Source organism: Pseudocitrobacter sp. RIT415 (assembly GCF_003057695.2).
Classification (GTDB): Bacteria; Pseudomonadota; Gammaproteobacteria; order Enterobacterales; family Enterobacteriaceae; genus Pseudocitrobacter; species Pseudocitrobacter faecalis.
In genome coordinates, this window is the sequence record NZ_QBJC02000002.1 from 112,197 (window position 1) to 169,867 (window position 57,671).

The 57,671-nt window shown below is 52.7% G+C and carries 44 protein-coding genes and 2 pseudogenes (2 of these 46 cut by a window edge); 22 read left to right on the forward strand and 24 right to left on the reverse strand.

Annotated features, from left to right (window positions below; all coding sequences use genetic code 11):
• The 4 genes from narH to DBY68_RS03040 all read right to left on the reverse strand — a co-directional run.
• Window positions 1-741, reverse strand: the beginning of a protein-coding gene (gene narH, locus DBY68_RS03025; protein ID WP_108474299.1) for a nitrate reductase subunit beta. It extends 804 nt beyond the left edge of the window; only the first 741 of its 1,545 coding nucleotides appear in the window; it begins with the start codon at window positions 739-741; its stop codon lies beyond the left edge, outside the window.
• Window positions 738-4,478, reverse strand: a complete 3,741-nt coding sequence (locus tag DBY68_RS03030) for a nitrate reductase subunit alpha (RefSeq protein WP_108474298.1) — start codon at window positions 4,476-4,478, stop codon at window positions 738-740. Before DBY68_RS03030 ends, narH begins: the two co-directional genes overlap by 4 nt.
• A 63-nt stretch (window positions 4,479-4,541) precedes the next feature.
• Entirely contained in the window at window positions 4,542-5,927 is a 1,386-nt protein-coding gene (locus tag DBY68_RS03035; protein ID WP_108474409.1) for a NarK family nitrate/nitrite MFS transporter, read from the reverse strand.
• A 379-nt stretch (window positions 5,928-6,306) separates the two neighbouring features.
• Complete coding sequence (locus DBY68_RS03040) at window positions 6,307-7,104, reverse strand: IclR family transcriptional regulator C-terminal domain-containing protein (protein WP_108474297.1); 798 nt, start codon at window positions 7,102-7,104, stop codon at window positions 6,307-6,309.
• Window positions 7,105-7,359: 255 nt separating this feature from the next.
• On the opposite strand from DBY68_RS03040, the gene DBY68_RS03045 reads away from it, so the two are divergent.
• The 7 genes from DBY68_RS03045 (at window position 7,360) to benD (ending at window position 13,515) form a co-directional block, all read left to right on the forward strand.
• Window positions 7,360-8,478, forward strand: a complete 1,119-nt coding sequence (locus DBY68_RS03045; protein WP_108474296.1) for a muconate cycloisomerase family protein — start codon at window positions 7,360-7,362, stop codon at window positions 8,476-8,478.
• Window positions 8,479-8,486: 8 nt separating this feature from the next.
• Window positions 8,487-8,777: a muconolactone Delta-isomerase gene (gene catC / locus DBY68_RS03050; protein WP_108474295.1), complete on the forward strand. Its 291-nt coding sequence runs from the start codon at window positions 8,487-8,489 to the stop codon at window positions 8,775-8,777.
• A gap of 72 nt (window positions 8,778-8,849) precedes the next feature.
• Entirely contained in the window at window positions 8,850-9,779 is a 930-nt protein-coding gene (catA, locus tag DBY68_RS03055; protein ID WP_108474294.1) for a catechol 1,2-dioxygenase, read from the forward strand.
• A gap of 60 nt (window positions 9,780-9,839) precedes the next feature.
• A complete protein-coding gene (locus tag DBY68_RS03060) occupies window positions 9,840-11,234 on the forward strand; it encodes a Rieske 2Fe-2S domain-containing protein (protein WP_108474293.1) in 1,395 nt (464 codons plus the stop codon).
• A complete protein-coding gene (gene benB / locus DBY68_RS03065) occupies window positions 11,221-11,706 on the forward strand; it encodes a benzoate 1,2-dioxygenase small subunit (RefSeq protein ID WP_108474292.1) in 486 nt (161 codons plus the stop codon). Before DBY68_RS03060 ends, benB begins: the two co-directional genes overlap by 14 nt.
• Before the next feature lie 9 nt (window positions 11,707-11,715).
• Window positions 11,716-12,732, forward strand: coding sequence for a benzoate 1,2-dioxygenase electron transfer component BenC (benC, locus tag DBY68_RS03070; RefSeq protein ID WP_108474291.1), 1,017 nt, complete (start codon window positions 11,716-11,718; stop codon window positions 12,730-12,732).
• A 9-nt stretch (window positions 12,733-12,741) separates the two neighbouring features.
• Window positions 12,742-13,515, forward strand: coding sequence for a benzoate diol dehydrogenase BenD (benD, locus tag DBY68_RS03075; protein WP_108474290.1), 774 nt, complete (start codon window positions 12,742-12,744; stop codon window positions 13,513-13,515).
• Here benD and yddG read toward each other — a convergent pair.
• Window positions 13,512-14,390, reverse strand: coding sequence for an aromatic amino acid DMT transporter YddG (gene yddG, locus DBY68_RS03080; protein ID WP_108474289.1), 879 nt, complete (start codon window positions 14,388-14,390; stop codon window positions 13,512-13,514). The two genes, benD and yddG, sit on opposite strands and share 4 nt — an antisense overlap.
• 221 nt (window positions 14,391-14,611) lie before the next feature.
• Between yddG and fdnG the strand changes: the two genes are divergently transcribed.
• From fdnG to fdnI, 3 genes are read left to right on the forward strand one after another with little or no spacing between them, the layout of a single operon-like run.
• On the forward strand, window positions 14,612-17,659 hold the full coding sequence (gene fdnG, locus DBY68_RS03090) for a formate dehydrogenase-N subunit alpha (protein ID WP_108474288.1): 3,048 nt from the start codon (window positions 14,612-14,614) through the stop codon (window positions 17,657-17,659).
• Between the two features lie 10 nt (window positions 17,660-17,669).
• Window positions 17,670-18,557: a formate dehydrogenase subunit beta gene (gene fdxH, locus DBY68_RS03095; protein WP_108474287.1), complete on the forward strand. Its 888-nt coding sequence runs from the start codon at window positions 17,670-17,672 to the stop codon at window positions 18,555-18,557.
• Window positions 18,550-19,203 (forward strand): formate dehydrogenase-N subunit gamma, encoded by a 654-nt coding sequence (gene fdnI / locus DBY68_RS03100; RefSeq protein ID WP_108474286.1) that lies wholly within the window; start codon window positions 18,550-18,552, stop codon window positions 19,201-19,203. The genes fdxH and fdnI overlap by 8 nt, the downstream gene beginning before the upstream one ends.
• 54 nt (window positions 19,204-19,257) lie before the next feature.
• Here the strand turns inward: fdnI and DBY68_RS03105 are convergent, their stop codons facing one another.
• Window positions 19,258-19,581: a CcdB family protein gene (locus tag DBY68_RS03105; RefSeq protein ID WP_108474285.1), complete on the reverse strand. Its 324-nt coding sequence runs from the start codon at window positions 19,579-19,581 to the stop codon at window positions 19,258-19,260.
• A 424-nt stretch (window positions 19,582-20,005) separates the two neighbouring features.
• On the opposite strand from DBY68_RS03105, the gene araJ reads away from it, so the two are divergent.
• On the forward strand, window positions 20,006-21,181 hold the full coding sequence (araJ, locus tag DBY68_RS03115) for an MFS transporter AraJ (protein WP_108474283.1): 1,176 nt from the start codon (window positions 20,006-20,008) through the stop codon (window positions 21,179-21,181).
• A gap of 14 nt (window positions 21,182-21,195) precedes the next feature.
• Here the strand turns inward: araJ and adhP are convergent, their stop codons facing one another.
• The 3 genes from adhP to DBY68_RS03130 all read right to left on the reverse strand — a co-directional run bounded on the left by adhP (window position 21,196) and on the right by DBY68_RS03130 (window position 26,214).
• The gene (adhP, locus tag DBY68_RS03120) at window positions 21,196-22,206 is read right to left on the reverse strand and encodes an alcohol dehydrogenase AdhP (RefSeq protein WP_108474282.1); all 1,011 of its coding nucleotides are present in this window, start codon (window positions 22,204-22,206) and stop codon (window positions 21,196-21,198) included.
• A gap of 212 nt (window positions 22,207-22,418) precedes the next feature.
• Window positions 22,419-24,131 carry an ABC-F family ATP-binding cassette domain-containing protein gene (locus tag DBY68_RS03125; RefSeq protein ID WP_108474281.1) on the reverse strand — a complete coding sequence of 571 codons (1,713 nt, stop codon included), beginning with the start codon at window positions 24,129-24,131 and terminating at the stop codon, window positions 22,419-22,421.
• Between the two features lie 388 nt (window positions 24,132-24,519).
• The gene (locus DBY68_RS03130; protein WP_108474280.1) at window positions 24,520-26,214 is read right to left on the reverse strand and encodes an NAD-dependent malic enzyme; all 1,695 of its coding nucleotides are present in this window, start codon (window positions 26,212-26,214) and stop codon (window positions 24,520-24,522) included.
• A gap of 212 nt (window positions 26,215-26,426) precedes the next feature.
• Between DBY68_RS03130 and DBY68_RS03135 the strand changes: the two genes are divergently transcribed.
• The 3 genes from DBY68_RS03135 (at window position 26,427) to DBY68_RS03145 (ending at window position 29,092) form a co-directional block, all read left to right on the forward strand.
• Window positions 26,427-27,473 (forward strand): NAD(P)-dependent alcohol dehydrogenase, encoded by a 1,047-nt coding sequence (locus DBY68_RS03135; protein WP_108474279.1) that lies wholly within the window; start codon window positions 26,427-26,429, stop codon window positions 27,471-27,473.
• A 47-nt stretch (window positions 27,474-27,520) separates the two neighbouring features.
• Entirely contained in the window at window positions 27,521-27,952 is a 432-nt protein-coding gene (locus DBY68_RS03140; RefSeq protein ID WP_108474278.1) for an OsmC family protein, read from the forward strand.
• 174 nt (window positions 27,953-28,126) lie between these two features.
• Window positions 28,127-29,092 carry a TauD/TfdA family dioxygenase gene (locus DBY68_RS03145; RefSeq protein WP_108474277.1) on the forward strand — a complete coding sequence of 322 codons (966 nt, stop codon included), beginning with the start codon at window positions 28,127-28,129 and terminating at the stop codon, window positions 29,090-29,092.
• 33 nt (window positions 29,093-29,125) lie between these two features.
• Here the strand turns inward: DBY68_RS03145 and DBY68_RS03150 are convergent, their stop codons facing one another.
• Entirely contained in the window at window positions 29,126-30,259 is a 1,134-nt protein-coding gene (locus tag DBY68_RS03150) for an alpha/beta hydrolase (RefSeq protein WP_108474276.1), read from the reverse strand.
• A 170-nt stretch (window positions 30,260-30,429) separates the two neighbouring features.
• On the opposite strand from DBY68_RS03150, the pseudogene DBY68_RS03155 reads away from it, so the two are divergent.
• From DBY68_RS03155 to DBY68_RS03165, 3 genes and pseudogenes are all read left to right on the forward strand, one after another.
• A pseudogene (locus DBY68_RS03155) lies at window positions 30,430-32,667 on the forward strand (VCBS repeat-containing protein); the annotation flags it as partial.
• A gap of 3 nt (window positions 32,668-32,670) precedes the next feature.
• Entirely contained in the window at window positions 32,671-34,830 is a 2,160-nt protein-coding gene (locus DBY68_RS03160) for a type I secretion system permease/ATPase (RefSeq protein ID WP_108474275.1), read from the forward strand.
• Window positions 34,827-36,002, forward strand: coding sequence for an HlyD family type I secretion periplasmic adaptor subunit (locus DBY68_RS03165; RefSeq protein WP_108474274.1), 1,176 nt, complete (start codon window positions 34,827-34,829; stop codon window positions 36,000-36,002). Before DBY68_RS03160 ends, DBY68_RS03165 begins: the two co-directional genes overlap by 4 nt.
• Here DBY68_RS03165 and cho read toward each other — a convergent pair.
• From cho to ycgZ, 5 genes are all read right to left on the reverse strand, one after another.
• Window positions 35,999-36,862, reverse strand: coding sequence for an excinuclease Cho (gene cho / locus DBY68_RS03170; RefSeq protein ID WP_108474273.1), 864 nt, complete (start codon window positions 36,860-36,862; stop codon window positions 35,999-36,001). The genes DBY68_RS03165 and cho overlap by 4 nt on opposite strands.
• Window positions 36,863-36,956: 94 nt before the next feature.
• Entirely contained in the window at window positions 36,957-37,514 is a 558-nt protein-coding gene (locus tag DBY68_RS03175) for a LuxR family transcriptional regulator (RefSeq protein WP_108474272.1), read from the reverse strand.
• 55 nt (window positions 37,515-37,569) lie between these two features.
• Window positions 37,570-37,836: a biofilm development regulator YmgB/AriR family protein gene (locus tag DBY68_RS03180; RefSeq protein WP_108474271.1), complete on the reverse strand. Its 267-nt coding sequence runs from the start codon at window positions 37,834-37,836 to the stop codon at window positions 37,570-37,572.
• 48 nt (window positions 37,837-37,884) lie between these two features.
• Window positions 37,885-38,175, reverse strand: coding sequence for a hypothetical protein (locus DBY68_RS03185; protein ID WP_108474270.1), 291 nt, complete (start codon window positions 38,173-38,175; stop codon window positions 37,885-37,887).
• A gap of 99 nt (window positions 38,176-38,274) precedes the next feature.
• Window positions 38,275-38,526: a regulatory protein YcgZ gene (gene ycgZ, locus DBY68_RS03190; protein WP_108474269.1), complete on the reverse strand. Its 252-nt coding sequence runs from the start codon at window positions 38,524-38,526 to the stop codon at window positions 38,275-38,277.
• Between the two features lie 317 nt (window positions 38,527-38,843).
• On the opposite strand from ycgZ, the gene DBY68_RS03195 reads away from it, so the two are divergent.
• Together DBY68_RS03195 and DBY68_RS03200 are read left to right on the forward strand one after the other, a co-directional pair.
• Window positions 38,844-40,064, forward strand: coding sequence for a diguanylate phosphodiesterase (locus DBY68_RS03195; protein WP_108474268.1), 1,221 nt, complete (start codon window positions 38,844-38,846; stop codon window positions 40,062-40,064).
• Window positions 40,065-40,299: 235 nt separating this feature from the next.
• The gene (locus DBY68_RS03200; protein ID WP_108474408.1) at window positions 40,300-41,031 is read left to right on the forward strand and encodes a MerR family transcriptional regulator; all 732 of its coding nucleotides are present in this window, start codon (window positions 40,300-40,302) and stop codon (window positions 41,029-41,031) included.
• Here the strand turns inward: DBY68_RS03200 and DBY68_RS03205 are convergent.
• The 5 genes from DBY68_RS03205 to paoA are packed head-to-tail and all read right to left on the reverse strand — an operon-like array spanning window position 41,012 to window position 46,326.
• Window positions 41,012-41,611, reverse strand: coding sequence for a nucleotidyltransferase family protein (locus tag DBY68_RS03205; protein ID WP_233503870.1), 600 nt, complete (start codon window positions 41,609-41,611; stop codon window positions 41,012-41,014). The genes DBY68_RS03200 and DBY68_RS03205 overlap by 20 nt on opposite strands.
• Window positions 41,608-42,501, reverse strand: a complete 894-nt coding sequence (locus DBY68_RS03210; RefSeq protein WP_108474267.1) for an XdhC family protein — start codon at window positions 42,499-42,501, stop codon at window positions 41,608-41,610. The genes DBY68_RS03205 and DBY68_RS03210 overlap by 4 nt, the downstream gene beginning before the upstream one ends.
• A 9-nt stretch (window positions 42,502-42,510) precedes the next feature.
• A complete protein-coding gene (gene paoC, locus DBY68_RS03215; RefSeq protein WP_108474266.1) occupies window positions 42,511-44,709 on the reverse strand; it encodes an aldehyde oxidoreductase molybdenum-binding subunit PaoC in 2,199 nt (732 codons plus the stop codon).
• A 1-nt stretch (window position 44,710) separates the two neighbouring features.
• Window positions 44,711-45,661, reverse strand: coding sequence for a xanthine dehydrogenase family protein subunit M (locus DBY68_RS03220; protein ID WP_108474265.1), 951 nt, complete (start codon window positions 45,659-45,661; stop codon window positions 44,711-44,713).
• Window positions 45,658-46,326 carry an aldehyde dehydrogenase iron-sulfur subunit PaoA gene (gene paoA, locus DBY68_RS03225; protein ID WP_108474264.1) on the reverse strand — a complete coding sequence of 223 codons (669 nt, stop codon included), beginning with the start codon at window positions 46,324-46,326 and terminating at the stop codon, window positions 45,658-45,660. The genes DBY68_RS03220 and paoA overlap by 4 nt, the downstream gene beginning before the upstream one ends.
• A 417-nt stretch (window positions 46,327-46,743) precedes the next feature.
• Between paoA and DBY68_RS03230 the strand changes: the two are divergent.
• The 3 genes and pseudogenes from DBY68_RS03230 to DBY68_RS03240 all read left to right on the forward strand — a co-directional run.
• A pseudogene (locus tag DBY68_RS03230) lies at window positions 46,744-51,855 on the forward strand (ECSE_1600 family autotransporter); the annotation flags it as partial.
• 82 nt (window positions 51,856-51,937) lie between these two features.
• Window positions 51,938-52,201: a type II toxin-antitoxin system antitoxin HipB gene (gene hipB, locus DBY68_RS03235; RefSeq protein ID WP_108474406.1), complete on the forward strand. Its 264-nt coding sequence runs from the start codon at window positions 51,938-51,940 to the stop codon at window positions 52,199-52,201.
• Window positions 52,201-53,520, forward strand: a complete 1,320-nt coding sequence (locus tag DBY68_RS03240) for a type II toxin-antitoxin system HipA family toxin (RefSeq protein ID WP_108474263.1) — start codon at window positions 52,201-52,203, stop codon at window positions 53,518-53,520. Before hipB ends, DBY68_RS03240 begins: the two co-directional genes overlap by 1 nt.
• A gap of 255 nt (window positions 53,521-53,775) precedes the next feature.
• On the opposite strand, the gene DBY68_RS03245 is transcribed toward DBY68_RS03240, so the two are convergent.
• The 4 genes from DBY68_RS03245 to DBY68_RS03260 form a co-directional block, all read right to left on the reverse strand.
• Window positions 53,776-54,567, reverse strand: coding sequence for an MBL fold metallo-hydrolase (locus DBY68_RS03245; RefSeq protein ID WP_108474405.1), 792 nt, complete (start codon window positions 54,565-54,567; stop codon window positions 53,776-53,778).
• 92 nt (window positions 54,568-54,659) lie between these two features.
• Complete coding sequence (locus tag DBY68_RS03250; protein WP_108474262.1) at window positions 54,660-55,649, reverse strand: hypothetical protein; 990 nt, start codon at window positions 55,647-55,649, stop codon at window positions 54,660-54,662.
• Window positions 55,650-55,905: 256 nt separating this feature from the next.
• Window positions 55,906-57,369 carry an aspartate aminotransferase family protein gene (locus DBY68_RS03255; protein ID WP_108474404.1) on the reverse strand — a complete coding sequence of 488 codons (1,464 nt, stop codon included), beginning with the start codon at window positions 57,367-57,369 and terminating at the stop codon, window positions 55,906-55,908.
• 15 nt (window positions 57,370-57,384) lie between these two features.
• Window positions 57,385-57,671 carry the end of a diaminobutyrate--2-oxoglutarate transaminase gene (locus DBY68_RS03260; RefSeq protein WP_041686241.1) on the reverse strand. The gene runs 1,099 nt beyond the window's last position, so only the last 287 of its 1,386 coding nucleotides appear in the window; its start codon lies off the right edge, out of view; its stop codon occupies window positions 57,385-57,387.

Consider the following 57,671-nt stretch of genomic DNA (forward strand, 5'->3'; position numbering starts at 1 on the left):
GTAACAGAAAATGCATTTTTCTGATTTGCCGCTCTTCCAGTTGAAGTAGATTTTTTTATACGGACAGCCGCTGATGCACATCCTCCAGCCGCGACATTTGTCCTGATCGATCAGCACAATCCCATCTTCTTCACGCTTATAAATCGCGCCGCTCGGACAGGTCGCCACGCAGCTGGGGTTCAGGCAGTGTTCGCACAGGCGCGGCAGATACATCATGAAGGTATTTTCGAACGCGCCGTACATCTCTTTCTGCATCGACTCGAAGTTGCGGTCGTGAGCACGCTTATCGAACTCACCACCCAGCAGTTCTTCCCAGTTCGGCCCCCATTCGATCTTATTCATCCGCTTGCCGCTTATCAGCGAACGCGGACGCGCGGTAGGCAGGTGTTTCCCTTCCGGCGCATTGTGCAGCGTCTGATAATCATAGGTGAAGGGCTCGTAATACTCATCAATAGCCGGTAGTACCGGGTTGGCGAAGATTTTCGACAGCAGGCCGAGCTTGCCGCCAAGGCGCGGTGTGAGCTTACCGCTGATTCCGCGCACCCAGCCACCTTGCCATTTATCCTGGTCTTCCCAGTTTTTCGGATAGCCAATGCCGGGTTTGGTCTCAACGTTATTAAACCACGCGTATTCCATGCCTTCGCGGCTACTCCAGACGTTTTTACAGGTCACCGAGCAGGTGTGACAGCCGATGCATTTATCAAGATTCAGTACCATCCCAACTTGCGAACGTATTTTCATTTTTTCGCCTCCTGTACCTGGTCCTGACCTTCGCCATCCAGCCAGTCAATGTTTTTCATTTTGCGGATCATGATGAACTCATCACGGTTCGAGCCGACCGTTCCGTAATAGTTAAAGCCATAGGCCAGTTGCGCATAGCCGCCAATCATGTGCGTTGGTTTCGGGCAGACGCGGGTGACCGAGTTGTGAATACCGCCGCGTCGACCGGTCACTTCTGAGCCCGGGATGTTCATAATGCGTTCCTGGGCGTGATACATCATGGTCATGCCCGGCGGGATACGCTGGCTGACCACCGCGCGGGCCGTGAGCGCGCCGTTGGCGTTGAAGGCTTCAATCCAGTCGTTATCGGCGATACCAAGCTCTTTGGCGTCAGTTTCACTGATCCACACAATCGGCCCGCCGCGCGACATGGTCAGCATCAGCAGGTTTTCGCTGTAGGTGGAGTGAATGCCCCATTTCTGATGCGGCGTCAGGAAGTTAAGCGCTTTTTCCGGGAAACCGTTTGGCGGTACTTCCTTCATGTGCGTGACACTGCGGGTATCAATAGGTGGACGATAAGCCACCAGAGCCTCGCCGAAGTCGCGCATCCAGGCGTGATCCTGATACAGCTGTTGACGCCCGGAAACCGTACGCCACGGGATCAGTTCATGCACGTTGGTGTAACCGGCGTTATAGGAAACATGTTCGCTCTCAAGACCAGACCAGGTGGGGCTGGAGATGATTTTGCGCGGCTGCGCCTGAATATCGCGGAAGCGAATTTTCTCGTCTTCTTTGTTCAGCGCCAGATGGGTGTGATCGCGCCCGGTAAATTCGCCCAGCGCTTCCCAGGCTTTTACCGCTACCTGGCCGTTAGTTTCCGGGGCCAGCGAAAGAATCACTTCTGAAGCGTCCAGCGCGGTCTCGATTTTCGGTCGGCCTTTTGCCGGGCCATCCAGCTTGACGTAGTTCAGCTTGCCGAGGAAATCGACTTCCTGCTGCGTCTTCCAGCTAATGCCTTTACCGCCGTTACCGAGTTTGTCCATCAATGGGCCAAGGGAAGTAAAGCGCTCATAGGTTGCCGGGTAGTCGCGTTCAACAGCGATAATGTTGGGCGCGGTTTTGCCTGGAATGAGGTCACATTCGCCTTTGCGCCAGTCTTTGATGTCAAAGGGCTGTGACAACTCCGCCGGTGAATCATGCTGAAGCGGCAGCAGTACGATATCCGTTTCCTGACCCAAATGGCCCTGACACATTTCGGAGAAGGATTTAGCGATGCCTTTGTAGATCTCCCAGTCACTTTTCGATTCCCAGGCGGGGTCGACGGCGGCAGAGAGCGGGTGGATAAACGGGTGCATATCCGAGGTGTTCATGTCGTCCTTTTCATACCAGGTCGCGGTTGGCAGGACGATATCGGAGAATAAACAGGTGCTGGACATGCGGAAATCGAGGGTCACCAGCAGATCCAGTTTGCCCTCAATGGCAGCGGTTTGCCATTCCACTTCTTCAGGTTTCACGTCATCGGTGGAGCCCAGCTCTTCGCCCTGTATACCGCTATCCGTGCCCAGTAGATATTTGAGCATATATTCATGCCCTTTACCGGACGAACCCAGCAGGTTAGAGCGCCAGATAAACAGGTTACGCGGGTGGTTTTTACCGTTGTCCGGTTGCTCACAGGCCATGCGAATATCACCGGATTTCAGCGACTGCGCCGTGTAGTCCGTTGGCGATACGCCTGCGGCTTCTGCCATACCTTTGATGTGCAGTGGATTCAGATTAAGCTGCGGGGCAGACGGCAGCCAGCCCATGCGTTCGGCGCGGACGTTAAAGTCGATAAGATGACCGGTATATTTACTCGCATCGGCAAGCGGCGAGAGCAGTTCCTGCGCGGTGAGTTTCTCATAGCGCCACTGACTGGCGTGGTTGTAGAAGTATGACGTGCTGTTCATGTGGCGCGGTGGGCGGTTCCAGTCCAGCGCGAAGGCCAGCGGCAGCCAACCGGTTTGTGGACGCAGTTTTTCCTGGCCGACATAGTGCGCCCAGCCGCCTCCGCTTTGACCTACACAGCCGCAGAACACCAGCATATTGATCATCCCACGGTAGTTCATATCCATGTGATACCAGTGGTTGACCCCGGCACCGAGAATAATCATTGAACGACCGTGCGTTTTGTTGGCGGTATCGGCAAACTCGCGAGCAATCAGCTCAATGTTTCTGCGCGGTACGCCGGTGATCTGCTCAGCCCAGGCCGGGCTGTAGGCTTTGACATCATCGTAGTCGGTCGCCGCATTCTCATCGTTAAGACCGCGATCGAGGCCGTAATTCGCCAGTATCAGGTCATAGACACTCACCACCAGACCACTGTGACCATCGGCGAAGGTCAACTGTTTCGCCGGAAGCTGGCGCACCAGAATCGGTTCCTGTTTGACGCTGCGGAAGTGCGGATTTTCATTGCCGCCAAAGTAGGGGAACGCCACGCCCGCCACCGTATCACGCGTATCAATCAGCGACAACGTAAGTTCGGTTTCCTGGCCTGCCGCCAGCGATTCGAGATTCCATTTACCTTTTTCGCCCCAGCGGAAGCCAATCGAGCCGTTCGGTACTACCAGTTCACCTGCGCTGTTGTAGGCCACGGTTTTCCATTCCGGATTATTGCTTTCGCCCAGACCATCCACCAGGTCGGAGGCACGCAGCATGCGGCCTGCGCTATACGTCCCATCTTCACGCGCATCGAGCATCACCAGCATCGGCATATCACTGTAGCGGCGGCAGTAGTTGAGGAAGTATTCGCTTGGGTTATCGAGGTGGAACTCTTTGAGGATCACATGGCCCATTGCCATCGCCAGAGCACTATCGGTGCCCTGTTTAGGGGCCAGCCAGTGGTCGCAGAGTTTGGCGACTTCCGAGTAGTCCGGAGTAATCGCAATGGTTTTGGTACCCTTGTAGCGTACCTCAGTGAAGAAATGGGCATCCGGTGTACGGGTCTGCGGCACGTTAGAGCCCCAGGCGATGATATAGCTGGAGTTGTACCAGTCAGCGGATTCCGGCACATCCGTTTGCTCGCCCCAGGTCATCGGGGATGCCGGGGGAAGGTCGCAGTACCAGTCGTAGAAACTCAGACAGGTACCGCCAATCAGCGAGAGATAACGCGTACCCGCCGCATAAGACACCATCGACATTGCCGGAATCGGCGAGAAGCCCGCCACTCTGTCCGGGCCGTAGTTTTTTATCGTCCACACGTTGGCGGCGGCGATAAGCTGGTTTAACTCTTTCCACGACGAACGCACAAAACCGCCTTTGCCACGCGCCTGCTTGTAGCTCAGACATTTTTGCTTATCGGACATAATGGCATCCCAGGCTACCACCGGATCGCTGTGCTGGCTTAAGGATTCGCGCCACAGTTCAATCAACTTCTTGCGTGCCAGCGGGTATTTCAGGCGGTTAGCGCTGTAGAGATACCAGGAGTAACTCGCGCCACGCGGGCATCCGCGCGGCTCATGGTTCGGCAGGTCAGGTCGGGTACGGGGATAGTCGGTTTGTTGGGTTTCCCAGGTGACCAGGCCGTTCTTGACGTAGATTTTCCAGCTACAGGAGCCGGTACAGTTAACGCCGTGGGTGGAACGCACAATTTTGTCGAATTGCCAACGCTGGCGATAGCTGTCTTCCCAGTCACGGTTAGTGTGATACTCCTGTCCGTGACCGTTGGCGAAGGTTTCGCCCTTTTGTTTGAAATAACGAAAGCGATCCAGCAACTTACTCATGACATTTCTCCTGACGGGGAAAGCCGCTTCCCCGTGGTTACACTGCTCAGGTATTTTTGATTATTAAGATGACGCTTTACGGCGACCATAAACCAGCCAGGTCACCAGTACACAAACGATGTAAAAGACGAGAAAGACCTTCATGGCGCCAACGGGCGATCCGGTTAACGCCAGCGAGGTACCAAAAGCCTTAGGAATAAAGAATCCGCCCACGGCACCGATGGCTGAGATAAAGCCCAGCGCGGCGGCGGTATCGGTTACGGCTGCGTGCTGGGCTTCCTCGTCACTGCCGCCACGTTTTTTGACTTTATCGAGGGTGATTTGTCGGAAAATCACGGCGATCATCTGGAACGTTGAACCGCTACCAAGCCCTGCGGTAAGGAACAGCCCCATAAAGACCACGTAAAACGCCAGGAAGCTACCCATGCCGGAATCGGGCAGGGTGAGGAAAAGAAGGGCGGTAAACAGCGCCATTAAGACAAAGTTCACCAGCGTGACCCGCACGCCGCCCAGACGATCGGAGATCACGCCGCCAAAAGAGCGGGCGATCGCGCCGATAAACGGCCCGAAGAAGGCGAGCTTAAGAATATTCACATCCGGGAACTGGGTTTTCGCCAGCATCGCAAAACCGGCTGAAAAACCGATAAACGAGCCGAAAGTAGCGAGATAAAGCAGGCTTAATAACCACATATGTCCGCTTTTGAGTACCGGGAGCTGTTCAGCAATAGAGGCTTTGGAACTGGCAATATCGTTCATCCCGAACCAGGCTGCAATGGTGGCAATCAGCAGTAGCGGCGCCCAGATCCACGCGGCATTCGTCAGCCACATGCTGGAGCCATCTTCCTGGGTTACGCCATGTACGCCAAGGAAGGTAAAGATAGGCAGGAAAATCACCAGCGGTGCGGCCAGCTGCATGACGCTCACCCCAAGGTTACCCAACCCACCATTGATACCTAACGCGCTGCCTTGCTTTGCTTTTGGATAAAAGAAGCTAATGTTTCCCATGCTGGAAGCAAAGTTCGCACCCGCGAATCCGCACAGCAGAGAGATGATAATAAATACCTCGAAAGGAGTACTGGTGTTCTGGATAGCAATACCCAGCCAGACACAGGGAATAATCAGAACAACCGTGCTTAATACCGTCCAGTAACGCCCGCCAAATATAGGTACCATAAAGGAGTAGGGCACGCGTAAAATAGCGCCGGAAAGGGAAGGTAGCGCAGTTAATAAAAAGAGTTGATCGGTTGTGAAATTAAATCCGACTTTATTGAGATTGACCGCAACAGCACTAAAAAGCATCCAGACACAGAATGCCAGCAATAAACAACTTACTGAAATTATGAGATTTTTTCGCGCAATCTTCTGGCCTTTATTCTCCCAAAACGCCGCATTTTCTGGTTTCCACGTAGTTAAAAGATAATGATTATTTTTCTCATTTTGTTGTGACATATCACCCTCGACGCGCCAGTAATTAATGAAAATCAAGCAATAACGGCGGCTGATTTTCACAAATCAGGATGCCGTCAAATAATCGGTATTATTGGAGTCTCGAATGAAGGATAGATAAGAAAAGCCCGCCACGAGAAGGACATGGGTATTATCGGTGATAACAATTGTTACCAAGTGTAACAAATAAGTTAATGCCGGGTTGCTTATACGCTGTTTTCAGGGAGATTCTGGAAACGTCAGGGAAACTAAAGTATTGGGGGACACCCTCACCCCGGCCCTCTCCCGTAGGGAGAGGGAGAAAACCAGTGCCCGGATTAAGGATCTGCACAATCTGTTCCCTCTCCCTCAGGGAGAGGGCCGGGGTGAGGGGCCGTGCTTCTCACAACTGCAACGACAACTCCATCGCCGCCCGTCTTAATGGTGCCAGTGCTTTCTCTTTCAGCCCCTGGGCACTCATCGTGGACGCGGGCACGCCAACGTTCATTGCCGCGACAATTTGCCCGCTGCGTGAAAGCAGCGGCACAGCCAATGAGCACAGCCCAACTTCTATCTGGCGGTCTGCCAGGGCATAACCCTGAATACGCACTTTGGCAATCTCTGCACGCAATGACTCTTTATCGCACAGCGTATGCGGCGTATAGCGGATTAACGTAGCGCGTGACAGTGTCACCTCTAATTGCTCTTCCGGTAATGCGCTCAGCAGCACGCGGCCCATAGAGGTCGCCCAGGCAGGCAACCGGCTGCCGCGCCCCAGATCGATACTCAACAAATTGTTTACGGCGGTACGCGCGATGTAAAGCACGTTATCACCATCCAGCGTGGCGGCGGAGCAGGATTCATTGAGCTGCTGACCGAGCGTATCGAGAGAGTGTTGCGCGGCTTTCGCCAAGGGCGTACCAGCGAGATAGGCATGGCCCACCGCCAGCACGCGGGGTAATAGCTCGTAGGTACGCCCATCAGGCGTATGCACCATGCCCAGCGCCGCAAGGGTGTACAAGCAGCGGCGAACCGCCGCACGTGAGATCTGGGTTTTCTGACTAAGTTGTGAGATTGTTAATCGCTGACGTTGTGGGGTAAAGGCACTCAGCACCTCCAGGCCACGCGCCAGGGATAACATAAAGTTGGGATCCCGCTCAGCCTGCCTGGCCGTGAGGGAGTCGTTGATTTCATTGCTCATTTTAACCCGCTCCATTCAGGGGTAACGATGCTCACTGTGTCACTATACCTTGTGGGTGCAACGGCTGGCAGGAATCTCCCCAATATCCCACGAAGATCACATTATTAACCTACGTATAACAAACGTGTCGATAATCGCACAACATTTCGATTATCGTCGTTGACCACCCCTGTTATGAAAATCTATTGTCAAAAGCAAGGTTATCGCCACCCTGTGGAGATAAAACCAAAACAATAAGAAGTAAAAGGAAGAGAGATGAGCGCCACGATAGAACATATTGAAAGCTGGCTGGTGGATGTGCCGACTATCCGCCCGCACAAATTATCGATGACCACCATGGGCTGCCAGACGCTGGTGATCATTCGCATTACCCGCTCTGACGGCATCACCGGCATTGGCGAAGCGACCACCATTGGTGGGCTGAGCTACGGAGTAGAAAGCCCGGAGGCGATCAAACTCACTATTGATGGCTACCTTGCCCCTTTATTGCAGGGGCAGCCAGCGGACAATTTACAGGCGCTGCTGTATCGAATCGAAAAGAGCGTGAAGGGCAACACTTTCGCCAAATCGGCGATTGAGACCGCGCTGCTGGATGCACAGGGTAAATCACTGGGCGTGCCGGTGTCGGCGCTACTGGGCGGCGCTTTGCAAACGTCTATTCCGGTGTTGTGGACGCTGGCGAGCGGCGATACGGCGAAAGATATCGCGGAAGGGGAAAATCTGCTCGCGTCTCGCCGTCATCAGGCCTTTAAGCTGAAAATCGGTGCGCGTGAACTGACAACGGATCTGAAACATACGGCGGCGATCGTCGAAGCCCTTGGCGATCGCGCCAGTATTCGCGTCGATGTCAACCAGGCCTGGGATGCGACAACCGGAGCAAAAGGCTGCCGCGAGCTGGCGGCGATGGGCGTTGACCTGATTGAACAGCCGGTTTCAGCACGCGATAACGCCGCGCTGGTGCGTTTGAGCCAGACCATCAAGACGGCGATTCTGGCCGATGAAGCGGTCTCCACGCATTTTGATGGTTATCAGCTCGCGCAACAGGGTTTTACCGGTGCATACGCATTGAAAATTGCCAAAGCGGGCGGGCCACAAAGTGTTCTTAAGCTGGCGCACGTGGCCCAGGCGGCGGGGATTGGCCTGTATGGCGGGACGATGCTGGAAGGCAGCGTCGGGACGGTTGCCTCACTGCATGCCTGGTCAACGCTTCCGCTGGCCTGGGGGAGCGAAATGTTTGGCCCGCTGCTGCTGAAAGACGACGTCATCAGCGTGCCGCTGACCTTTGCTGATGGGCACGTCACGCTACCGCAAACGCCAGGTTTGGGCGTTGAGTTAGATGAAGATAAAGTGCGTTTCTATACGCGTAAAGGATGAGGCTGAAAATGTTATTTAAAGTTGAAATGACCGTTAATATTCCGCTTGATTTCCCGGTAGCGCAGGCGGATGAAATTAAGAAAAAAGAAAAAGCCTACTCGCAACAATTACAGCGTGATGGGAAGTGGCGACATATCTGGCGCGTAGCGGGATTATATTCCAATGTCAGCATCTTCGATGTACAGGATGCTGAGGAACTGCATCAAATTTTAATGGGTTTACCGCTGTATCCGTTTATGGATATTCAGGTTGATGCGCTGTGCCGCCATCCTTCATCCATTCGCGACGACGACAAATAAAATAATAACCTCATGTCGGGGGTGTTCCCCGGCATTCTCTGTACCCTGCAAGCAAAAAAGTGAGATAACAATATGACTAACTCATTCGTACAACAGAACGAAGTCCAGGATTTATTACGCGAAAGCGCAGGTTTAAATTCCCCCGAGGGCAATGAACGTTTTAAGGCGATAACGCATCGGTTGTTGGAAAATATTTGTAGTTTGATTGATGACTATAATGTCACCCAGGAAGAGTTCTGGCACGCCATTAATTATCTGCATGAGCTGGGCGGTCGTCAGGAAGCGGCATTATTAGCCGCAGGCCTGGGTCTGGAGCATTTTCTCGATTTACGTCAGGATGCCATCGATGCTGCTCAGCAGCGTGAAACCGGCGGCACGCCACGTACCATTGAAGGCCCGCTGTATGTGGCTAATGCACCGCTGGCGCAAGGGTACGACCGAATGGACGATGGTAAGGATCCCGGTGAAACCCTGTGGCTGCATGGCGTGGTCACCGACACCAAAGGCCAACCGGTTGCGAATGCCATTGTTGATATCTGGCACGCCAATACGCTGGGTAACTACTCCTTCTTCGACCAAAGCCAGAGCGAATACAACCTGCGTCGTCGTATTCAAACCGGTGCTGACGGGCGCTACAGCGTGCGTACCATTATGCCTTCCGGGTATGGCTGCCCGCCGGATGGCCCAACCCAAAAACTGCTGGATCTGTTAGGCCGTCACGGCAACCGTCCTGCCCATATTCATTTCTTTGTTTCCGCACCGGGTCATAAACATTTAACCAGCCAGATTAACTTTAATGGCGATGAATATTTATGGGATGATTTTGCTTTTGCCACGCGCGAAGGCTTAATTGCCGATCCGGTAAAAGTTAACGATGAACAGAAAATTCGCGAGCGTAATCTTGAAGGCCCGCATACTGAAATTCGCTTTGATTTTACCCTTTGCAAAGCATTATCCTCTGATGAAGAAGGTCGAATTACCCGTTCACGTGCAAAAGAATAATATGTAAAACTTGCTGTTCACCTGCACTATTTTATCCTTGCAATTACGGGAGAAACCGTTATGCAAAAAACGCTGACATCGCTAAAAAATAAAATCAGCAATGCACTGATTGTCGATCGCGAAAATCATATTTATCGCTGCCATCGTTCGATATTTACCGACCCGGCTTTGTTCGATTTTGAAATGAAACATATCTTTGAAGGTAATTGGGTTTTTCTGGCGCATGAAAGCCAGATCCCGGAACCGGGTGATTATTACACCTTAACACTGGGTCGCCAGCCGGTGATTATTACCCGCGACAAGAAAAACGAACTTCACGCCATGATCAACAGCTGCGCTCACCGTGGTGCGATGCTGTGTCGCCGTAAAACAGGTAATAAGAGCTCATTTACCTGTCCGTTCCACGGCTGGACCTTCAGCAATAACGGCAAGCTGCTGAAAGCAAAAGATGAGAGTACCGGCGGCTATCCGGAGACGTTCAAACATGAAGGTTCGCACGACCTGAAAAAACTGCCGCGTTTTGAGTCGTATCGCGGGTTCCTGTTTGGCAGCCTGAGTGATGATGTACAGCCGCTGGCCGATTACCTGGGCGAAACGCTGAAAATAATCGATCTGATTGTTGATCAGGCGCCGGAAGGTCTGGAAGTCCTGAAAGGCTCTTCCAGCTATGTGTACGAAGGTAACTGGAAACTGGGTGCCGAAAACGGCGCCGACGGTTATCACGTGAGTGTCGTGCACTGGAACTATGCCTCTACCATGTCACGCCGAAACTACGAAGCGGAAGGAACGCACGCGGTGGATGCGAACGGTTGGTCGAAAAGCGTCGGTGGGGGTTACGGCTTTGAAAACGGCCACATGCTGCTGTGGACGCGGGCGCTGAACCCGGAGGTGCGGCCAGTCTATGCACATTACGATCGTCTTAAAGCCGAATTCGGCGACAACCGCGCCGGGCAGATGGTCAATGAGACGCGCAACCTGTGTATATATCCGAACGTCTATTTGATGGATCAGTTCTCCACGCAGATCCGCGTGATTCGGCCCATCTCCGTCGATAAAACAGAAGTCACCATCTGGTGTTTCGGCCCGAAAGGCGAACCGGATCAGGCGCGTGCGCTGCGTATTCGGCAGTACGAAGATTTCTTCAATGTTAGCGGCATGGGCACACCGGACGACCTCGAAGAGTTCAGCGCCTGTCAGCGTGGCTATCTGGGCGAAAATCTGGCCTGGAGCGACCTCAGTCGCGGTGCGCTGCACTGGGTCGATGGCCCCGATGAGCATGCCACTGAGGCCGGTTTTACCCCCCTTTTAAGCGGTGTGAAATCGGAAGATGAAGCGCTGTACATCGCCCATCACCATCACTGGCAGACGGTGATGCTGGCCGCGCTGGAGAAAGAACAGCAGCGTTTTGATGCGTCAATTACCCAGCGTGTGGAGGTGGCCGATGCTGACGTGTGATCAGGTAAAACAATTTTTGTATCACGAGGCCAGGCTGCTGGACGACCGTCAGTGGGATGAGTGGATCGCATGCTACAGCCCAAAAGTGGTCTACTGGATGCCCGCCTGGGGCGATGATGACAAGCTGACCACCGATCCGCAGCGTGAAATTTCGCTGATTTACTATCCGAACCGCGAGGGGCTGGAAGACAGGGTTTACCGCATTAAAACGGAGCGTTCGGGGGCCAGCACGCCTGAGCCGCGCACCACTCATATGATCAGTAATATCGAAATCACCGGGCAGAGTGAACAGGGCGTGGAGGTGCGCTACAACTGGGTGACCTACAGCCACCGTTATCAACAGACGGATTGCTACTTTGGCACCACGTTCTGCACGCTGATTGAGGGGGAAGGTCTGCCGCAAATCGTGCGTAAAACGATCCGTCTGAACAACGACTACATTCGCCAGGTCATTGATGTTTACCATGTTTAAGAGGTGCTTATGAGCTATACCATCGCGCTCAATTTTGAAGACGGCGTCACCCGGTTTATTCAATGCAACGCCGGAGAGAAGGTGCTCGACGCTGCGTATCGCCAGAAAGTTAATCTGCCGATGGATTGTTCCGACGGTGTGTGCGGCACCTGTAAGTGTCACTGCCCAAGCGGTAACTATTCGCTGGGCGAGGATTATCTGGAAGAGGCGCTGGATGAAGACGAAGCGCAGGCGCGTCAGGTGCTGACCTGCCAGATGATCCCGGACAGCGATTGCGTGCTCGATGTGCCCGTCGCGGCGGCAGCCTGTAAAACGGGGATCTCCTCGTTTAATGCTACGGTGAAACGCGTGACGGCGCTGTCTGATAGCGCCATTGAGCTGGTGGTGGAAACCGCCGAGAACCTCAATTTCCTGCCCGGTCAGTATATCAATATTCAGGTGCCGGGTACGCCGCAGGTGCGTGCGTATTCCTTTAGCTCACTACCGGGCCGTAACGAAGGCAGTTTTCTGATTCGTAACGTGCCGGGCGGCCTGATGAGCCAGTGGTTAAGCCATAAAGCGGTGGCGGGGGCGCCACTGAGCCTGACCGGGCCGATGGGCAGTTTTTATCTGCGTGACGGCGAGCGCCCGCTGCTGATGCTGGCGGGCGGCACCGGGCTGGCGCCGATGCTGGCGATGCTGCATACCCTGGCGCAGCAGAAAAGTGCGCGCGACATTACCTTGCTTTACGGCGTAAACGGCGACAACGACCTGGTGCTGGGCGAGTTGCTGGAGAGTTTCGCCGCGCAGTTGCCGGGATTTAGCTGGCTGCCGGTGGTGGCTGATAGTGAAAGCACCTGCCCGCAGAAGGGCTACGTGACGGAACACTTTACCAGCACGATGCTCAACGAAGGCGATGTTGATATTTACCTCTGCGGGCCGCCGCCGATGGTGAACGCCGTCACCTCTACGTTGCAGGCGCTGGGCGTTAATCCGGCAGGATTCTGGTATGAGAAATTTATCGCCAGCCAGAGCGCGGCGGCATAAGGAGCAATCATGCGATTTAGTCATAAAGTGATGGCGATTACCGGCGCGGCGCAGGGTATTGGCCGCCGTACGGCGGAGCTGGCGGCAGAACAGGGCGCGGCGCTGCTGCTTATCGACCGTTCGCAATATGTTCACGAACTGGCGGCAGAATTGTCTGCTGCCGGGCACCGTGTGCTGGCGCTGGAAGCCGATCTTGAACAGTGGGAAAGCACGGAACAGGTATTTGCCGCAGGCGTTGCGCACTTTGGCCGGATTGATGTGCTGGTTAACAATGTTGGCGGCACCATTTGGGCACGACCGTTTGCCGAGTATCAACCCGCGCAAATTGAAGCAGAAGTACGCCGCTCGCTTTTCCCGACGCTGTGGGGCTGTCGCGCGGTGCTGCCGTCTATGCTGGCGCAGGGCAAAGGCAGTATCGTCAATATCTCTTCGGTGGCGACCGGCGGCGTGAATCGCGTGCCGTATTCGGCTGCGAAAGGTGGCGTCAACGCCCTGACGCGCTCAATTGCGATGGAGTATAGCGAGGCAGGCATTCGTATTAATGCCGTTGCGCCCGGCGGAACGGAAGCCCCGGCGCGGCTGACGCCGCGTAATACGGAGCAGCCGAGCGAGCAGGAGGAAGTGTGGTATCAGCAGGTGGTGGATCAAACGGTGCAGAGTAGTTTACTGCACCGTTACGGCACGCTGGATGAACAGGCGCATGCCATTCTGTTCCTCGCCAGCGATGAAGCCAGCTATATCACCGGCGTGGTATTGCCCGTTGCTGGTGGCGACCTCGGTTAACGCCGGGTAGCATACCAGCAGAGCAGGGAGCCTGCGCAGACCATGCAGGCCCCTTGCCAGAACGCCCATGAGAGCGATTCACTCAGTAACAATGCCGCCAGCGCAGCGGAAAGCACCGGCGTCAGATACGAGGCCGTCGCCAGCAGGCTGACGTTACCGTGCAGGATCCCGACGTTCCACGCGGCATAGCCAAAGCCCAGCGCGATGGCGCACATGCCAAGCTTAATGACCACTGGCAGACTGAAGGACATTTCAGGCTGCGCGCTGAACAAAAATTTTAACCACAGCGTAGCGGCAGTCAGCAGAATGAAGAGCGTGATGCCATTTTTTCCTTTGGCGTATTTCGCTGTCAACGTGCAGTAAGCCGCCCAGATGAACGCCCCGGTAAAGGCGAGAATATAGCTTAGCGGGCTGGAAATAACGTTGCTGATAATTTCATCAATATTTAGCCCACGATCGCCGCCCAGCACCCAACTGACACCTAATAGTGATAATCCCAGGCCGGGAATAATGAATAAGTTACTTTTCTGACCGTTAAAAATAATGGCGAACAGAATCGTCAGGCTTGGCCACAAATAATTGACCATCCCCACTTCGATCGCCTGTTGACGCGTACCGGCAAACCCAAGCGACAGCGCCAGGCATATTTCATAGCTGACAAACAGCACGCTGCCCGCCAGCAGATAATGGCGCGAAAACTGACGAAGATCGGGAAAGCCGACGGTAAACATCAACAGCAAACCGCTCAGGGTATAGATCATGGCCGCGCCGCCAACCGGGCCAAGGCCTTCGCTGACGCCGCGAATCAGCCCGACCATCGTACTCCATAACAGAATGGCTAGCAGGCCAATCAGCGTTGCTTTCTTTTTATCCATGACAAAATGAGATGCTTAAATTGAGCAAACCTCGTTTATAGCACTTTTTACAGGTTGACGGACAATAATTTCCGAAGAACGTACTCCCAAAGAGTTAATGAAAATCAATGACCCTGACTATTAAGGGGGCAGATCTATTTGAGTTTGATTTGACGCAAAAAACGCAGGGGTATAGCTGTTAATTTGCCTGCCTACGTTACATTCCAATAACGAGGAAAGCAATGGACGTCAGCCGCAGGAAATTTTTTAAAATCTGCGCGGGCGGTATGGCGGGTACAACGGCAGCGGCGCTGGGCTTTATGCCTAAAATGGCGCTGGCTCAGGCACGTAATTTCAAACTGCTGAAAGCCAAAGAAGTCCGTAATACCTGTACTTACTGCTCTGTGGGTTGTGGGCTATTAATGTATAGCCTGGGCGATGGGGCGAAAAATACCCGCGAAGCCATTTATCACATTGAAGGCGACCCGGATCATCCGGTCAGCCGCGGGGCGTTATGCCCGAAAGGGGCGGGCCTGCTGGATTACATCCACAGTGAAAACCGCCTGCGTTACCCGGAATACCGTGCGCCAGGCTCCAATAAATGGCAGCGCATCAGCTGGGACGAAGCGTTTGAACGCATTGCGAAGCTGATGAAAGCGGACCGCGACGCCAACTTTATCGAGAAAAACGATCAGGGCGTGGCCGTAAACCGTTGGCTGTCAACCGGGATGCTCTGCGCATCAGCGGCAAGTAATGAGACCGGTATGCTGACGCAGAAGTTTGTGCGTTCTCTCGGCATGCTGGCGGTGGACAACCAGGCGCGCGTCTGACACGGACCAACGGTAGCAAGTCTTGCTCCAACATTTGGTCGCGGTGCGATGACCAACCACTGGGTTGATATCAAAAACGCCAACGTTGTGATGGTGATGGGCGGCAACGCCGCTGAAGCGCATCCGGTGGGTTTCCGCTGGGCGATGGAAGCCAAAAACAATAACGATGCGACGCTTATCGTCGTCGATCCACGCTTTACGCGTACCGCTTCTGTAGCGGATATCTACGCGCCAATTCGTTCCGGTACGGACATTACGTTCCTGTCTGGCGTACTGCTGTATCTGATCGAAAACAACAAAATTAACGCCGAATACGTTAAAAGCTACACCAACGCCAGCCTGCTGGTGCGGGATGATTTTGGCTTCGAAGACGGCCTGTTCAGTGGCTACGACGAAAGCAAACGCCAATATGATAAAACGTCGTGGAACTATCAGTTCGATGAAAACGGATACGCCAAACGCGATGAGACGTTAACGCATCCTCGCTGCGTATGGAATTTGCTTAAACATCACGTTTCTCGCTATACGCCGGATGTGGTGGAAAACATCTGCGGCACGCCGAAAGCGGACTTCCTGAAAGTGTGTGAAGTTCTGGCTTCAACCAGTGCGGCCGATCGGACGACCACGTTCCTGTATGCGCTGGGCTGGACGCAGCACACCGTCGGTGCGCAGAACATTCGTACCATGGCGATGATTCAGTTGCTGCTCGGCAATATGGGGATGGCAGGCGGCGGCGTGAACGCGTTGCGCGGTCACTCCAACATTCAGGGCTTAACGGATCTGGGGCTGCTCTCCACGAGTCTGCCGGGTTATTTGACGCTGCCGTCGGATAAACAGACCGACCTGCAAACGTACCTGACGGCGAACACGCCGAAAGCCACGCGCGCAGATCAGGTGAACTACTGGGGCAACTATCCGAAGTTCTACGTCAGCCTGATGAAAGCGTTCTACGGCGATGCGGCGCAAAAAGAAAACGGTTGGGGCTTCGACTGGTTGCCAAAATGGGATCAGGCCTACGACGTTATCAAGTATTTCAACATGATGGACCACGGCAAAGTGAATGGCTATATCTGCCAGGGCTTTAACCCGGTCGCCAGCTTCCCGGACAAAAACAAAACCGTCCGCGCGCTGAGCAAATTGAAATACATGGTGGTTATCGATCCGTTAGTCACCGAAACCTCGACGTTCTGGCAGAACCACGGCGAATCAAACGATGTTGATCCGTCAACGATTCAGACCGAAGTCTTCCGTCTGCCGTCAACCTGCTTTGCTGAAGAGGATGGTTCTATTGCCAACTCTGGCCGCTGGCTGCAATGGCACTGGAAAGGCGCAGAGCCACCGGGAGAAGCGCTGAATGACGGCGAAATTCTGGCCGGTATTTATCATCGCCTGCGTGAGATGTATCGCTCAGAAGGCGGGAAAGGCGCTGAACCGCTGCTGAAAATGAGCTGGAACTATAAGCAGCCGGATCGTCCGGAATCGGAAGAAGTGGCGAAAGAGAACAACGGCTATGCGCTGGAAGATCTCTATGACGCAAACGGTGTGCTGGTGGCGAAAAAAGGCCAGTTGCTCAACAGCTTCGCGCTGCTGCGCGACGATGGTTCGACGGCATCGTCCTGCTGGATTTACACCGGTAGCTGGACGGAGCAGGGTAACCAGATGGCGAATCGCGATAACGCTGACCCGTCAGGCCTGGGGAACACCCTCGGCTGGGCCTGGGCGTGGCCGCTTAACCGCCGTGTGCTGTACAACCGCGCATCTGCCGATCCGCAGGGTAAACCGTGGGATCCGAAACGGATGCTGATTAAATGGAATGGCGCGAAATGGGTCGGGAACGATATTCCGGACTTCAACACCGCAGCACCAGGTAGCGATACCGGGCCGTTTATCATGCAGCCGGAAGGGATGGGGCGTCTATTCGCTATCGATAAGCTGGCGGAAGGCCCGTTCCCGGAGCATTACGAGCCAATGGAAACGCCGCTGGGCACCAACCCGCTGCACCCGAACGTGATTTCGAGCCCGGTGGTTCGACTGTACGAAGACGATGCGTTGCGGATGGGTAAAAAAGATAAATTCCCCTATGTGGGGACGACTTATCGCCTGACCGAGCATTTCCACACCTGGACCAAACATGCGCGCCTGAACGCCATTGCCCAGCCGGAACAGTTTGTTGAAATCAGCGAAAATCTGGCGAAAGCGAAGGGGATTGCCAACGGCGATCGTGTGACCGTCAGCAGCAAGCGTGGCTTTATTCGCGCCGTTGCGGTGGTGACGCGTCGTCTGCAAACTCTGAACGTTCATGGGCAACAGGTGGAAACGATCGGGATCCCGCTGCACTGGGGTTACGAAGGTGTGGCCCGCAAAGGCTATATCGCTAACACCCTGACGCCTAATGTCGGCGATTCAAACTCGCAAACGCCGGAATATAAGGCGTTTCTGGTGAACATCGAGAAGGCTTAAGGAGCGAACGATGGATATGCAATCTCAGGATATTATCAAACGCTCTGCCACGAACCCGATTACACCCGCGCCACGTGCGCGGGATTATAAAGAGGAAGTGGCGAAGCTGATTGATGTCTCCTCCTGCGTGGGCTGCAAAGCCTGCCAGGTGGCGTGCTCAGAGTGGAATGATATCCGCGATGATGTGGGCCACTGCGTGGGCGTGTACGATAATCCGGCGGATTTAAGCGCCAAATCCTGGACGGTAATGCGCTTTAGCGAGACCGAACAGAACGGCAAACTGGAGTGGCTGATTCGTAAAGATGGCTGCATGCACTGTGAAGATCCGGGCTGCCTGAAGGCGTGCCCGTCTGCCGGGGCAATCATCCAGTACGCGAACGGGATCGTCGACTTCCAGCAGGATAACTGCATTGGCTGCGGCTACTGCATCGCCGGGTGTCCGTTTAATATTCCGCGCCTCAATAAAGAGGATAACCGGGTATACAAATGCACCCTGTGCGTGGATCGCGTCAGCGTGGGCCAGGAGCCGGCTTGTGTGAAAACCTGTCCGACCGGGGCGATTCACTTCGGCACCAAGAAAGAGATGCTGGATGTGGCACAGGAACGTGTCGATAAGCTAAAAGCGCGCGGCTATGCCAATGCAGGCATCTATAACCCGCAGGGCGTGGGCGGGACGCACGTGATGTATGTTCTACATCATGCGGATCAGCCGGAGCTGTATCATAAGCTACCGAAAGATCCGAGCATCGATACCAGCATCAACCTGTGGAAAGGGGCGCTGAAGCCGCTCTCCGCCGCCGGGTTCATCGCTACCTTCGCCGGGCTGATTTATCACTACATCGGTATTGGCCCGAATAAAGAAGTGGATGACGACGAAGAGGATGACAGCCATGAGTAAGTCGAAAATGATTGTGCGCACCAAATTTATTGACCGCGCCTGTCACTGGACGGTGGTGATTGCCTTCTTCCTGGTCGCGTTGTCGGGGATTTCATTCTTCTTCCCAACGCTGCAGTGGCTTACCGAAACGTTCGGTACACCGCAAATGGGGCGTATTCTGCACCCGTTCTTCGGTGTTCTGATCTTCGTGCTACTGATGCTGATGTTCTTCCGCTTTGTGCATCACAACATTCCGGACAAAGAAGATATTCCCTGGGTGAAAGGGATTGTTGAAGTTCTGAAGGGTAATGAGCACAAAGTCGCGCGCGTTGGCAAATATAACGCCGGGCAGAAGATGATGTTCTGGACCATCATGAGCATGATTTTTGTGTTGCTGGTGACCGGGATAATTATCTGGCGTCCGTACTTTGCGCACTATTTCCCGATTCAGGTCGTGCGCTACAGCCTGCTGTTGCACGCGACCTCAGCCATTATTTTGATTCATGCCATCCTAATCCATATGTATATGGCGTTCTGGGTGAAAGGATCGATTAAGGGCATGATTGAAGGGAAGGTGAGCCGCCGTTGGGCGAAGAAACATCACCCTCGCTGGTATCGTGATGTCGAACGTATGGAAGCGAAAAAAGAGACTAACGAAGGGTTGTAAGGGCCTGACGTGAATACGCTCCCCCGTGCTGCATGGTGCGGGGGATTTTTGCATTCAGGTGTTGGTGATAAGCGAGTCGATGGCGTGGATAACGTCGTTACGGGCGGCGCGCAGGTTGCAGATGTAGTCAGCCGGGGCGATTGATTTCGTTTTTATGCTGGTCAGCATCGGTGCGCACAGCACCAGCGTTTCGAATTCAATGTTCACTTTCGGAACGACGGAATCATGCCATTTCGGCAATAGATAATTTTTTGCCAGTGGCATAATGACCCTTGTCGCTAAGTCTTCGTAATAATCATTTTGCACAACCATATAATAAGGCCAAAGCTTATTGGTTAAAGGCGATGGGTTTCTGTAAACGTCGAATTGTTCAGTCATTATATAACCTTAAAAAAGTCATCGTCAGTTAACGTGCCATACTTTTCTATAAGGTCATTCATAGTTTTCATGAATTCCTTCTCCTGCTCCCGTTGACGTGTGGTAATACTACGAACAGGTCGGTTGCCTGGGGGTGTAAGACAGGAACGTTCATTTTTTTTCGTCGCTGAAATTTTCATTTGCCTCTCCTTTTCGTTAATGCGCTGATTATCGTTTCCTCCCTTTAAAAGGCAAGCGCCTTTCATTGTGAGTTTATTAATTTGCGTATCCGCTTCCACAAAATAGCAACACGTTACATTTACACCGGTATATTAATTCTCAAACTGAATATATGGACAATCGCGTCAGCGGGGATTTTGCGCTGGTTTGCCCCGGATGAATGTTCAATAATGTCTGCCGCAAATATTTAACAAGTGGTAGTGGTATGAAAAAAACGGTTTTTTCGTTAGCGCTTGGTACTTTTGGCCTGGGAATGGCAGAGTTCGGCATTATGGGCGTGCTGACGGATCTGGCGCGGGATACGCAGATTTCGATTCCTTCTGCCGGGCACATGATCTCGTTCTACGCCTTCGGCGTGGTGATTGGCGCACCAATTATTGCGCTGTTCTCCAGTCGCTTTTCGCTCAAGCATATTCTGTTGTTTCTGGCCGCGTTATGCGTACTGGGCAACGCGATTTTTACCTTTTCGTCGTCGTACAGCATGCTGGCCATCGGCAGGCTGGTCTCCGGTTTTCCGCATGGCGCTTTTTTTGGTGTTGGGGCGATCATTTTGTCGAAAATCGCGCCGCCGGGAAAGGTCACGATGGCAGTAGCCGGAATGGTCTCTGGTATGACGGTCGCGAATTTATTGGGCATTCCGGTTGGTACCTGGCTCGGTCACGCCTTTAGTTGGCGCTATACGTTTCTGCTGATTGCCGCGTTTGATGTCATTGTTATCGCCTCGATTCTCTTTTGGGTGCCCGATCTGTTTGATAAATCCAACGCTCGCCTCAGCGAGCAGTTCCGTTTCCTGAAAGCGCCTGAGCCATGGTTGATCTTTCTGGCGACCCTGTTTGGCAACGCGGGCGTTTTCGCCTGGTTTAGTTATATCAAACCCTACATGCTGTATGTCACTGGTTTTACCGAAACCTTTATGACCTTCATCATGATGTTCATGGGGCTTGGAATGGTATTGGGAAATATCATCAGCGGAAAACTCTCTGCACGCTATAGTCCTCTGCGCATTGCGGCCACCACCGATGCGATTATTGTGCTTTCGTTGGTGATGCTGTTCCTGTTTGCCGATGTGAAAGGTGCGGCACTGGGGATGGCGTTTATTTGCTGTGCGGGGTTGTTTGCGCTTTCTGCGCCGTTGCAGATTCTGCTGCTGCAAAACGCGAAGGGCGGGGAGATGTTGGGTGCCGCGGGTGGGCAAATGGCCTTTAACCTTGGTAGCGCTGTGGGAGCTTATTGCGGTGGCATGATGCTGACGCTGGGCTTTGCCTACAACTATGTGGCTATACCCGCGGCGTTACTTTCGTTTTCGGCGATGTCGGCCTTATTGGCGTATGGCTATATTAAAAATCGTCGTCACCCGAGGGTTATCGCTCCCTCTGCGTAGAGGGAGCGTTCAGCTTACTTACGGAAATCAATCACCATACGGCCACGGATTTGGCCTTGTTCCATCTCTTTAAAGATAGCGTTGATATCTTTCAGCGGGCGAGAGGTGACCTTCGGTACCACTTTACCTTCCGCAGCAAACTGGAAGGCTTCAGCCAGATCCTGACGTGTACCCACAAGCGAACCCACCACCTGAATACCGTCCAGCACCAGGCGTGGAATGTCCAGACTCATCGCTTCCGGCGGCAGGCCAACAGCCACCACGCGGCCACCGGCACGAACGGCGTCAACCGCAGAGTTGAACGCTGCTTTGGCAACGGCGGTAACGACGGCGGCATGCGCGCCACCGGTTTTTTCCTGCACCAGTTTTGCGGCATCCGGGCTGCGGGAGTTAATGATTAAGTCTGCGCCCATGCTTTCAGCCAGTTTCAGCTGTTCGTCATTGACGTCAAGCGCGATGACTTTGGCGTTAAAGACGTTTTTCGCATATTGCAGCGCCAGGTTACCCAGACCGCCCAGACCATAGATTGCGATCCACTGGCCCGGTTTGATACCGGAAATTTTTACGGCTTTATAGGTCGTGACGCCCGCACAGGTAATACTGCTGGCCGCGGCGGATTCCAGGCCGTCAGGCACTTTGACAGAGTAATCGGCGGTGACGATGCACTCTTCCGCCATACCGCCATCTGCGGTGTAACCGGCGTTAACCACTTCACGACACAGCGTTTCGTTGCCGCTGTTACAGTATTCACAGTGTCCACATCCCTGGAAGAACCACGCAACGCTCGCGCGGTCGCCGGGTTTCAGCGACGTCACACCCGGGCCGACTTCTTTCACAATTCCGATACCTTCATGGCCCAGAATAACACCGGTTTTGTCGCCAAAATCGCCATTTTTTACATGGAGATCCGTATGACAAACGCCGCAGCATTCCATCTTAAGAAGCGCTTCACCATGTTTCAGCGGGCGCAGGGTGCGTTCGGTGACATCAACCTGATGATCTTTTGTAACGACAGCAGCCTTCATGTTTTTCTCCTTTTATGATGAATATCTGCAGAGCAATCATATGATTACTCCATTAGGATTAATGTTTTTCTGCTTCAGATGCAATAGCTCAGACATCTAATGTAATAATTCTTATTAAGAATTGGATGATCATAACAAAATATTCCTTTAATCCCCCTAATGAGTATTTGACCCGGAGAGGATGGCCTGGCAGGGGGCTGCCAGGCATGTGGTTACAGTTTAGATTGAATTAACGCAATTTCCTGACGCCAGGCCTGCTGTCTCTGTGGTTTCTGATGTTTTGCCTTCCGGGCGAGATCGTCGGCTAACCACGATTCCAGCGCAATAAGACGTTCCAGCAGCGCGTCGGCATCATCTGCCTGAGATTGCTGTGTGGCAGGTGGCGTGCTTAAAGCCACCGCTGAGCTGTTCTTTTCACTGATTCGCGCAAACATCTCATCGGCATCATGCCATTCGCTGAGGCAACCATCATCGATCAGCCAGAAGCGATTACAGCTGGCGGTCATCAGTTGTCTGTCATGACTGACCAGGAGTACGCCGCCTTCAAAATGCTGTAGTGTTTCCGCCAGCGCAATTTTTCCCTCCATATCCAGATGGTTCGTCGGTTCATCAAGCATTAACAGGTTGTAACGGGCCAGGGTAAGCCCGACGAACAGCAGTCTTGAACGCTCGCCGCCGCTAAGGGTATGCACGTGCTGCCCATGGCGCTGCCACGGAAAACCCGCCCGTAGTAACGCTTTTTTGCGTGTTTCCGGATCCGGCGCAAAGGTTTCAAGCGCGTCAAACAGCGTGGCGTTATCGGGCAACTGTTGCAGTGTCTGATCGTAATAACCTGGCTTTGCGCGCGGGTGCAGCCTGAGCGTATCGTCAATACCGTCCGATAAAGCCTGTTGCCAGATCATCCGCAGCAGAGACGATTTACCGCAGCCGTTATGGCCGACGAGCGCAACCCTGTCACCGCTTTTCAGACGCGCGGTTGGTATATGGAATAGCGGTGGTAATCCCGCATCTGGGCAAATCGACAGATTCTCCATTTCCAGCAGGCGATTCGCCGCAAGCGCATCACCCTGTAAGGTTAACGTCCAGGGGTTGCCGTCTGTGACGGCCGTCTGGTTTTCTTTTAGCCGGGCCACCTGTTTTTCCATCTGCTTCGCTTTTTGCGCCAGACCCTCGTTATCGTAGACCCGGCCCCACGTCGCCAGCCGTTTAGCGCTTGCGGTGACCCGTTCTATCTCCTTTTGTTCTGCTCTATGTCGCAGGGCGTCGCTTTCGTCTTTTGCTGCCAGGGCAAACCGGGCCTGGCTACAGGGAAGGGCAAAGCTATGCAGCGTTTTATCACGTAAAATCCAGCTGCCATTGGTGACGGTATCGAGCAACTGTCGGTCATGTGACACGAGGATGAAACTCCCCGTCCAGTGCAACAGGAAATGTTCCAGCCACAGCAGCGTCGGAAGATCGAGATGGTTACTGGGTTCATCCAGTAGCAGTAAATCGGGTTGATGAATTAACGCACGCGCCAGCATCAGACGCGTATGTTGCCCGCCGCTTAGCGAGGCGCTGGTCAGTGCGGTTTCATGTTCACTAAAGCCCATCTCCGCCAGTAAGCTTTCGCCACGCCAGCGTTCTGCAGCGCGATCGTGGGCCGGGAGCTCAGCAAGGACTGCATCCAGCAGTGACAGGGGATAAAGTGCATCAGGAAGATGTTGCTCAATACGCGCTACCAGGCAGCGCCTGGCGATTGCGACGTTGCCAGAGGCGGGTTGTGTTGTGCCATCCAGCACTTTAAGCAGTGTGCTTTTGCCGCAGCCATTATCGCCCAGCAGGCCAATACGATCGCCCTGTTTGAGGGTAAAGGAGAGTCCGTCGAAAAGCGTGCCAAACGCCGTATCAACACGTAAAGATTGTGCAGTCAGTAATGTACTCATGGTTGCTTACTCAAGAATTACAGGCGCAAAAACGCCTCGTCAAACATCGCTGACGATAACCTGGTAAGCCCGAGGGAAGGGATTGGGGTGAGAGTCTTCGCTCAAGCCTCCGTTATCGCAGCACGATATCGGTAACGCTTGAGCTGGTGCGATCACCAAGGGTATGTGAAACATTAAAGATTTCACAGAACAGCATAATTAGCCTCCTTTTATTATCAGTATGAATAGGTGAAGGCAGTGTAGCGGGGATTATTACGTTTTGCCAACTGGCTGGTGGCGAAACAATCATTAGTTACAACATACTCTTTTATTTTTTGAAATACTGAACATGAAAGACCGTGCATATTTAGGGTCAGGCAGGAAAGGTGGGCCGAAGCCCACCTCAGGATTAGATTGATGTCCGGCGGTAGCTACGATATTCCGGCAGCCAGAAGTTTTCGTTGATCGCCTGCTGGAGCGCGTCAGCAGACGTTTTCACTGCAACGCCTTGCTGCTGAGCCATTTTCCCGACCGCAAAAGCGATATCTCGTGATACCTGATGAATGTCCTTCAGTTCCGGTAGCACCAGCCCTTCACCGGTGTTGGCCAGCGGGGAGTGCTTCGCCAGCGTTTCGCTAGCGGACATTAGCATTTCATCGGTAATACGCGTTGCGCCAGAGGCGATCACACCAAGCCCAATCCCCGGGAAAATATAGGAGTTATTACACTGGGCAATCGGGTAAACCTTATCCTTCCACACGACCGGGCTGAACGGACTGCCGGTGGCGACCAGGGCGTTGCCTTCGGTCCAGGCGATAATATCCTGCGGTGTGGCTTCCACGCGCGAGGTCGGGTTGGAGAGTGGCATCACAATCGGGCGCGGGCAGTGTTTGTGCATTTCACGAATAATCTCTTCCGTAAAGAGCCCCGTTTGCCCGGAAACGCCAATCAGAATATCGGGTTTAACATTGCGCACAACGTCCAGCAATGACAGGACTTCGTTATCCGTATCCCAGTTTTGCAGGCTGCTGCGTTTCTGCACCAGTTTGGTCTGGAAGGAGAGCAGGTTTGGCATCTGATCGGTCAATAGGCCAAAGCGGTCAACCATGAACACACGCGCACGCGCCTGATCTTCACTGAGACCTTCACGCTGAAGTTGAGCGATGATTTGTTCGGCGATACCACAACCGGCAGAGCCTGCTCCCAGGAAGACAATTTTCTGATCGCTAAGCTGGCTTCCCGCCGCACGGCTGGCGGCAATCAGTGTGCCGACGGTGACCGCCGCAGTACCCTGAATATCGTCGTTAAAGGAGCAAATTTCATCACGATAGCGGTTGAGCAGCGGCATTGCGTTTTTCTGCGCGAAATCTTCGAACTGTAGCAACACGTTTGGCCAACGCTGTTTCACGGCCTGAATAAAATCATCGACAAATTGATAATAATCGTCGTCGGTGATGCGCGGGTTACGCCAGCCCATGTACAACGGATCGTTCAGCAATTGTTGATTGTTGGTACCGACATCCAGCACCACCGGAAGGGTATATGCCGGGCTGATACCGCCACAGGCGGTATAGAGCGACAGTTTACCAATGGGAATGCCCATCCCGCCGATACCCTGGTCGCCGAGGCCAAGAATGCGCTCGCCGTCGGTGACCACAATCACTTTAATGTTGTGGTTTGGGACGTTCTGCAGAATGTCATCCATGTTGTGACGATTCTGATAGGAGATAAATACCCCGCGTGAGCGACGATAAATCTCGGAGAATCGCTCGCAGGCCGCGCCAACCGTTGGGGTATAAATGACCGGCATCATCTCATCAAGATGGTTTTCCACCAGGCGATAGAAGAGCGTTTCATTGGTGTCCTGAATGTTGCGCAGGTAGATGTGTTTGTCGATCTCCGTTTTGAACCCCTGATACTGGATCCAGGCGCGCTCGGCCTGTTCTTCAATCGTTTCGACCACTTCAGGCAGCAGACCGAGCAGGTTGAAATTGCTGCGTTCTTCTTTGCTGAAGGCACTGCCTTTATTCAGCAACGGGAACTCCAACAGCACCGGGCCGGCGTACGGGATATACAGAGAACGGTTGGTTTTACCTTGTGACATCGTATTACTCCATCGTCATCACGCCAGTCCACGGGAAGTCTGGCAGAAACTGCAGTGCCGTGGATTATAAAGCAACTGTTAACTATCGTGGGGCAAAATTGCCCGGAAGTTGACAGCAGGTTGACGCTTCGTGCGGTCGGTTCGCGTTCTGCTGAGATTCAACTAAGCTGAAACGTGTCTGTGAGATTGATCACTCATTGTGAGGTAAGACGATGAAAGTATTAGGTTATGCTGCTCAGAACCCCGCCGCGCCGCTGGCGCCCTTTACCTTTGACCGACGCGAACCCAGGCCCGACGATGTGGTGATCGATATTCTTTACTGTGGCGTCTGCCACTCTGACCTTCATCAAGCGCGGGACGACTGGGGATTTAGTCGTTACCCGATTGTTCCTGGCCACGAAATTGTCGGTCGCGTCGTGGCGGTTGGTGACAGTGTCACGAAATTTAAACCCGGAGATCTGGCGGCGATTGGCTGTATGGTGGATTCCTGTCGAGTTTGTCATCCGTGTAAACAGGGGCTGGAGCAGTATTGCGAAGAAGGCAATATTCAGACTTATAACGGCATCGACCGCCACGATGGTTCGCTCACTATGGGCGGTTACTCACAAACGATTGTTGCCAGTGAAGATTTTGTCCTGCACCTGCCGGAAAATATTGACCTGAAAGGCGCTGCGCCATTGTTATGCGCCGGGATCACCACCTGGTCGCCTCTGCGTCGCTGGAACATCAATGAGCACAGCAAAGTCGCGGTAATAGGCCTTGGCGGTTTGGGACATATGGCGCTGAAGCTTGCCAATGCGCTGGGAGCCGAGGTGACGCTCTTTACCCGTTCTGCCGGAAAAGAGGCGGATGCGCGGCGACTGGGGGCTCATCATGTGGTGCTGTCTACTGATGACGCTCAGATGAAAGAGGTTCAAAACCAGTTCGATTTGATCATCGATACCGTTCCCTATGCCCATGATATTAATGCCTACGTTCCCACATTAACGTTGGACGGCACTCTGGTCTTCGTCGGCCTGTTGGGCAATGTTGCTGATTTCTATACGGTTCCGCTGATTCTGGGGCGTCGTTCTGTCGCAGGTTCCTGTATTGGCGGTATCGCCGAAACGCAGGAGATGCTCGATTTTTGTGCTCAGCACGGTATCACCGCCGATGTCGAAGTGATCACCATAGACACCATCAATGAAGCGTTCGAGCGCATGCTCAAAAGCGATGTGAAATACCGCTTTGTTATCGATATGGCGTCGTTAACGCACTGAAAAGATGTACTACACTTATTAGTTCCGCAAGCAAAAAGGAGTGATATATGACGATTCATAAGAAAGGTCAGGCGCACTGGGAAGGCGATCTCAAGCGTGGTAAAGGCACTGTCTCAACGGAGAGCGGCGTACTCGACCAACAATCTTACGGCTTCAATACGCGTTTTGAAGGCGCGAAGGGGACAAACCCCGAAGAACTGATTGCCGCCGCGCATTCGGCCTGTTTCTCTATGGCGCTTTCCTTAATGCTGACTGAGGCCGGACATGCCCCGACCTCAATTGATACCGTTGCCGATGTTTCGCTGGACAAAGTGGATGGCGGTTTCGCTATCACTAAGGTCGCCCTGCAAAGCAAGATTGTCTTGCCGGGGATCGATAGCGCGAAATTCGATGAAATCATTCAAAAAGCCAAAGCAGGCTGCCCGGTTTCCCAGGTGTTAAAAGCAGAAATTACATTAGATTATCAACTGGATAACTAGTGCGTATAGGGCAGCTTTCATGCTGCCCATCTCCTTTTGTGACAACGTCACGTCTAATGCGATAATTTTCTTATCTTATTCAACCTGTCTTCATATCGTTAGCATGAGATGGCATTTGCCATGCACCGGTTTCCCTTTAGAGTGAAATTCCTGCTGACTCTTAAGGAAAAAACGATGGCGACAGAATTCTCTCTTACCGACACTGAATTTCCTTTACTCAATCTGCGGCGCGTGGCCGGGCACATTGGTGCTGAAGTGCGTGATATTGCACTCTCAGCCGAGCTCGACGACGCAACATTTGAACAACTGAATGCCGCCCTGGTGAAACATAAGGTGCTCTTTTTCCGGCAACAGCAGCATCTTACCGATGACGCGCATCAGGCCTTTGGCGCGCGCTTTGGTCGTGTAGTGCCGCACCCCACGGTACCCTCGCCGACAGGGACTCAGCTTTTTGAACTGGATGCTTCAAAAGGCGGTGGGCGGGCGGATTCCTGGCATACGGATGTCACCTTCGTTGATGCTTTCCCAAAAATTTCTATTTTGCGCGGCGTGACGATCCCTGCGTACGGTGGCGATACCGTATGGGCGAATACGGCGCGGGCCTATGAGCAACTGCCGGATGAACTTAAGCGGTTTGTAGGATCGCTGCGTGCGGTGCACAGCAATGACTATGACTACGGCGCCGAGCGGGTGGTGGTCGAATCAACCCGCCTGAATCATCACAAAAATGTATTTGTTTCATCTGTATGGGAAGCTGAGCACCCCGTGGTGCATATACATCCGGAGAGCGGTGAGAAGTGCCTGCTACTTGGCCATTTCTTAAAACGCCTGGTGGGATTCAGCAGCCGTGAGTCCGCCAGCCTGTTTGAGCTGCTACAAAATCGGGTAATTCGTCTTGAAAATACCGTTCGCTGGCAGTGGCAGCAGGATGACGTGGTTATCTGGGATAACCGAAGCACGCAACATTACGCGGTGAACGATTACGGCAGCCAACCGCGCGTGGTGCGTCGCGTGACGGTTGAAGGAGAGACGGCGGTGGGGGTGGATGGTGCACGCAGCAGAACGCTTTCGCGGGGCCAAACCGAACCGCGACAGGATGCGGCAAACACAGATTCACGTTCGAAAAACGTGGCGTCTTAAGAGGTGTTGGCAGGGAGCGATCCCTGCCTGAGTTTATTTTGCCGTCGCACTCAATATGAACGGAACGGAATCGCGCAGGGACGGGTTTACCGTTCCGCTGTGGTCAAGTCCTTCATAAAGACGAACCTCTGTTTGCGTACCGGCGCGTTGCACTGCGTCAGCGAAACGTTGCTGCATTGCGGTGGGCACGTTGATGTCATTGCTGCCAATCCCGATAAAGACTGGATGGGAAATCTTGAGCGTAGGATAAAGCATACTGCCGATACTGCTGCTTAGCAGTGTCTCAACCGCTGGTTTTAGCGTGTTGGCGGCATTGAGTTTCGCGTCCATCGTCTGCTGCGTGAGCGGATTGATGCAGAGTTTCTGGGCTTTTTCCAGATATGGCAAGGCGTTATCCTGGAAATAGTCGGTTGCATTAAGTTTGCCGTTAATGTCGGCAGCAGAAAGATAAATATAGAAAATATACGGTATTTTGGGATCACCCTTTGCAGACATTGTGCCATTTACCGGGGGCAAAATATCAGCGGCGGTGGTGTTCTTGTCAAAATAAGGGGTGCCCGTCAGAACCGTCGCGCGAATATTGAGCTCTGGCGCATACTGCGGCTGGTAACCTGCCGCCGAGAACGCGGCGTGCGCCCCCTGAGATTGCCCCACAAGAATGAGCTCATTACGCAGCGGATAGGTTTTCAATGCCGCCCGTACGCCATCCAGAATACTCCAGGCCTCTCCACGCGCATTGAGATAGTGATGTAAGCCAGCCGAACCCAGACCGGCATAATCTGGCGCAACCACGGCGTACCCGAGCGAAAGCCAGGTATTCAGATACTGTTTATCCCGATCGGTACGCACGTTTAGTGAAGGCGCGCAGTCATTGGCGACACCCACGGTGCCGTGCGCCCAGACGACCACAGGCCAACCGCCTTCGGGGGTTTTGCCATAGGGCAGGAAGACCGCGGCGGTATCTTCCCGCGACGATTTCCCATCAACGCCGCTGACAGAGGCGTAGTGAATCAAATATTGCTCTGCAGCTTCGTTAAGACCCTTTTCTTTTGCCAGCACAGGCGTTTTTTCAACGGTATCAGCAGCAAGTGCTGAAACGGGTAACAGCGCCATGAAAAAGAGTGCGGAAGTCGTTGTCAGAATGCGTTTTGAATTGAGGGAGTGCATGGTTTTCGATTCCTTTTCTACGATGCCCCCAGTGTAGTGTAGTCGGGGTGAACAGGAATCAAACCACGGTCGTTAATCAGAAAAGCCTGATTTATTTTGTAATACAAAAGGATTTCGCGCAGATAAGCGAAATGTCATAGCTGGAATGCGCTTCGTAAACACGGCTCTTTAAAAGTTCGGCAGGGAATGGCAATAATGCCAATATCAGCAGCGGCACCGTTACGGTTAACGCCGCGATTGATTACACGCCAACCTGGACTACGGCCAGCAAATCCACCGCGTGGAGCCTCACCTACGGCCTGGATACTCACGGGATGTGGACGGTGCTGGCAAACCAGCAGGTGATGCAATCAACCGATCCGCTGACATGGTCGAAAACCGCTTTGACGCTGTATCAAAGCGGTAACGATTATGTGACCAGTTCTATTGCCGATTACGATCGTAATGGCACTGGCGATCTGTTCATCACCCGTAATGACTACGGTACGGGCTATATCAACGGCTTTACTAATAACGGTGATGGAACCTACTCCAGCGCCCTTCAGGTGCTGACGGGAACGCTGACCTGGTATGGTTCGGTGGTGGCTTATGATAAAGAGGGGGACGGCTATCTTGATTTCTGGGTCGGTGATGCCGGAGGGCCGGACTCCAACACCTTCCTGCGGAACAACGCTGGCACCCTGGTCGGCAACTCCACCACGTCGAACAGTGGGGGGAGCGCCACGGTCGGCGGAGCGGTGACGGGGTATTTTTCACTCAACGAAGGTTCCGGCGTCGATCTTAACAATGACGGAAGGATCGACCTTGTTCAACACACCTATAACCTGAACAACTATTACACGTTATCTTCGCTCATTAATGACGGGAGCGGGACGTTTGTCTGGGGACAAAACACCATTAATACCTTCCTGAGCGGTGCAGGGAGCGGCGTTATGAGCAACACCGTCTCCATGACCTGGGCGGATTTCGATGGTGACGGCGATATGGATCTGTTCTTGCCCGCCAGTCAGGGAAGAGCTAACTACGGTTCGCTGTTGCTTAACACCAATAGTGTGCTGGGTAGCCCTGTAGCCGTTGGCGCAACAGCGACTACCTATACCAGCCAGTTCAGCGTGGCGCGGGACTGGAATCACGACGGATTGATGGATATCGCCCGTATCGCCCAAACCGGACAGTCATATCTTTATACCAACGTCAGTAACGCCAGCAATTGGACACAGTCAGCCATCGGCGCCAGCCAGAGTGGCACCACCAGCGGCGTGGCGGCGATGGACTACGACTGGGACGGCGCGGTGGATGTGCTGGTGACCAAACAGTCGGGCAGCGTGTTCCTGATTCGTAACACCAACACGGTGAGCGCCGGCACGTCACTGCACCTGCGTATTACCGATCCCAACGGCATTAACGTCTATTACGGTAACACCGTAAAACTGTACAACGCGGCGGGCGTGCTGGTTGCCACGCAAATCATTAACCCGCAGTCGGGAATGGGGGTTAACGACACCTCGGCGCTGGTCAATTTCTACGGGCTGAACGCCGGAGAAACCTATAACGCGGTGCTGATCAAATCCACCGGCACCACCGCCAGCAATATCGACCAGACGGTCAATACCACCTGGGGCGGCTTACAGGCCACCGATGCTACTCACGCTTACGACCTCAGCGCTGAAGCTGGCACCGCGAGCAATAACGGCAAGTTCGTCGGCACGGGCTATAACGACACCTTCTTCGCCACTGCTGGTACCGACACCTACGACGGCTCCGGCGGCTGGGTGTATAGCTCCGGCACCGGAACGTGGCTTGCGAACGGCGGGATGGACGTGGTTGATTTCCGCCTCTCGACGGTGGGCGTGACCGCGAACTTAAGCGTCACCACCGCGCAGGCTACAGGTTTTAACACCTCGACATTTACCAACATCGAAGGGATATCCGGCTCGAACTTTAACGATACCCTCACCGGCAGCAGCGGCGATAACCAGCTGGAAGGACGCGGCGGCAACGACACCATTAACATCGGCAACGGGGGCCACGACACCTTGCTCTATAAACTGCTCAACGCCAGTGACGCCACCGGCGGCAACGGTTCGGACGTGGTCAATGGCTTTACGGTGGGGACGTGGGAAGGCACCCCAGACACCGATCGCATTGATATTCGCGAGCTGCTGCAGGGCAGTGGCTACACCGGCAATGGCAAAGCCAGCTACGTTAACGGTGTGGCGACGCTGGATGCGCAAGCCGGAAACATTACTGATTTTGTCAAAGTGACCCAGAGCGGCAGCGACACTATCGTGCAGGTTGATCGCGATGGTTCGGGCGGCGGCTTTGCGACAACTACCGTGGTCACGCTGACGGGCGTGCATACCGATCTTGCCACGTTGCTGGCGAATCATCAGCTGATGGTGGTGTAGACAATGAAAAAAAATGCCCAGTCCGTGGAAGCCTGGCTGGAGGCGATGATCGCCGTCGCGCGTTATTACCGTCTCGATTTCTCCCAGGAAAATGTGCGCGCAACCGTCAACTGGGAGCGCGACAGCAAGCGGGAAGAGTTATTGACGGATATGGCGCGCCAGCTGGGTATGGGGCTGCGGTTGGTGGCGTTCTCCGCTGACTCGCTCAACCCCTGGCGGCTGCCGTTGATTGCGGTATTTGATAATCAGCAGATTGGGGTGATTACCCGCCGGGATAACCACGACAATATCAGCATTCAGTTCAGCGGTGATGGCGGGCTGGAAACCACGCTGAACGTTGCGGATGTTGAAGAGAAAATCGTTGAACTGGCACTGCTGCGTCCGCTTAGCGCTATTCCTGACGCGCGGGTAGATGATTACATTCGCCCCTATCAGGCGAACTGGTTCTGGAGCCTTTCGCTTAAAGACTGGCGGCGCTACGGCGATATTATGCTGGCCTCGCTGGTAGCGAACGTGCTGGCGCTGGCGGCGATGATTTTCTCAATGCAGGTTTACGATCGCGTGGTGCCTGCGCAGTCATACCCGACGCTGTGGGTGCTGTTTGCCGGGGTGATGATGGCGATTTTGTTTGAGTTCTGTATGCGCATGGTGCGCACGCACCTTTCGGATATGATTGGCAAACGGGCGGATTTACGAATTTCAGATCGCGTTTTTGGCCACGCCTTACGGCTTAAAAATAATGTGCGTTCGAAATCCACCGGATCGTTTATCTCGCAGATCCGCGAACTGGAATCGGTGCGAGAACTCATTACCTCGACCACCATTGGCGCGGTAGCGGATCTGCCATTCTTCCTGCTGTTTGTCTTTATTTTATGGTTGATTGGCGGCTGGCTGGTGCTGGTTGTTTTGCTGGCGCTGCCTTTGCTGGTGATCCCTGGTCTGCTGTTACAGCGCCCGCTGGCGCGGCTGGCGAATGAAGGGATGCGTGAGTCTGCGGTGCGCAACGCAACGCTTGTAGAAGCCGTACAGTCTATTGAAGATATTAAACTGCTGCGCGCCGAGCAGCGTTTCCAGAATCAGTGGAATCACACCAACGATGTGGCGTCGTCTATCAGCATGAGGCAACGTTTTCTTACCGGTCTGCTGCTGACCTGGACGCAGGAAGTACAATCCATCGTCTACGTGGTGGTGCTGCTGGTAGGCTGTTTTATGGTGATGAGCGGCGACATGACCACCGGTGCACTGGTCGGTACGACCATTCTGGCTTCGCGCACTATTGCGCCACTGTCACAGATTTCCGGCGTACTCTCGCGCTGGCAGCAGGCAAAAGTGGCACGTAATGGCCTCGACGAACTCATGAAGCGTCCGGTGGATCAGCCGGAGCATGGCAAACTGGTGCATAAAGCGGTGCTGAACGGTCATTATCAGTTTAGCAACGCGGTATTTTATTACGATGAAGAAGAGAAAATTGCCGATGTGGCGATCGGCAAACTCACCATTCAGGCGGGTGAGAAAATCGCCATTCTCGGGCGCAACGGCGCGGGAAAATCGACGCTGCTACAAATGCTTGCCGGAATGCGTATTGCTCAGCAGGGGCAGGTGTTGCTGGATAATATCAGCATCGGGCAGCTTGATCCGGCCGATCTGCGCCGCGACATGGGGCTGCTCAGTCAGACCGGACGACTGTTCTTTGGCTCGCTGCGGGAAAACCTCACCATGGGGATGCCTGAAGCCAGCGATGAAGATATCGAACGTGCGTTAACCCTCAGCGGGGCGCTGCCCTTTGTCCAGAAGCAGAAGAACGGCCTCAACTATATGATTCAGGAAGGGGGCTTTGGTCTTTCCGGCGGTCAGCGGCAAACCTTGCTGCTGGCGCGGTTGCTCATCTCACAACCCAATATCGTCCTGCTCGATGAACCCAGCGCCTCGCTGGACGAAATTGCCGAGGCGCACGTAATCGAAAATCTGAAGCAGTGGGTGGGGCAACGCACGCTGGTGATCGCGACTCATCGCACAATGATGCTGCAACTGGTAGACCGCATCATCGTGATGGATCAGGGCCGCATTGTCAGAGACGGCGCGAAAGAGACGATTCTGCATGAACTCAACGGCGCGCCGGTGCGTCGGGTCACCGTACAAAATGATAAGGGGAGCGCGGCATGAATGGTCAGATTCAGTTTAACCGTGGCCTGAACGAAGCGCGATTACCGCGTTCAGCACTGGCTGTACGTCTTGTCGCCGTTGTGTTTCTCTGCTTTCTGGGGTGGGCATACTTTTTCAAGCTCGATGAAGTGACGACCGGGACGGGCACCGTCGAGCCTTCCGGGCGCGATCAGGTCGTGCAATCGCTTGAGGGGGGCATTCTTTATCATTTGAATGTGAAGGTGGGGGATATTGTTGAGCAAGGCCAGCCACTGGCGCAGCTTAACCGAACCAAAACAGAATCTGATGTGCAGGAAGCTCAATCGCGCTTATATGCGGCGCTGGCGACCTCCGCGCGCCTCAATGCAGAGGTCAATAACACGTCACTGGTATTTCCCGATGAACTCAAGTCGCAGCCCGAGCTCATTGCCTCCGAAACCGCGCTTTACACTACGCGTCGCGAAGCGCTGACGCGCTCAATTTCAGGCCTTGAAGAGGGCATTCGTCTGGTTAATCGCGAGCTGGGAATGACACAGCCCCTTGTTAAGCAAGGCGCGGCGAGTAGTGTGGAAGTCTTGCGTTTGCAGCGCCAGTTAAACGAGATGCAAAATAAGATTACCGAAATCAGAACCCAGTACTACGTTCGCGCGCGTGAAGATCTGGCGAAAGCGAATGCCGATGCGCAAGCGCAGCGTTCCGTTATTCGCGGGCGTGAAGATTCGTTAACCCGATTGAATTTCACCGCCCCGGTGCGCGGCATTGTAAAAGACATCGATGTCACGACGGTAGGCGGGGTTATCGCCCCCGGCGGCAAATTAATGACCATCGTACCACTGGATGAGCAACTGCTGATTGAAGCTAAAATCTCACCGCGCGATGTGGCGTTTATTCATCCAGGGCAAGCTTCGCTGGTGAAAATTACCGCTTACGATTACTCGATTTTCGGCGCCTTAGCGGGTGAGGTCGCGGTGATTTCACCCGATACCCTTCAGGACGAGGTTCGTCGTGATGTTTACTATTACCGGGTATACATTCGCACCGACAGTAATCATTTGCAGAACAGAGCCGGGCAGTCGTTCCCGATATTTCCAGGGATGGTAGCGACGGTGGATATCAAAACCGGACGCAAAACGGTGCTTGATTACCTGCTGAAGCCGTTTAATAAAGCGCGAGAAGCGCTGCGTGAGCGTTAATTTAGCTCGTGGATCACATACTCGCCGCTCAGCATTGGGCGGCAGAGTATTTTATAGCCATCCTGATCAAACCCTGTCGCGATCCGCGTCAGGGTTTCCGCTTCAGTGAGCGATTCCACCGCCCCAAGCCATAGCCAGTTATGAACAATATGGTAGTGGGTGAGGGTGTCACTTTTCTCCTCCAGCGCCACCGGGCCTGTCCACGGCCAACAGACCAGTTGTAAATGGGCCAGCGCGCTGCGTAATCTGTCATTGTGATCATCTATGCTTTCACGGCCACAGCAGGCACCCGCGCAGCGCCCCAGCATTGAACGAAAACAGGCGCGCCCCCGACTTAACGGTTCAAGCCCCATGATGCCATAGCAAAGACGTTGTGCATCAGCCACAGACTTCAATGCTTCAAGGGCAGCGCGACGATTGGCAAACAGGCCAAAGAGGCCTGGCGTGTGGGAAAAATCGACTTCGCGGGCGTATACCACCTGAGGCACATTTCCCTGGAGACGCAGGGAACACAGTTGTTTATTGCGGCGGAGCCGTTTATTGAACAGCGGTTGCTGTTCTTTAATCAGGCGAGCCTCAAGTAACAACGCGCCGAGTTCGCCGGCGGTCGGTTGCCAGCTAATGCGTCGGGTCTGTTGCAGTAGTGCCGCTTCCTGCTGGGTACGAAAGTGCGACATCACGCGGCTGCGAATATTGACACTTTTACCGATATAGAGAGGAAGCGTGTCGCTGTCGCCGTGAAAAATGTACACACCGGGCAATTTCGGCAACGTTTCCAGGCAATAGCGCAGATGCTCGGGATAAGTGTAGAGAGGCCCCAGGAAGGGCTCGGGCCGGACGGGAACCCTGCGGTTGACCATAATAACTCCAGATACTGTTTATGCATACAGCTTACCGGGCGGGACGACAATGTCAATCCTCTACCCGGTGCTGTGACGTTGCATAGCCGTATCCTTACGCGCGCTGATCCGTCAGCCAGCTTTTAAACACATCGGTACGGAGTGTTTGCATAAAGTCGATGTTTCCGGAACACCCCAACTTCTTAATCAAATTCGTTCGCATCTGATAAACCGTCTTGATATGGACGTTAAGATTTTCTGCCATTTCAATGATTTTTTTACCGTCAGACATCTGATCAAGCAAGGTGGTTTCTCGTGCAGAAAGTTTTACTTTTTGCTCAATCTGGCAGTTATCTTCATTCTTTTTCCGCAAGCTTGTCAGGAATTTCACAATTTCTTCAACCGATGCCTTCGATGAAATATGGTTGACGGTAAAGGAATCAAGGAAATTATATCGCTGACCATCACTCAATAAAATAAAACGATGCGTACGCAGGTCGTAATCATGTCGCTTTACGTTAACATATTGACTGGCGGAAAAAATCACGTAACGAATGTTTTGGCGATCTAATCTGACATCTTTAAGAACTTCACGTAAACCATATTCAAGGAAATTGTCATCCAGCCAGAGATCGACCAATTCCAGTTTAACAGGGCATGCTTCACCGTTCATAATGACTCCAGATTAAAAAAGAATTGTTAATAAAAGCCCATCATCAGCTCATGATTTAGATATCATCGAGCGTATGATCTACCACTATTTCGAGCGTTTTACGGATGACATCAGCGGAAAGCACGCTGTCGGTGCATTCGAGAGAGTGAATCAATGAAGCAATGATGTTCTTATTATTGATGGTTTCGCCTGCAGCCATCAGATGGCGAACCGCGCCACCGAGGATTTCTGCTTCATCAGCTAACATATCACCGGCTTTCAAAAAGTGTTCGGACAATGCTTTATTCTGAATAGACTGGTAGAAATCATATTGCTGTAACATAGCGGTTCTCATCTGTTAGTTGTGTGAGTGTTTATCATCGAAAATATTTCAATGAATGTTTTTGTTTGTTTCGTTTATCGAAAGATCCTTTCTACCGTCTTTGCGGTGTTTAACGCCTTTGTGGCCAGCGGAGTCCGCTTCTTTCGATGCTGTAAATTCCTGGATTTCTTTTATTACCACATATAATGCAGAGAGACGCTCTGAATCAATTTCGTGACTCTGCATATTATTCAGCTCATTTAACAAGGCCTGGACATTAACCGGCATTTTGTTTTTAATGAGCTGCAGAGTGGCCTCACCAATTAAAGTGTCTTTCAGCTTTTTATTACTACTTTTCATAACTGCTATCTCTTATGCTGTTAAACCACAGGGCACACAGCATGAAGTTGTCTCAGGTGGTGGGGTATTCGTCATCGCCACACTGAGCAAAAATCTCCCTTATGAAGTTCGGTTTTCAAAAAGTAAACCAATCAGCGCGTTGTAGTGCTTCTCTTCTTCCTTGCCAGAAGCCTGTTCAAGGCGGCCCAGTAATTTTGTACACAGTGACTTGCGGTTAAGGTTTTTACCGGCGCTGAGAATCTCGACCACGATTTGCCCCAGAGTTTCCTGTTGAGTCGGAAGGGCTGCCTTATTGAAATAGCTGGAAATGGCACTGGCTGAATCCATGGTGTATTGACGGTTCTGCTGCATGTGTCGCTCCTGTTAAAGACGTTATCGTGTATCACTTTGCGTTAACAAACTCATAAAAATTGTACATAAATCCTGTACAAGCGATGCATTAATTTTTAGCAAAAAGTGCTATTGCTTATAAATCATAGAGATATAAGTTATACAGGCGTACAAAGATAAGAATTATCTGTACATAAAAGGGGGGGGTGTCCGTAAGAACTGAGTGAAGAAGAGCAATGTTGAAATTCATCAAGTGTAATGTTAAATCAATGTATTAATTGAAAGCTATTTGACAGGTTATCTGCTAATGTTTAGAAAAATCTGTAGTCGGAACCGCTATGCTTACCACGATTATTTATCGCAGCCATTTATGTCACGACGTTCCCGTCAAAGCCCTTGAGGGAATGGTAGCGGCCGCCAGCCTTAGGAATGCTGAGGCAAACGTCACCGGGATACTGCTCTTTAACGGCACGCATTTTTTTCAGTTGCTTGAGGGCCCAGAGGAACAGGTTCGACGTATTTATCACGACATTGTACAAGATCCTCGACACTACAATCTTGTAGAACTGTTATGCGACCATGGCCCCACTCGCCGATTTGGCAACGTTGGCATGGAGCTTTTTGACCTGCGCGAGCACGCCAGGGAAGAGGTGCTGCAAACCGTGCTGGATAAAGGCACTTCGCTCTATCAACTCACCTATAACGATCGTGCCTTGCAGTTTTTCCGCACCTTTGTCGAGTCGACAGAGAAGGACAATTATTATGAAATTCCGCCAGCCGAGAGCTGGGAATTCGTGCCGACCAAAATCAGCGACGAGCTGGGCCCTTTTAAGGCCTCTTCGGCTACTGACTACACCTTAGCGCTGCAACCCATCATTGACCCACTGGCGCAAGAGATCATCGCCCTTGAGGCCCTGATGTTCACCCGGGAGGGTGAAATGTCGAATGTCTATTGTGATAGCTTACGCGGCGACGATATTTATGAAGTTGACCTCGTCAGTAAGAAAGTGGCGTTTGAGATGGTGAGGGAGCGTGATCTGCGTGGGCAAATCTTGTCCGTTAACCTGTTGCCAATGACGTTGGTTAAAATCCCTAACGCCGTGGATTATCTTCTTCATGAGATAAAAATTAACGGTCTGGTGCCCGAGCAAATTGTGGTTGAATTTACTGAGCACGAGGTGATTTCCGGTATTGAAGAGTTTACCGCGGCGGTACGTGTACTGAAGTCGGCAGGTATCAGCGTGGCTATTGATAACTTTGGTGCCGGGTTTGCCGGCCTGCAACTGCTGGCGCAGTTTCAGCCCGACCGAATCAAGATTAATGCCGAACTGATTCGCGATGTCCACAAAAGCGGCCCACGTCAGGCGATTGTACAGGCTATTATTCGCTGCTGCCGCTCGCTGGAAATTGTGGTGTCTGCTCTGGGTATTGAAAAAGCGGAAGAGTGGATGTGGCTTGAATCTGCAGGCATTTCCCATTTCCAGGGCGATCTGTTTGCCCAGCCATATCTTGAAGGTACGCCCTCCATTGCGTGGCCGGAAAAGAAAGGGTTACTGTAAAGCTGTACAACTCCCCCGTTAGCTTTCATTCCTCTTGCGGCAGCGCGCCGTAAGAGGGTGATTTATCCTAAAACCCCCATGATGTCCGTTGATATTCCTCATTTTTTACAGCTTGTTTAATAAAAGTTAACGACTTTAATACTCATCCTGCTCCAAAAGGCTGTACAATAAAAACTAAGTTATACAGACGGTACAGACATTACCCAGGGATGTAATGGTTGAGTTGCGAGGCATTATGGCTTTTTACAGTATCGGCGACGTGGCCGAAAGATGCGGAATAAACCCGGTAACGCTGCGTGCATGGCAGCGGCGCTATGGGTTGCTCAAACCCCAGCGCAGTGAGGGGGGGCATCGCCAGTTCGACGAAGAAGATATTCAGCGAGTTGAGGAAATCAAACGCTGGATTAAAAGCGGCGTTCCGGTTGGGAAGGTGAAAGCGCTTCTCGAAGAGAGCCGTACCATGACGCACGATGACTGGACCTATCTTCAGGAAGAGATGATGTCCGTATTGCGCTATGCCAGTCCGTCAAAACTTCGCGCAAAAATTGTCGCCGCCGGGCGTGAGCATCCGGTTGATGCCTTGATCGATCATGTTTATGGGCCCGTACGTCAGCGACTCAGCCTTGATCATAATACCGCGCGTATTATGTGCAGTATGTTTGATGGTGTTCTGATTGAATATGTCGCGGCAACCTTAACTGAACGCCGACGAAAGTCTGGAAAAGAAGCGTTGCTTATTGGCTGGGAAATCGACGATCGCGTTCGTCTTTGGCTTGAGGCCTGGCGTTTGTCTCAGTCCGGATGGCACGTTTCCGTACTGGCAGAACCGCTCGAATCTCCTCGCCCTGAACTCTTCCCAGGCCAAACGTTATTTGTCTGGACAGGGCTTACTCCCACAAGACGGCAACAAGAATTACTGCAGCACTGGAACGAGCAGGGTTACGCAATTACGTTCCATCAGCCTTGATGACCGCATCGCGGTCTTTTCGGCCTTCTCGTCTGAGACACTCGTCTGTTGCAGTCTGCAAATCAGCAAGCGTATCAATATCCAGCACGATACCGATATCGTCGACGTCAATATTAACTAACCGGCCAGACTGTTGTGCCTGCTTCACCACGCCACGCCCGCCCGTCTCTCCTGATAATGCCGTTAAATGCGGCAAATAGTGTTTTCCAAACGCGACAGGATGCCCATTTTTCATGCGATAACGGGGCACGATCACCGCATCGTCGCGTAGTGCTTTCGCGATCTGTATCAGCGTCTTCGTCTCAATCAGGGGCAAATCAGCGGGCAAAATAAGCCATCCTTGTGCCTGCCGTGTCGCCAGAACACCGCGCCGGATGGAGTCCCCCATGCCGGAGGCCGCTGCTTCGGGTTGCACAAGATACCAGGGCAATGCCGATTGCTGTACGCTTTCCAGCGTGCGATCGAGCACACGTCTCCCGCACAGCTCTGCGTCGAGTTTATGATGCTCCGCGCCGGAGGCATAAAAGCGTTCACTTTTTCCGGCGGCAAGAATAATCACCACGGGCCCGTACATTGTCATTGGCCTGAGCCTTGTCGGGCATTGGCGACGTCGGCGAGTACCGACAGCGCCAGCGTGCGCGAATCACGCGCCTTGGGTATAAGACCGATGGGCGCAGTAATTCTGGCGATTTCGGTTTCCGTCCAGCCCCATTTTCGCAACAGCGCTTTTCGCCGCTGATGGGTTCGCTCACTGCCCAGCGCGCCAATGTAAAAGGGGCGGCATAGGCGTGATTGCGCCAGTAAAGATTGTTCCCGATCGAGATCGTGCCAGAGTAAAATCAACGCGCTGTGCGTATCCATGAGCGCCGGATCGTCCGTCACCTCATAACCCGCCGCGCGCGCCAGTTGGCGCGTCATTTCGGCTTCTATATGATGCCCGGAAAGAATCAGCCGTACAGTCGGGTGATAGGCGATAACAAATTTGTCTGCAACCCATCCGGTATGCTGAGGGAGGACGATACCTTCCAGCTGACCGACACGGCTGTTGTAGATCAATGCGACAGACTGACGCTGCTCCAGGCTACCCAGAACATCGCGCAGCGGTGCGGAGGAACGCAGCGCGTGGATCTTAAGGGTAATGCCACCACCACAGGGCAAAACGATATCAAACCACGGCGATCCCTGACCATAACGCACCGATTTATCCTTTCCTGTGGCGATAACCTCCAGCGCCTCCCAGGCAACGGCGCACTCTACGCAGCCACCCGAAACGTAACCGCAATAATGTCCATCTTCGCGCACGGCCATTTGGCTGCCTGTCGCGCGGGCTGCGCCGCCGTGTATATCGGTAAGGGTGACTAACGCTACGCCCATACCACTTTCCAGCGAATCGACGGCAAAACGCAATATCGTCGCGGGATCGTCAGTGCGTAGTGCCTGCTCAGGCGTGCATTGCAAACGCTGTAACATCGCAGCTCCTTACGCGTTTTCCGGCAGGCCATGAAGCAGTTTATCCAGCGTCAGGGGATAATCCCGAACCCGAACCCCCGTCGCGTTGTAAACGGCGTTGGCAATGGCCGCGCTGACACCACACAACCCGAGCTCGCCGACACCTTTCGCTTTCATTGGCGAAGAGACGGGATCCGTATCATCCAGGAAAATCACCTCCTGATGAGGGACATCGGCATGCACCGGTACTTCGTAGCCGGCCATATCATGATTCACGAAATAGCCCAAACGTGTATCAACCGTCAGTTCTTCCATCAGGGCTGCGCCAAGGCCCATGGTCATCGCGCCAATCACCTGACTTCGGGCGGTCTTAGGATTGAGTATTCTTCCTGCGGCGCACACGGCCAGCATGCGCCGTACGCGGATTTCGCCCGTTACGGCATCTACCGCCACTTCAACAAAGTGTCCGGCAAAAGTCGATTGCTGATATTTTGTCGCCAGTTCATCAAATTCAATGCGGTCTTCTGCTTGCATTGGTTGTCCGGCAAGCACATCAATCAGGCGTATTTCACGTGAGCGATCGCTAACTTTTTCATTTTCAAACACGGCGAGTGCCGGATCGATACCGGCTTTGTCGGCAATTTGTTTACGCAGTTTGACGCAGGCTGCATAAACACCTGAAGTTGACGTATTCGCCCCCCATTGCCCACCGGAACCGGCAGATACGGGATAGAGACTGTCGCCCAGACGCACGCTCACGTTTTCCAGCGGTACGCCCAACATTTCGGCGGCAGTTTGCGCAATAATGGTGTAGCTCCCGGTACCAATATCGGTCATGTCTGTTTCAACCGTAACGTCGCCTCCGGCACTCATCATCACTCGCGCGGCGGACGTCTCGAGCAGATTGTTGCGAAAACCAGCGGCCATACCCATACCAATCAGCCAGCGGCCTTCACGCACAGCGCCTGGCGTGGCAGTGCGCTTGTTCCATGCGAAATGTTCCGCGCCAGTGCGCAGGCACGCTATCAACTGACGACGGGAAAAAGGGCGCTCGGGATCGGACGGGTCGACCTGAGTATCATTACGAATACGAAATTCGACCGGATCGATGCCTGTCTTTTCAGCCATTTCGTCGATAGCGATTTCCAGCGCCATCAGGCCGGGCGCTTCACCCGGCGCGCGCATGGCATTACCTTCGGGCAGATCGATTTGTGCCAGCCTTAATCCCGTATGACGATTTGCTCCGGCATACAGGAATTCCGTCTGCTGTACAGCGGTCTCTGGCGTGCCACCAGGCAGATTGCCAGACCAGCTATCGTGTGCAATCGCAATAATTTTACCGTCGCTATCCGTCCCAATGCGAATATGCTGACGAGTTGCGGGGCGATGGGTGGTGTTGTTTGGGATTGTGGGGCGGGGCAGCATCACTTTTACCGGACGTTTAATCGTTTTCGCCCCAAGCGCGGCCAATAGCGCATCGCTACGTAAAAAGAGCTTGCCCCCAAATCCACCGCCAATATAGGGCGAGACAATACGAATATTCTCTTCGGGTATCTTCAGGGTGACGGCTACATCTTTTTTGCACCAGTTCACCATCTGATTAGATGTCCAGAGAGTCAGCTTTTCGCCTTCCCACTGGGCGGTTGATGCATGCGGCTCCATGGCCATGTGGCTTTGATCCGGCGTCGAGTAGGTGGCATCCAGTTGATGCACACACCCGGTAAACGCCGTTGTAAAATCGCCGACGTTTTTATCCGGAGTATCATCAGGCGGCGTGGTCACTTTTGATTTGGCTTCATCCAGATCCCATTCGCCCTGCTGGCGCTGGTAACTGACCTGAATCAGCGCCGACGCGGCACGCGCCTGTTCGAAGGTTTCTGCCACAACTAACGCAATCGCCTGATGGTAGTGTTCGATTTCCGGGCCGCCGAGCAGGGTGGCGGCATTTCTTTCGCCTTTCCCTAACGTGCCGGCCTGCTTCGCGGTTATTACGGCAAGCACGCCGGGCGCCGCTTTGGCTGCCTGTGTATCCATGTGCGTAATACGGCCTTTGGCTATCGATGCGCCCAGTACATAGCCATAAGCGGCGTCAGGTGCCTCTTCAGAGCGCTCATAGGCGTAATGCGCGCGTCCGGTGGTTTTTAACGGGCCATCAATACGATCGTGCGGCTGACCGACGACACGCAGTTTGTCTATCGGGTTGTTGCCGGCAGGTTGAGTGAATTTCATATTATGTCCTCGCCTGAGCCAGTACGGAGGCCAGCGTGCGCTTCGCCAGCGTGAGTTTGAATTGATTCGCCGGGGTAGGCGTGGCATCAGCAAAGAGTTTTTCGAATACGGCTTGTGCCCCGTCAGGTAACGCCCGGTCAGCTTCCTGCTTTCGCCACGGTTGATGCGCCACTCCGCCGAAAGCCACCCGGCCCGTTCCATCCTGATGGATGACGGCGGCCACCGAGACCAGGGCAAAAGCGTACGACGCGCGGTCGCGAATTTTTTGATAGATATGTGTGCCACCCAATGGTGGGGGTAACGTGACGGCGACGATCAGTTCCCCTGGCGCGAGCGTCGTTTCTTTATCAGGCGTTGAGCCTGGCGGCAGATAAAAGGCATCGATAGGAATACGTCGTTGGCGGCCATCGGGATTAACCGTTTCAACGACCGCATCGAGCAGGCGCATCGCTACCGCCATGTCGCTGGGATGCGTGGCAATACAGGCTTTACTGGCTCCGGTTACGGCATGCTGACGGCTAAAGCCGTCCAGCGCCGCGCATCCGCTACCGGGTACTCTTTTATTACACGGTTGGTTGGTATCATAGAAATAGGGGCATCGCGTGCGCTGCAGCAAATTTCCGCCGGTGGTCGCCTGATTTCGTAACTGGCCGGACGCCCCCGCGAGCAACGCTCTGGCCAGCACCGCATAGTCACGCCGAATAAGCATATGGGCGGCCAGATCGGTGTTCCGCACCAGGGCGCCAATGCGCAGGCCGCCTTCCGGCGTGGTGTCGATGCTGTCTAACCCCAATCCATTGATATCTATCAGGTGCAGGGGAGCCTCGATTTCTAATTTCATGAGATCAAGCAGGTTTGTTCCACCGGCGATGAATTTTGCCCCCCGGTTCTGCTGCGCGCTCCTTGCTGCTTCGGCGGGCGTTTTCGCACGTTCATAGGTAAACGCTTTCATGATTTTTTCTCCCCGCTGACGTCATTAATTGCCGCCAGAATATTGGCGTACGCGCCGCAACGACAAATATTGCCGCTCATCCGTTCACGGAGTTCATCGTCATTCATTGGCGCTGGCGAAACCAGATCGTGCGTGACGTGGCTTGGGATCCCCGCATTGATCTCATCCAGCATGGCGACAGAAGAGCAAATTTGCCCTGGGGTACAATAACCACACTGGTAGCCATCATGTTTAATAAAGGCAGCCTGCATCGGATGGAGGGATTCTGGTGAGCCAAGCCCTTCGATGGTGGTGATTTCTGCATTTTGGTGCATGACCGCCAGCGTCAGGCAGGCGTTAACCCGCCGCCCGTCGAGCAGGACTGTGCAGGCACCGCATTGACCATGGTCACATCCTTTCTTGGTTCCCGTAAGATGAAGATGCTCACGCAGGGCATCCAGCAGCGTTGTACGAGTATCAACTTCTAACGTGTACGCCTTTCCATTTACCTGAAGCGTAACGGGCATTATCTCAGGTGCAGGCGTAACGCGAGGTGCGGATTCACCAATCGCATGTTGAGGATAAACGGCAGCTGTTGCCGCAGTTGCCGCGCTGATTTTTAATAGCGTACGCCGTGTCAGGTTAAGATCGGGATGGTTTTCAGATGCATCGCCTTGCTTGCTCATGCCAGGCCTCCGGTAGGGATAAAAATAGTTTCGCTATTTTTCTTAAAACATTAAGGATAGCCCTTATTTTCACAAGGAATATTCCTAAATCTCCAGGCGAGCGTGGTGTAATTAGCGCTTCATTCTTAATTTAGCAATTAGTGCTATCCATGCTGAAATAATGCAGTGACAAATTTCCTACTGTCGGGATTATTTTTCTTATTATGCGCAATGAGCGCAGGGTTAATTTTTGAATGAAATAGGAGTTATTCTGTTTTTAATAATTTTTAATCAAACATCTGGAAAATAAGCCGGATTGACACGTTTTTTCATCCAGATAACACTCAAAACAGACCTCTCAAAAATCAATAAGTTTCATTTTAACATTTTACTGTTCATCTCTTTCGTGGCTGCATTGTTTGTATATGGAGCGTTTATATGAATAGAATTTATCGCGTGATATGGAATAGTACTCTTCAGGTATTTCAGGTCTGCTCGGAATTGACTCGCCGGGTAAGTAAAACATCCACTGTTGATCGTTGTAATCCCCCAGCCGTGATAAACAAAATCAGCACGCTGGCTCTGAGCGTGTTGCTGGCGCTCGCGGGTACAGCGTCTGCGGCGCCGCTGGAGATTGATAATGGCCAAAGTGTGACTATTGATACCGCAGTTGGTTATGACGTCTACCAGGTCGGGTGGAATAGCGTTGGAGAACTCAATATTTTGACTGGGGGTAATGCTTCTTTAAACACTATTACCACCAGTGTGGTTGGCGCGAATGTAGGCTCCCAGGGCACCGTTAATGTAATGGGTGGGATCTGGCGATTGTATGATCCGGAGAATACTGGCAGGCCTTTAAATGTGGGGCAATCGGGAGTCGGGACACTGAATATTACGCAGAAGGGGCATGTTGATGGCGGGTATTTAAGGTTAGGTTCTTAGGCTACAGGCGTTGGGGCTGTTAATGTCGAGGGAGAAGATTCGGTTCTAACGACAGAATTATTCGAAATAGGGAGCTACGGCACTGGCTCATTAAATATTACCGATAATGGTTACGTCTCGAGTTCAATTGTCGCCATTGTAGGCTATGAAGGAGGCAGCCACGGCCAGGTTTTCGTCGAAAAGGGCGGTAACTGGCAGATACAAAATGAGGACGCAACCATTGAATTCCAAATTGGTAATCGTGGAACCGGGGAAGCGACTATTCGCGACGGGGGCCAGATTACGGCTGAAGACACATTTATTGGCGGTAACCCCAGCGGCGTCGGAACCCTGAATGTGCAGGATCCTGATTCGGTCATTACGGTTCGCAGACTTTATAACGGATATTACGGTAATGGCACGGTTAATATTTCTAATAGTGGTCTGCTTAATAATAAATATTTTTCATTGTTGGGCGTGCAGGATGATTCCCATGGCGTTGTCAACGTGACAGATAACGGGCATTGGAATTTCCTCGGGACGGGCGAATCTTTCCGTTATATATATGTCGGTGACGCTGGCGATGGTGAACTGAATGTTACGAGTGAAGGTAAGGTTGATTCAGGTATTATTACCGCCGGGATGAAGCAGACCGGTAAAGGGATGATTACTGTCAAAGACAAAAACTCCGTGATGACTAGCCTCGGTACCAATATCGGCTATGACGGCCAGGGAGAAATGAACATCAGTAATGAGGGACTGGTCGTCAGTAATGGGGGGAGCTCGATAGGTTATGGTGAAAGCGGGACAGGGGATGTCAACATTACCACGGGAGGCTTGTGGCAGGTCAATAATAATGTCTTTACCATTATAGGATCAGAGGGTATCGGTAACCTCAATATTCGCGATGGCGGTAAGTTTATATCGAAAAACATTACTACTTTGGGTGATAAAGCAAGCGGTTTCGGAACGCTGAACCTGACGGATGATATATCAACCTTCGATACGGTTGGTCTCAATGTGGGTAATTCTGGGAATGGCATCGTCAATATCCGTTCTGGTGCAACGCTTAATTCACCGGGCTACGGATTTATTGGTGGAAATACCTCCGGGAAAGGGATAGTCAATGTTTCCACGGGGAGTCTGTGGAATTTAACGGCACCAAATTCCAACGCTCAATTGCTGCAGGTTGGGGTATTTGGTACTGGTGAACTGAATATTACCTCCGGCGGCGTGGTTCAGGCACGTGATACCCAGGTAGCCCTTAATGACAGGAGTCAGGGGAGCGTGCGGGTAGAGGGGAAGGATTCTCTTCTTGAAACATTCAATATGAATGTGGGGACGACCGGGCAAGGAACATTAACGCTGACGAATAACGGCATTCTGAGTGTTTTGGGTGGAGGAGTATATTTAGGTGTCTTTGAGCCTGCCGTAGGGACGCTCAATATTGGTGCCGCTCACGGTGAGGCGGCGGCGGATGCCGGGTTTATCGCCAATGCGACGAAGGTAGAGTTTGGTCTGGGCGAAGGCGTTTTTGTCTTTAACCATACAAATAACAGCGATACCGGTTACCAGGTCGATATGTTGATTACGGGTGACGATAAAGACGGAAAAGTGATGCATGACGCAGGCCATACGGTGTTAACTGCCGGAAACACTTATAGCGGTAAAACCCTGGTCAACGGCGGCCTTCTGACCCTTACATCACATACGACTGATGGTGTTACGGGGATGGGGGCCAGTGAAGTGACAATAGCTACCCCGGGAAACCTTGAGATTCTCGCCGCTACAAACAGTACCGGAGACTACACGCTGACTAATGCGCTCAAAGGCGAAGGTTTAATGCGAGTGCAGTTGTCATCTTCCGACAACATGTTCGGCTTTACTCATTCGACAGGGACTGAATTCTCCGGTGTTACACAACTGAAAGAGAGCACTTTTGCGCTGGAGGGGGACAACACGGCGGCGCTTACCCATGCGCTGTTGCAGTCTGACAGCAAAAATATCACCTCGGTAAAAGCGGGAGAGCAATCCATCGGTGGGTTGGCCATGAATGGCGGCACGCTGATTTTCACTACGGAAATGCCTGCCGCGACGCTTGCGGAGGGCTACATCAGCGCCGATACGCTGGTGGCAGGCGCGGGTGAGTATCGCTGGAAAGATCGTACCTATCAGGTTAATGGAACGGGCGATGTGCTTATCGACGTACCTAATCCCTGGAACGATCCGATGGCTAACAATCCACTGACAACCCTCAATTTGCTGGAACAGGATGATAGCCGTGTCGGCGTTCAACTGGTTAAGGCGCAGACGATTATTGGAACGGGAGGGGCGTTAACGCTACGTGATTTGCAGGGTGCGGAGGTTGCAGCGGATAAAACGTTACGCATTGCGCAAAACGGCACGGTGGTTGCCGATGGTGAATATGGTTTCCGTCTCACGACCGCGCCTGGTGATGGCTTATACGTGAACTATGGACTTAGGGCGCTGAATATCTACGGCGGGCAGGTGCTGACGTTAGCTGAACATGGTGGTGCCTATGGCGCAATGGCTGATATGTCGGCAAAAATTGGCGGTGAAGGGGATCTGGCAATCAATACGGTTCGACAAGTGTCACTTTCTAATGGTCAGAACGACTATCAGGGCGCCACCCTCGTTCAGATGGGAACACTGCGTACCGACGCGGATGGCGCGCTGGGCAATACGCGCGAACTGAACATCAGCAACGCGGCCATCGTCGATCTTAATGGATCGGCGCAAACGGTGGGAGCCTTCACCGGGCAGATGGGCTCGACCGTATTGTTTAAAGACGGCTCGCTGACGGTCAGCAACGGCGGGATGAGCCAGGGAGAACTTGCTGGTGGCGGAAACCTGAATGTTACAGGGGGCACGTTGGCAATCGAGGGGGTTAACGCACGCTACAGTGCATTAACCCGCATGAGTCCGGATGCTGAAGTTAGCCTCGATAATGCGCAGGGGTTGGGGAGTGGAAATATTGCCAATGATGGGCTGTTAACGCTGAAAAATGTGACTGGTGAACTGCGCAACAGTATGAGTGGCAAGGGCGTCGTGAGCGCGACCGCTGAAACTGATGTTGAACTGGGGGGTGACAATAGTCGCTTTGCGGGGCAACTCAACATCGATGCAGGTAGTGCGCTGAGCGTCAACGAGCAGAAAAATCTGGGTGACGCTTCCGTAATTGACAACGGTCTTCTCACGGTCGCCACCGAACGTGGCTGGGTGATGACCCACAGTATCACCGGTAGTGGCGATGTGACGAAACTGGGCACTGGGATCTTGACCTTAAATAATGAATCCGCTGCGTATCAGGGCATAACGGATATTGTGAGTGGTGAAATTGCTTTCGGTAATGACGCTGCCGTTAATATGGCAAGCCAGCACATCACTATCCATAACAGTGGTGTGATGTCGGGAAATGTCACCACTGCAGGCCATGTAAACATCATGCCCGGGGGGACGCTTCACGTCGCCAAAACCACTGTCGGCGGCAATCTGGATAATGGCGGCACGGTACAGATGAACAACGAAGGAGGAAAACCGGGTAATGTACTGACGGTTAATGGCAACTATAGCGGAAACAACGGCCTGATGACGTTCAACACGACGCTGGGTGGCGATAATTCGCCCACGGATAAGATGCGCGTGAAAGGCGATACACAAGGAAGTACACGCGTTCGCGTTGATAACATTGGCGGCGTAGGTGCACAAACGGTCAATGGTATTGAACTCGTCGAGGTTGGCGGTAATTCGGCGGGTAACTTCGCGTTGACCACTGGTACCGTAGAGGCGGGGGCTTATGTTTATACGCTGGCTAAAGGGAAGGGGGATGAAGCGAAAAACTGGTATCTGACCAGTAAATGGGACGGCGTGACGCCACCGGATACGCCCGATCCCATCGATAATCCACCTGTCGTGGATCCGGAAGGCCCCTCAGTGTATCGCCCGGAGGCCGGGAGTTATATCAGCAATATTGCCGCAGCTAACTCGCTGTTTAGTCATCGGTTACACGATCGTCTGGGCGAGCCACAATATACGGATTCACTGCGTTCCCAGGGGGCGGCAACCAGTATGTGGATGCGTCATGTCGGGGGGCATGAACGGTCGTCTGCCGGTGATGGTCAGTTAAAAACCCAGGCCAATCGCTATGTGTTGCAGTTAGGTGGTGATTTGGCGCAGTGGAGCAGTAACGCACAGGATCGCTGGCATCTTGGCGTAATGGCAGGTTATGCCAATCAGCACAGTAATACACAAAGCCACCGCGTAGGTTATAAATCGGATGGGCGGATCAGCGGTTACAGCGCGGGGCTCTACGCCACCTGGTATCAGAACGCTGCGGATAAGACGGGTGCCTATGTAGACACTTGGGCCCTGTATAACTGGTTCGATAACAGCGTCAGTTCTGATAATCGTTCTGAAGATGACTACGATTCTCGTGGTTTGACGGCTTCTGTTGAAGGGGGGTATACCTTTGAGGCAGGCACATTTAGCGGAAGTGAGGGGACGCGAAATACCTGGTATGTTCAGCCACAGGCGCAAATTACCTGGATGGGGGTGAAAGATTCTGATCATACTCGCAAAGATGGTACACGCATTGAAACGGAAGGTGATATAGTTTGACATTATCCTCTTAAAGGGATAAAACCACTGATATCCCTTTAAGAGGATATCCTTCATGTGGACGAACGACACGATGAGCTTCCTGATGATCTACAGCCCAACGCAATTAGCGAATGCAATGAAACTGGTTCGGCAGAAAAAAGGCTGGACGCAGAGCGAACTGGCAAAAAAAATCGGCATAAAGCAGGCGACCATTTCCAACTTTGAAAATAATCCTGACAACACTACGTTGACGACTTTTTTTAAGATTTTACAGTCACTTGAACTGTCAATGACGCTATGCGAAACAACGGATACAGCGCCAAAATCCACTGACCAACAGCATCTGGAGTGGTAATGCCAAAACTTGTCACATGGATGAACAATCAGCGAGTCGGTGAGTTAACAAAACTCACTAATGGCGCGCATACGTTTAAATACGCGCCGGAGTGGTTAGCCAACCGCTATGCCAGGCCGTTGTCGCTTTCGCTACCATTGCAGGTGGGGAATATCACCTCTGATGCGGTTTTTAATTTCTTCGATAACCTGTTGCCTGATAGCCCGATCGTGCGGGACAGAATCGTTAAACGTTATCGCGCGAAATCAAAGCAACCTTTTGATTTACTTGCAGAGGTGGGTCGAGATAGCGTGGGTGCCGTGACGTTATTACCGGAAGATGAAGGCGTAGCAAATCCGGTGATGACGTGGGAAAAGTTAAGCGAGGCAAAGCTTGAAGAGGTATTGTCGGCTTATAAATCAGATATCCCGCTGGGCATGATTAACGAAGAAAATGACTTTCGCATCTCCGTTGCCGGCGCGCAGGAGAAAACCGCGCTGCTGAAAATGGGCGATGACTGGTGTATCCCAAAAGGAATAACGCCGACCACACACATTGTTAAGCTGCCTATAGGCGAAATCAGACAGCCCAACGCAACGCTTGATCTAAGCCAAAGCGTTGATAATGAATATTTTTGCCTACGGCTGGCGAAACAACTCGGACTGAACGTCCCCGATGCCGGAATTATCAAAGCGGGAAGGGTGCGTGCGTTAGCGGTTGAGCGTTTTGACAGACGCTGGAATGCTGAACGGTCAGTTTTACTTCGCTTGCCGCAGGAAGATATGTGCCAGACTTTCGGTTTACCGTCATCAGTCAAATACGAATCGGACGGAGGCCCGGGCATCGCACAAATCATGGCTTTTTTGATGGGGTCCAGCGAGGCGCTAAAAGATCGCTATGATTTTATGAAGTTTCAGGTATTCCAGTGGTTGATTGGCGCAACGGATGGCCATGCCAAAAACTTCTCCGTTTTTATTCAGGCTGGCGGGAGTTATCGGCTAACGCCATTTTACGACATTATTTCGGCATTTCCGGTTCTTGGCGGTACGGGAATCCACATCAGTGATTTAAAACTGGCCATGGCGCTTAACGCATCCAAAGGCAGGAAAACGGCTATTGATAAAATTTTTCCTCGTCATTTTATGGCAACAGCAAAAGCGCTGAAATTTCCGCAGGAGCAAATGCAGGAAATTCTGCGTGATTACGCAGAGCAGATACCCGCAGCACTTGACGTCGTGACGGCTGCATTGCCGACAGATTTTCCGAACAACGTGGCGATGGCGATCAGGTTGAATGTACTGAGGCTGCATGCACGGTTAACTCGGGAAGCAGAGGAATGAACAGAAACGGGTTTGGGTGGGATATTCGCGACCAGCACAGTCATGACCGCAACGCGCGGGATTTTGTCTGGTTCTGTGTTGGTGCGCATAATGTATATTATGTTAAATTGTATTTGCCGTCTTATTATTGAGTGAGTTCGATTATCCCGCCTCCTGTCCGATATCATTTCGCCCCTGCCTCTGCGTGCGCTATGCACATTCTGACTTTCACACGGGTAACCATACGTCAGATTTTACGTAGCGCATGCTCAACACTTATCTCAAACACTCTACATATTTCCTGGCTGACTGCTGGACTATCATTGCGCCATCACCATAAACATCTCTGCCGTTAAACGCACCGTGGATGACGTCGAATGCAATAGGCAGTAATTGTTGCGCGATCTCATTTACCGTTGTGGCCGATAACGGCAGCATGTTTGGGTAGCTCCACATAAAAGAAACGGATCGTCCACCTGGCGCGACCTGTATAATATCGCCAGACAACAGCACACCCTTCCCTTTAGCATGGTGCAGCACGGTTCCCCCGGCAAAATGCCCACCCAAACGGATGAGTTGGGTTTCGTCATCAAGTTGATGTGTGTCGCCTTGCCATAATGTTATGTGTGGACTGTCTCTGACAATCCACTGCTTGTCGGCAGCATGTAAATAAATCGGCGCGTTAAACGCCTCTGCCCAGTCTTGCATGGTGCTGTAGTAATGCGGATGTGAAATCGCGATCGCTTTGATTCCACCAAGCCCAGTGATAAGCGTTCGGGTGGCGTCATCAAGGTTAGCAATGCAATCCCATAAGATATTCCCCGCAGGCGTCATTAACAGGAATGCGCGCTGGCCAATGGCAAATGCAGGTACGGTTTCCAGCGTCAATAATGTGGGCGAAAGCTGCCGCCATTTATTGCTATGGTTTGCGTGTAACGATTGGGGAGAAATCCACTCCTGGCCGGAAACCGGCACAAATTGTCTTTCATCTTCACAAATGGCGCATTGCGCAGGATGAGCATGCATGACTGAATAGGACGTGCCGCAGGCTTTGCATATAATATTCACCACCAATATCCTCCTGTTAATGCTGCGCGAGACGCATAAAATTTTAAAAGCAAAAACCGACCCTCAGGCCGGTTTTGCTAATAAGGCGATACTTAAAGCGGTGAAGTTGTGACGACTCGGGGTTGGCGGCGATAGCCCACGGCCCCCATTGCGCCAGCAACAACGCCCATAACAATAAGCATAAAGAAACTGTACCAACTCGCTTTCGCCGCAGCGGCAGCCGCTTTATCAGCCGCTTCACGCGCTTTTTGTTCAGTTTCTTTTTTCAACTCTTCATATTTTTGACGAGCGGCCTGGTAGTTTTGTTCTGCCTGATTGACCATTTGTTCAGCCTCGGCATCACTTTTACCGGTACGCGCCATAATGATATTTTTCAGCGCCTGACGGTCTGCTGCTTCAAACGTTGCACTGTTTCTGTCGGCAAGACCTTTGATGAATTGGGTAATATCTCCCCCCTGATTAACCTGATGCTGCGCCATTTGCCCCTCATTACGTGCATTTTGTTCGAGAGCTTCAGGTTGTAATTCCGGTTTACCCGTCTGTCTTAATGTCAGTTCCAGTTGATTTTGAAAATCGTCAAGGTTGATATTATTCTCATCCAATTTTTCTTTCGCCTCCCTTACCACTGAAGGCGCAACGGATTTAATACCGCTGCCCACGGCCTGCATTCCTGAGCCAACAATATTCAGCGCACCGGTTGTCGCGCTATTCGCTAACATCAGCAAGAACGTTGTACAAATTAACGTATTGACGCCAAACACGAGCACGCCATGCAGTGAGCCGTGACGATAAGCGAGCCAACCACCGACAAAACCGCCCACTGCTGCGGAAATTATCATGCTAATTCCCGTCCATATCGCGGCTCCGGTAGCCAACCCATTCATTGGATTCTCTTCCTGAAGCGGGTCAACCGTGGTGGCGCCAATCGCCGAACCTAAAATAATAAGAAGTAAATAAATCACAATGGAGATAACAACACCGGCGAACACGGCACTCCAGGAGATTTTCTTGAAAGCAGGTGTATTCACCGTCGGATAAAGAGGATCATATTGCCTCTCGTCAATATGTTGATAATTAGCCATTTCAATCTCCACTATTTTGTTAACATAGATACAATCAGTTCATGACTTATAAAACCAACGTTCTATTTAAGCGTAGTATTAATTGAAATAATTGAATGCATATTTGAACCAAACCGGATGGCATCAACCAGTTCATGTGTTTAAATAGGAATTTTCAACCGTAATAGTAATAATCGTGTGGTTATTTGTACTTAATTTTAAAAGAGTCAAAAAAAAGCCTCTGGGTAAACAGAGGCTTTATATTTTCTTTCGAAGATTAACGACTTAACAGTGTCTCTGCCGTCTCTTTAACGCTCGCCAGCAGAACTTTTACATCCTCCAGGCATACGGTCGGGTTCAGCAGCGTCAGCTTCAGGCAAGTCACGCCGTCAGCTTCCGTCACACCGACGTTGGCAGCACCGGAAGCAAGCAGTACGTCGCCGATACGCTGATTTAACAGCGCGATAAATGCTGTATCACCGGTTTCCGGACGGAAACGGAACAGTACGCTTGCCAGCTGGGGCTGCATAACCAGCTCCAGGTGCGGCTGAGTGGAAACAAACTCTGCTACCTGCTGTGCCAGGGTTACACCGTTATCAATGATTTCGGCATATTGCTTTTTACCCAACGCTTCAAGGCCCATCCACAGTTTCAGCGCATCGAAACGACGGGTGGTTTGCAGTGATTTCGACACCAGGTTTGGCACGCCATGCTCTTCATCAAAGTCAGAATTCAGATACGCCGCCTGATAACGCATCAGTTCATAATGATGTGCATCTTTCAGCAAGAATGCGCCACAGCTGATGGTCTGGAAGAACTGCTTATGGAAATCGAGCGTCACGGAGTCTGCGGATTCCAGGCCGTTCAGGTAGTGACGATACTTCTCAGAGAGCAGCAGCGCCCCGCCCCACGCGGCATCCACGTGAACCCAGATATTCTCAGCCGCAGCCAGTTCTGTGATCTCGACCAGCGGATCGATAGCACCGGCGTCGGTGGTTCCCGCCGTAGCGACAATCGCCATCACCTGCTCGCCGTTAGCCTTCGCCTGCGCCAGTTTGGCCTTCAGGTCGGTCATATCCATGCGAGAGAATGCGTCGGTTTTTACCTGAGTCACAGAGCGATAGCCCAGGCCCATCAGCGCCATATTCTTCTGCACAGAGAAGTGTGCGCTTTCAGAGCAGAACACTTTGATTTTGCTGAGATCGCCGGTCAAGCCATTCTGCTGAATGGAGTGCCCCTGGCGAGCAAAGAAAGCATCGCGCGCCAGCATCAACCCCATCAGATTGCTCTGGGTACCGCCGCTGGTGAAGACGCCAGCATCGCCAGCCGGATAACCTACCTGTTCACGCAGCCATTCGATCAGCTTCATCTCGATGATGGTGGCTGATGGGCTTTGATCCCAGGAGTCCATGCTCTGGTTGGTGGCGTTAATCAGCACTTCTGCGGCCTGGCTAATCACCAGACTAGGGCAGTGCAGATGCGCCACACACTGCGCGTGGTGCACAGAAAGGCTATCTTTGAGGAAGTACTCAACTGCACGCGCAATAGTGGCCTGGTTACCCAGGCCCTCTGCGGTGAAGTTCAGATGAATACGCTCGCGCAGCTCGTCGACGGTTTTACCCTGATACATCTCAGGCTGTTGCAACCATTCGACAACCGCTTTGCTGCTTTGCTCGATGGCATCCTGGTAGGCCGCGATGCTTTGCGCCGAACCGGACAGAATCGGGTTATTATCTGACACGTTCATTAACTCCGATTAAACCGGCTTCACGCCAGCGCCCAGCAAGGCGTTTTCAAATTTATCGAGGAAAATTTCCAGCTCAGCATTGGTGATCAGCAGAGACGGCAGCAGACGCAGTACGCAACCGTTACGACCACCACGTTCCAGAATCAGACCGGATTCGAAGCATTTTTTCTGCAGCAGTGCAGAGAGTTCGCCATCCGCCGGGTAGCAACCCATGTGATCCTTCGCTTCATTCGGTTTCACGATTTCCAGGCCGATCATCAGGCCGAGACCGCGAACGTGACCAATGACCGGGTAAC

What these genes read in the sequence shown, in the direction of transcription:
- DBY68_RS03030 (WP_108474298.1), bottom strand. Translation starts at nt 4,478, where the DNA reads ATGAGTAAGTTGCTGGATCGCTTTCGTTATTTCAAACAAAAGGGCGAA.
- DBY68_RS03035 (WP_108474409.1), bottom strand. Translation starts at nt 5,927, where the DNA reads ATGTCACAACAAAATGAGAAAAATAATCATTATCTTTTAACTACGTGG.
- DBY68_RS03040 (WP_108474297.1), bottom strand. Translation starts at nt 7,104, where the DNA reads ATGAGCAATGAAATCAACGACTCCCTCACGGCCAGGCAGGCTGAGCGG.
- DBY68_RS03045 (WP_108474296.1), top strand. Translation starts at nt 7,360, where the DNA reads ATGAGCGCCACGATAGAACATATTGAAAGCTGGCTGGTGGATGTGCCG.
- catC (WP_108474295.1), top strand. Translation starts at nt 8,487, where the DNA reads ATGTTATTTAAAGTTGAAATGACCGTTAATATTCCGCTTGATTTCCCG.
- catA (WP_108474294.1), top strand. Translation starts at nt 8,850, where the DNA reads ATGACTAACTCATTCGTACAACAGAACGAAGTCCAGGATTTATTACGC.
- DBY68_RS03060 (WP_108474293.1), top strand. Translation starts at nt 9,840, where the DNA reads ATGCAAAAAACGCTGACATCGCTAAAAAATAAAATCAGCAATGCACTG.
- benB (WP_108474292.1), top strand. Translation starts at nt 11,221, where the DNA reads ATGCTGACGTGTGATCAGGTAAAACAATTTTTGTATCACGAGGCCAGG.
- benC (WP_108474291.1), top strand. Translation starts at nt 11,716, where the DNA reads ATGAGCTATACCATCGCGCTCAATTTTGAAGACGGCGTCACCCGGTTT.
- benD (WP_108474290.1), top strand. Translation starts at nt 12,742, where the DNA reads ATGCGATTTAGTCATAAAGTGATGGCGATTACCGGCGCGGCGCAGGGT.
- yddG (WP_108474289.1), bottom strand. Translation starts at nt 14,390, where the DNA reads ATGGATAAAAAGAAAGCAACGCTGATTGGCCTGCTAGCCATTCTGTTA.
- fdxH (WP_108474287.1), top strand. Translation starts at nt 17,670, where the DNA reads ATGGATATGCAATCTCAGGATATTATCAAACGCTCTGCCACGAACCCG.
- fdnI (WP_108474286.1), top strand. Translation starts at nt 18,550, where the DNA reads ATGAGTAAGTCGAAAATGATTGTGCGCACCAAATTTATTGACCGCGCC.
- DBY68_RS03105 (WP_108474285.1), bottom strand. Translation starts at nt 19,581, where the DNA reads ATGACTGAACAATTCGACGTTTACAGAAACCCATCGCCTTTAACCAAT.
- araJ (WP_108474283.1), top strand. Translation starts at nt 20,006, where the DNA reads ATGAAAAAAACGGTTTTTTCGTTAGCGCTTGGTACTTTTGGCCTGGGA.
- adhP (WP_108474282.1), bottom strand. Translation starts at nt 22,206, where the DNA reads ATGAAGGCTGCTGTCGTTACAAAAGATCATCAGGTTGATGTCACCGAA.
- DBY68_RS03125 (WP_108474281.1), bottom strand. Translation starts at nt 24,131, where the DNA reads ATGAGTACATTACTGACTGCACAATCTTTACGTGTTGATACGGCGTTT.
- DBY68_RS03130 (WP_108474280.1), bottom strand. Translation starts at nt 26,214, where the DNA reads ATGTCACAAGGTAAAACCAACCGTTCTCTGTATATCCCGTACGCCGGC.
- DBY68_RS03135 (WP_108474279.1), top strand. Translation starts at nt 26,427, where the DNA reads ATGAAAGTATTAGGTTATGCTGCTCAGAACCCCGCCGCGCCGCTGGCG.
- DBY68_RS03140 (WP_108474278.1), top strand. Translation starts at nt 27,521, where the DNA reads ATGACGATTCATAAGAAAGGTCAGGCGCACTGGGAAGGCGATCTCAAG.
- DBY68_RS03145 (WP_108474277.1), top strand. Translation starts at nt 28,127, where the DNA reads ATGGCGACAGAATTCTCTCTTACCGACACTGAATTTCCTTTACTCAAT.
- DBY68_RS03150 (WP_108474276.1), bottom strand. Translation starts at nt 30,259, where the DNA reads ATGCACTCCCTCAATTCAAAACGCATTCTGACAACGACTTCCGCACTC.
- DBY68_RS03160 (WP_108474275.1), top strand. Translation starts at nt 32,671, where the DNA reads ATGAAAAAAAATGCCCAGTCCGTGGAAGCCTGGCTGGAGGCGATGATC.
- DBY68_RS03165 (WP_108474274.1), top strand. Translation starts at nt 34,827, where the DNA reads ATGAATGGTCAGATTCAGTTTAACCGTGGCCTGAACGAAGCGCGATTA.
- cho (WP_108474273.1), bottom strand. Translation starts at nt 36,862, where the DNA reads ATGGTCAACCGCAGGGTTCCCGTCCGGCCCGAGCCCTTCCTGGGGCCT.
- DBY68_RS03175 (WP_108474272.1), bottom strand. Translation starts at nt 37,514, where the DNA reads ATGAACGGTGAAGCATGCCCTGTTAAACTGGAATTGGTCGATCTCTGG.
- DBY68_RS03180 (WP_108474271.1), bottom strand. Translation starts at nt 37,836, where the DNA reads ATGTTACAGCAATATGATTTCTACCAGTCTATTCAGAATAAAGCATTG.
- DBY68_RS03185 (WP_108474270.1), bottom strand. Translation starts at nt 38,175, where the DNA reads ATGAAAAGTAGTAATAAAAAGCTGAAAGACACTTTAATTGGTGAGGCC.
- ycgZ (WP_108474269.1), bottom strand. Translation starts at nt 38,526, where the DNA reads ATGCAGCAGAACCGTCAATACACCATGGATTCAGCCAGTGCCATTTCC.
- DBY68_RS03195 (WP_108474268.1), top strand. Translation starts at nt 38,844, where the DNA reads ATGCTTACCACGATTATTTATCGCAGCCATTTATGTCACGACGTTCCC.
- DBY68_RS03200 (WP_108474408.1), top strand. Translation starts at nt 40,300, where the DNA reads ATGGCTTTTTACAGTATCGGCGACGTGGCCGAAAGATGCGGAATAAAC.
- DBY68_RS03205 (WP_233503870.1), bottom strand. Translation starts at nt 41,611, where the DNA reads ATGACAATGTACGGGCCCGTGGTGATTATTCTTGCCGCCGGAAAAAGT.
- DBY68_RS03210 (WP_108474267.1), bottom strand. Translation starts at nt 42,501, where the DNA reads ATGTTACAGCGTTTGCAATGCACGCCTGAGCAGGCACTACGCACTGAC.
- paoC (WP_108474266.1), bottom strand. Translation starts at nt 44,709, where the DNA reads ATGAAATTCACTCAACCTGCCGGCAACAACCCGATAGACAAACTGCGT.
- DBY68_RS03220 (WP_108474265.1), bottom strand. Translation starts at nt 45,661, where the DNA reads ATGAAAGCGTTTACCTATGAACGTGCGAAAACGCCCGCCGAAGCAGCA.
- paoA (WP_108474264.1), bottom strand. Translation starts at nt 46,326, where the DNA reads ATGAGCAAGCAAGGCGATGCATCTGAAAACCATCCCGATCTTAACCTG.
- hipB (WP_108474406.1), top strand. Translation starts at nt 51,938, where the DNA reads ATGAGCTTCCTGATGATCTACAGCCCAACGCAATTAGCGAATGCAATG.
- DBY68_RS03240 (WP_108474263.1), top strand. Translation starts at nt 52,201, where the DNA reads ATGCCAAAACTTGTCACATGGATGAACAATCAGCGAGTCGGTGAGTTA.
- DBY68_RS03250 (WP_108474262.1), bottom strand. Translation starts at nt 55,649, where the DNA reads ATGGCTAATTATCAACATATTGACGAGAGGCAATATGATCCTCTTTAT.